The sequence below is a fragment of the Streptomyces sp. NPDC006326 genome, from assembly GCF_040612915.1.
Taxonomy (GTDB): domain Bacteria; phylum Actinomycetota; class Actinomycetes; order Streptomycetales; family Streptomycetaceae; genus Streptomyces.
Genome location: NZ_JBEXRC010000046.1, coordinates 1 through 54,023 on the forward strand (window position 1 = coordinate 1; position 54,023 = coordinate 54,023).

General features: G+C 71.4%; 60 protein-coding genes and 1 pseudogene (1 of these 61 running past the window's edge). 38 read left to right on the plus strand and 23 right to left on the minus strand.

All coding sequences use genetic code 11. From position 1 onward, the window contains the following. Window positions 1-1,292: 1,292 nt before the first annotated feature. Together ABZ128_RS28480 and ABZ128_RS28485 are read left to right on the plus strand one after the other, a co-directional pair. The gene (locus ABZ128_RS28480; RefSeq protein ID WP_356851882.1) at window positions 1,293-1,565 is read left to right on the plus strand and encodes a DUF1876 domain-containing protein; all 273 of its coding nucleotides are present in this window, start codon (window positions 1,293-1,295) and stop codon (window positions 1,563-1,565) included. Between the two features lie 401 nt (window positions 1,566-1,966). Continuing rightward, window positions 1,967-2,179: a helix-turn-helix transcriptional regulator gene (locus ABZ128_RS28485; protein WP_356851883.1), complete on the plus strand. Its 213-nt coding sequence runs from the start codon at window positions 1,967-1,969 to the stop codon at window positions 2,177-2,179. An 18-nt stretch (window positions 2,180-2,197) separates the two neighbouring features. On the opposite strand, the gene ABZ128_RS28490 is transcribed toward ABZ128_RS28485, so the two are convergent. The 3 genes from ABZ128_RS28490 to ABZ128_RS28500 all read right to left on the minus strand — a co-directional run bounded on the left by ABZ128_RS28490 (window position 2,198) and on the right by ABZ128_RS28500 (window position 4,505). Next, window positions 2,198-3,052, minus strand: coding sequence for a DUF3152 domain-containing protein (locus ABZ128_RS28490; RefSeq protein WP_356851884.1), 855 nt, complete (start codon window positions 3,050-3,052; stop codon window positions 2,198-2,200). Between the two features lie 3 nt (window positions 3,053-3,055). Continuing rightward, window positions 3,056-4,006, minus strand: a complete 951-nt coding sequence (locus tag ABZ128_RS28495; RefSeq protein WP_356851886.1) for a hypothetical protein — start codon at window positions 4,004-4,006, stop codon at window positions 3,056-3,058. A 103-nt stretch (window positions 4,007-4,109) separates the two neighbouring features. Next, window positions 4,110-4,505, minus strand: coding sequence for a hypothetical protein (locus ABZ128_RS28500; protein ID WP_356851887.1), 396 nt, complete (start codon window positions 4,503-4,505; stop codon window positions 4,110-4,112). 401 nt (window positions 4,506-4,906) lie between these two features. Between ABZ128_RS28500 and ABZ128_RS28505 the strand changes: the two genes are divergently transcribed. From ABZ128_RS28505 to ABZ128_RS28520, 4 genes are all read left to right on the plus strand, one after another. Further along, window positions 4,907-5,221, plus strand: a complete 315-nt coding sequence (locus tag ABZ128_RS28505) for a hypothetical protein (protein WP_356851889.1) — start codon at window positions 4,907-4,909, stop codon at window positions 5,219-5,221. Beyond that, window positions 5,218-7,026: a peptidoglycan-binding protein gene (locus ABZ128_RS28510; protein ID WP_356851891.1), complete on the plus strand. Its 1,809-nt coding sequence runs from the start codon at window positions 5,218-5,220 to the stop codon at window positions 7,024-7,026. Before ABZ128_RS28505 ends, ABZ128_RS28510 begins: the two co-directional genes overlap by 4 nt. Further along, on the plus strand, window positions 7,023-7,715 hold the full coding sequence (locus ABZ128_RS28515) for an ABC transporter ATP-binding protein (RefSeq protein WP_356851892.1): 693 nt from the start codon (window positions 7,023-7,025) through the stop codon (window positions 7,713-7,715). The genes ABZ128_RS28510 and ABZ128_RS28515 overlap by 4 nt, the downstream gene beginning before the upstream one ends. A 70-nt stretch (window positions 7,716-7,785) precedes the next feature. Continuing rightward, window positions 7,786-9,063, plus strand: a complete 1,278-nt coding sequence (locus ABZ128_RS28520) for an ABC transporter permease (RefSeq protein ID WP_356851894.1) — start codon at window positions 7,786-7,788, stop codon at window positions 9,061-9,063. Window positions 9,064-9,101: 38 nt separating this feature from the next. Here the strand turns inward: ABZ128_RS28520 and ABZ128_RS28525 are convergent, their stop codons facing one another. The 4 genes from ABZ128_RS28525 to argS form a co-directional block, all read right to left on the minus strand. Then, a complete protein-coding gene (locus ABZ128_RS28525; protein WP_356851896.1) occupies window positions 9,102-9,587 on the minus strand; it encodes an SRPBCC family protein in 486 nt (161 codons plus the stop codon). After that, window positions 9,584-10,093, minus strand: a complete 510-nt coding sequence (locus tag ABZ128_RS28530; RefSeq protein WP_356851897.1) for a sigma-70 family RNA polymerase sigma factor — start codon at window positions 10,091-10,093, stop codon at window positions 9,584-9,586. The genes ABZ128_RS28525 and ABZ128_RS28530 overlap by 4 nt, the downstream gene beginning before the upstream one ends. Beyond that, window positions 10,090-10,542, minus strand: a complete 453-nt coding sequence (locus ABZ128_RS28535) for a DUF3995 domain-containing protein (protein WP_356851899.1) — start codon at window positions 10,540-10,542, stop codon at window positions 10,090-10,092. The genes ABZ128_RS28530 and ABZ128_RS28535 overlap by 4 nt, the downstream gene beginning before the upstream one ends. 93 nt (window positions 10,543-10,635) lie before the next feature. Beyond that, a complete protein-coding gene (argS, locus tag ABZ128_RS28540; protein WP_356851900.1) occupies window positions 10,636-12,411 on the minus strand; it encodes an arginine--tRNA ligase in 1,776 nt (591 codons plus the stop codon). Between the two features lie 181 nt (window positions 12,412-12,592). Between argS and lysS the strand changes: the two genes are divergently transcribed. After that, entirely contained in the window at window positions 12,593-14,326 is a 1,734-nt protein-coding gene (gene lysS, locus ABZ128_RS28545; RefSeq protein WP_356851901.1) for a lysine--tRNA ligase, read from the plus strand. A 131-nt stretch (window positions 14,327-14,457) separates the two neighbouring features. On the opposite strand, the gene ABZ128_RS28550 is transcribed toward lysS, so the two are convergent. The 3 genes from ABZ128_RS28550 to ABZ128_RS28560 form a co-directional block, all read right to left on the minus strand. Continuing rightward, window positions 14,458-15,834, minus strand: coding sequence for a DUF2637 domain-containing protein (locus tag ABZ128_RS28550; protein ID WP_356851903.1), 1,377 nt, complete (start codon window positions 15,832-15,834; stop codon window positions 14,458-14,460). A gap of 103 nt (window positions 15,835-15,937) precedes the next feature. Further along, complete coding sequence (locus ABZ128_RS28555; protein WP_356851904.1) at window positions 15,938-16,720, minus strand: DUF3558 family protein; 783 nt, start codon at window positions 16,718-16,720, stop codon at window positions 15,938-15,940. A gap of 188 nt (window positions 16,721-16,908) precedes the next feature. Continuing rightward, window positions 16,909-17,769, minus strand: a complete 861-nt coding sequence (locus ABZ128_RS28560; RefSeq protein ID WP_356851905.1) for a DUF3558 domain-containing protein — start codon at window positions 17,767-17,769, stop codon at window positions 16,909-16,911. Window positions 17,770-17,962: 193 nt separating this feature from the next. On the opposite strand from ABZ128_RS28560, the gene ABZ128_RS28565 reads away from it, so the two are divergent. Next, on the plus strand, window positions 17,963-19,156 hold the full coding sequence (locus ABZ128_RS28565) for an RtcB family protein (protein ID WP_356851907.1): 1,194 nt from the start codon (window positions 17,963-17,965) through the stop codon (window positions 19,154-19,156). Window positions 19,157-19,228: 72 nt separating this feature from the next. Here the strand turns inward: ABZ128_RS28565 and ABZ128_RS28570 are convergent, their stop codons facing one another. Then, on the minus strand, window positions 19,229-19,816 hold the full coding sequence (locus ABZ128_RS28570; protein WP_356851909.1) for a Uma2 family endonuclease: 588 nt from the start codon (window positions 19,814-19,816) through the stop codon (window positions 19,229-19,231). 280 nt (window positions 19,817-20,096) lie between these two features. Between ABZ128_RS28570 and ABZ128_RS28575 the strand changes: the two genes are divergently transcribed. After that, the gene (locus ABZ128_RS28575; protein ID WP_356851910.1) at window positions 20,097-21,149 is read left to right on the plus strand and encodes a hypothetical protein; all 1,053 of its coding nucleotides are present in this window, start codon (window positions 20,097-20,099) and stop codon (window positions 21,147-21,149) included. A gap of 56 nt (window positions 21,150-21,205) precedes the next feature. On the opposite strand, the gene ABZ128_RS28580 is transcribed toward ABZ128_RS28575, so the two are convergent. Continuing rightward, the gene (locus ABZ128_RS28580) at window positions 21,206-21,967 is read right to left on the minus strand and encodes an SDR family NAD(P)-dependent oxidoreductase (RefSeq protein ID WP_356851912.1); all 762 of its coding nucleotides are present in this window, start codon (window positions 21,965-21,967) and stop codon (window positions 21,206-21,208) included. Window positions 21,968-22,066: 99 nt separating this feature from the next. After that, window positions 22,067-22,402 carry a YnfA family protein gene (locus ABZ128_RS28585; protein ID WP_356851913.1) on the minus strand — a complete coding sequence of 112 codons (336 nt, stop codon included), beginning with the start codon at window positions 22,400-22,402 and terminating at the stop codon, window positions 22,067-22,069. Between the two features lie 118 nt (window positions 22,403-22,520). Here ABZ128_RS28585 and ABZ128_RS28590 point away from each other — a divergent pair, with 118 nt between their 5' ends. Continuing rightward, window positions 22,521-23,003, plus strand: a complete 483-nt coding sequence (locus ABZ128_RS28590; protein WP_356851915.1) for a hypothetical protein — start codon at window positions 22,521-22,523, stop codon at window positions 23,001-23,003. 85 nt (window positions 23,004-23,088) lie between these two features. Here ABZ128_RS28590 and ABZ128_RS28595 read toward each other — a convergent pair whose 3' ends face one another. Further along, on the minus strand, window positions 23,089-23,829 hold the full coding sequence (locus ABZ128_RS28595) for a Mut7-C RNAse domain-containing protein (protein WP_356851917.1): 741 nt from the start codon (window positions 23,827-23,829) through the stop codon (window positions 23,089-23,091). A gap of 270 nt (window positions 23,830-24,099) precedes the next feature. Between ABZ128_RS28595 and ABZ128_RS28600 the strand changes: the two genes are divergently transcribed. Next, complete coding sequence (locus tag ABZ128_RS28600) at window positions 24,100-25,509, plus strand: FAD-binding oxidoreductase (RefSeq protein ID WP_356851918.1); 1,410 nt, start codon at window positions 24,100-24,102, stop codon at window positions 25,507-25,509. On the opposite strand, the gene ABZ128_RS28605 is transcribed toward ABZ128_RS28600, so the two are convergent. Continuing rightward, window positions 25,506-26,348, minus strand: coding sequence for a hypothetical protein (locus tag ABZ128_RS28605; protein ID WP_356851920.1), 843 nt, complete (start codon window positions 26,346-26,348; stop codon window positions 25,506-25,508). The two genes, ABZ128_RS28600 and ABZ128_RS28605, sit on opposite strands and share 4 nt — an antisense overlap. Window positions 26,349-26,370: 22 nt before the next feature. After that, window positions 26,371-26,808 (minus strand): hypothetical protein, encoded by a 438-nt coding sequence (locus ABZ128_RS28610; RefSeq protein ID WP_356851979.1) that lies wholly within the window; start codon window positions 26,806-26,808, stop codon window positions 26,371-26,373. Between the two features lie 304 nt (window positions 26,809-27,112). Here ABZ128_RS28610 and hemL point away from each other — a divergent pair, with 304 nt between their 5' ends. The 8 genes from hemL to ABZ128_RS28650 all read left to right on the plus strand — a co-directional run bounded on the left by hemL (window position 27,113) and on the right by ABZ128_RS28650 (window position 35,253). Continuing rightward, window positions 27,113-28,447, plus strand: coding sequence for a glutamate-1-semialdehyde 2,1-aminomutase (hemL, locus tag ABZ128_RS28615; RefSeq protein ID WP_356851921.1), 1,335 nt, complete (start codon window positions 27,113-27,115; stop codon window positions 28,445-28,447). Continuing rightward, the gene (locus ABZ128_RS28620) at window positions 28,444-29,124 is read left to right on the plus strand and encodes a histidine phosphatase family protein (protein ID WP_356851923.1); all 681 of its coding nucleotides are present in this window, start codon (window positions 28,444-28,446) and stop codon (window positions 29,122-29,124) included. Before hemL ends, ABZ128_RS28620 begins: the two co-directional genes overlap by 4 nt. 84 nt (window positions 29,125-29,208) lie before the next feature. Beyond that, on the plus strand, window positions 29,209-30,465 hold the full coding sequence (locus ABZ128_RS28625) for a hypothetical protein (protein WP_356851924.1): 1,257 nt from the start codon (window positions 29,209-29,211) through the stop codon (window positions 30,463-30,465). A gap of 67 nt (window positions 30,466-30,532) precedes the next feature. Then, window positions 30,533-31,171 carry a TlpA disulfide reductase family protein gene (locus ABZ128_RS28630; RefSeq protein WP_356851926.1) on the plus strand — a complete coding sequence of 213 codons (639 nt, stop codon included), beginning with the start codon at window positions 30,533-30,535 and terminating at the stop codon, window positions 31,169-31,171. Between the two features lie 4 nt (window positions 31,172-31,175). After that, complete coding sequence (locus ABZ128_RS28635) at window positions 31,176-31,949, plus strand: cytochrome c biogenesis protein CcdA (protein ID WP_356851928.1); 774 nt, start codon at window positions 31,176-31,178, stop codon at window positions 31,947-31,949. Between the two features lie 13 nt (window positions 31,950-31,962). Then, window positions 31,963-33,636, plus strand: coding sequence for a cytochrome c biogenesis protein ResB (locus ABZ128_RS28640; protein ID WP_356851930.1), 1,674 nt, complete (start codon window positions 31,963-31,965; stop codon window positions 33,634-33,636). Further along, window positions 33,633-34,724, plus strand: coding sequence for a c-type cytochrome biogenesis protein CcsB (gene ccsB, locus ABZ128_RS28645; RefSeq protein WP_356851932.1), 1,092 nt, complete (start codon window positions 33,633-33,635; stop codon window positions 34,722-34,724). The genes ABZ128_RS28640 and ccsB overlap by 4 nt, the downstream gene beginning before the upstream one ends. 25 nt (window positions 34,725-34,749) lie before the next feature. Further along, complete coding sequence (locus ABZ128_RS28650; RefSeq protein ID WP_356851933.1) at window positions 34,750-35,253, plus strand: SRPBCC domain-containing protein; 504 nt, start codon at window positions 34,750-34,752, stop codon at window positions 35,251-35,253. 28 nt (window positions 35,254-35,281) lie between these two features. Here the strand turns inward: ABZ128_RS28650 and ABZ128_RS28655 are convergent, their stop codons facing one another. Further along, window positions 35,282-35,749 carry a MarR family transcriptional regulator gene (locus ABZ128_RS28655; protein ID WP_356851935.1) on the minus strand — a complete coding sequence of 156 codons (468 nt, stop codon included), beginning with the start codon at window positions 35,747-35,749 and terminating at the stop codon, window positions 35,282-35,284. A 197-nt stretch (window positions 35,750-35,946) separates the two neighbouring features. On the opposite strand from ABZ128_RS28655, the gene ABZ128_RS28660 reads away from it, so the two are divergent. After that, window positions 35,947-36,204 (plus strand): AraC family ligand binding domain-containing protein, encoded by a 258-nt coding sequence (locus ABZ128_RS28660; RefSeq protein WP_356851937.1) that lies wholly within the window; start codon window positions 35,947-35,949, stop codon window positions 36,202-36,204. 31 nt (window positions 36,205-36,235) lie between these two features. Beyond that, window positions 36,236-37,372, plus strand: coding sequence for a hypothetical protein (locus tag ABZ128_RS28665; RefSeq protein ID WP_356851938.1), 1,137 nt, complete (start codon window positions 36,236-36,238; stop codon window positions 37,370-37,372). A gap of 15 nt (window positions 37,373-37,387) precedes the next feature. Here the strand turns inward: ABZ128_RS28665 and ABZ128_RS28670 are convergent, their stop codons facing one another. Further along, on the minus strand, window positions 37,388-37,699 hold the full coding sequence (locus tag ABZ128_RS28670; protein ID WP_356851940.1) for a PLD nuclease N-terminal domain-containing protein: 312 nt from the start codon (window positions 37,697-37,699) through the stop codon (window positions 37,388-37,390). A 90-nt stretch (window positions 37,700-37,789) separates the two neighbouring features. On the opposite strand from ABZ128_RS28670, the gene ABZ128_RS28675 reads away from it, so the two are divergent. From ABZ128_RS28675 to ABZ128_RS28695, 5 genes are all read left to right on the plus strand, one after another. Beyond that, a complete protein-coding gene (locus ABZ128_RS28675; RefSeq protein ID WP_356851941.1) occupies window positions 37,790-39,247 on the plus strand; it encodes a menaquinone biosynthesis decarboxylase in 1,458 nt (485 codons plus the stop codon). After that, window positions 39,244-39,717, plus strand: coding sequence for a hypothetical protein (locus ABZ128_RS28680; RefSeq protein WP_356851943.1), 474 nt, complete (start codon window positions 39,244-39,246; stop codon window positions 39,715-39,717). The genes ABZ128_RS28675 and ABZ128_RS28680 overlap by 4 nt, the downstream gene beginning before the upstream one ends. Next, window positions 39,717-40,637 (plus strand): menaquinone biosynthesis prenyltransferase MqnP, encoded by a 921-nt coding sequence (gene mqnP / locus ABZ128_RS28685; RefSeq protein WP_356851980.1) that lies wholly within the window; start codon window positions 39,717-39,719, stop codon window positions 40,635-40,637. The genes ABZ128_RS28680 and mqnP overlap by 1 nt, the downstream gene beginning before the upstream one ends. 77 nt (window positions 40,638-40,714) lie before the next feature. Then, entirely contained in the window at window positions 40,715-41,299 is a 585-nt protein-coding gene (locus tag ABZ128_RS28690; protein WP_356851945.1) for a Uma2 family endonuclease, read from the plus strand. Between the two features lie 72 nt (window positions 41,300-41,371). Then, a complete protein-coding gene (locus ABZ128_RS28695) occupies window positions 41,372-42,055 on the plus strand; it encodes a UbiX family flavin prenyltransferase (RefSeq protein ID WP_356851946.1) in 684 nt (227 codons plus the stop codon). On the opposite strand, the gene ABZ128_RS28700 is transcribed toward ABZ128_RS28695, so the two are convergent. After that, window positions 42,052-42,183 carry a hypothetical protein gene (locus tag ABZ128_RS28700; RefSeq protein ID WP_356851947.1) on the minus strand — a complete coding sequence of 44 codons (132 nt, stop codon included), beginning with the start codon at window positions 42,181-42,183 and terminating at the stop codon, window positions 42,052-42,054. The two genes, ABZ128_RS28695 and ABZ128_RS28700, sit on opposite strands and share 4 nt — an antisense overlap. 130 nt (window positions 42,184-42,313) lie before the next feature. Between ABZ128_RS28700 and ABZ128_RS28705 the strand changes: the two genes are divergently transcribed. From ABZ128_RS28705 to ABZ128_RS28725, 5 genes are all read left to right on the plus strand, one after another. Next, complete coding sequence (locus ABZ128_RS28705; RefSeq protein WP_356851949.1) at window positions 42,314-42,769, plus strand: Lrp/AsnC family transcriptional regulator; 456 nt, start codon at window positions 42,314-42,316, stop codon at window positions 42,767-42,769. 53 nt (window positions 42,770-42,822) lie between these two features. Next, on the plus strand, window positions 42,823-43,986 hold the full coding sequence (gene mqnE / locus ABZ128_RS28710; protein ID WP_356851950.1) for an aminofutalosine synthase MqnE: 1,164 nt from the start codon (window positions 42,823-42,825) through the stop codon (window positions 43,984-43,986). 107 nt (window positions 43,987-44,093) lie between these two features. Beyond that, window positions 44,094-44,618: a GNAT family N-acetyltransferase gene (locus ABZ128_RS28715; RefSeq protein WP_356851951.1), complete on the plus strand. Its 525-nt coding sequence runs from the start codon at window positions 44,094-44,096 to the stop codon at window positions 44,616-44,618. A 158-nt stretch (window positions 44,619-44,776) separates the two neighbouring features. Then, the gene (locus ABZ128_RS28720; RefSeq protein WP_356851982.1) at window positions 44,777-45,043 is read left to right on the plus strand and encodes a DUF4229 domain-containing protein; all 267 of its coding nucleotides are present in this window, start codon (window positions 44,777-44,779) and stop codon (window positions 45,041-45,043) included. Between the two features lie 342 nt (window positions 45,044-45,385). Continuing rightward, window positions 45,386-46,717: a dicarboxylate/amino acid:cation symporter gene (locus ABZ128_RS28725; RefSeq protein ID WP_356851953.1), complete on the plus strand. Its 1,332-nt coding sequence runs from the start codon at window positions 45,386-45,388 to the stop codon at window positions 46,715-46,717. A gap of 71 nt (window positions 46,718-46,788) precedes the next feature. Here the strand turns inward: ABZ128_RS28725 and ABZ128_RS28730 are convergent, their stop codons facing one another. From ABZ128_RS28730 to ABZ128_RS28745, 4 genes are all read right to left on the minus strand, one after another. After that, window positions 46,789-47,310 carry a hypothetical protein gene (locus tag ABZ128_RS28730; protein ID WP_356851955.1) on the minus strand — a complete coding sequence of 174 codons (522 nt, stop codon included), beginning with the start codon at window positions 47,308-47,310 and terminating at the stop codon, window positions 46,789-46,791. Continuing rightward, window positions 47,307-48,752: a hypothetical protein gene (locus tag ABZ128_RS28735; RefSeq protein ID WP_356851957.1), complete on the minus strand. Its 1,446-nt coding sequence runs from the start codon at window positions 48,750-48,752 to the stop codon at window positions 47,307-47,309. The genes ABZ128_RS28730 and ABZ128_RS28735 overlap by 4 nt, the downstream gene beginning before the upstream one ends. A gap of 12 nt (window positions 48,753-48,764) precedes the next feature. Continuing rightward, window positions 48,765-49,238 (minus strand): hypothetical protein, encoded by a 474-nt coding sequence (locus tag ABZ128_RS28740; RefSeq protein WP_356851958.1) that lies wholly within the window; start codon window positions 49,236-49,238, stop codon window positions 48,765-48,767. Window positions 49,239-49,310: 72 nt separating this feature from the next. Beyond that, the gene (locus ABZ128_RS28745) at window positions 49,311-49,631 is read right to left on the minus strand and encodes a hypothetical protein (protein WP_356851959.1); all 321 of its coding nucleotides are present in this window, start codon (window positions 49,629-49,631) and stop codon (window positions 49,311-49,313) included. A gap of 113 nt (window positions 49,632-49,744) precedes the next feature. On the opposite strand from ABZ128_RS28745, the gene ABZ128_RS28750 reads away from it, so the two are divergent. The 7 genes and pseudogenes from ABZ128_RS28750 to ABZ128_RS28780 form a co-directional block, all read left to right on the plus strand. Then, entirely contained in the window at window positions 49,745-50,449 is a 705-nt protein-coding gene (locus tag ABZ128_RS28750) for a hypothetical protein (protein ID WP_356851961.1), read from the plus strand. A gap of 28 nt (window positions 50,450-50,477) precedes the next feature. After that, window positions 50,478-50,834, plus strand: a complete 357-nt coding sequence (locus ABZ128_RS28755) for a hypothetical protein (protein ID WP_356851962.1) — start codon at window positions 50,478-50,480, stop codon at window positions 50,832-50,834. Between the two features lie 33 nt (window positions 50,835-50,867). Then, window positions 50,868-51,578: an ABC transporter ATP-binding protein gene (locus ABZ128_RS28760; protein WP_356851963.1), complete on the plus strand. Its 711-nt coding sequence runs from the start codon at window positions 50,868-50,870 to the stop codon at window positions 51,576-51,578. After that, entirely contained in the window at window positions 51,575-52,528 is a 954-nt protein-coding gene (locus ABZ128_RS28765; protein WP_356851965.1) for a hypothetical protein, read from the plus strand. The genes ABZ128_RS28760 and ABZ128_RS28765 overlap by 4 nt, the downstream gene beginning before the upstream one ends. A 182-nt stretch (window positions 52,529-52,710) precedes the next feature. Continuing rightward, the gene (locus tag ABZ128_RS28770; protein WP_356851967.1) at window positions 52,711-53,424 is read left to right on the plus strand and encodes a hypothetical protein; all 714 of its coding nucleotides are present in this window, start codon (window positions 52,711-52,713) and stop codon (window positions 53,422-53,424) included. Window positions 53,425-53,467: 43 nt separating this feature from the next. Continuing rightward, window positions 53,468-53,557, plus strand: a pseudogene (locus ABZ128_RS28775) (IS5/IS1182 family transposase); the annotation flags it as partial. 264 nt (window positions 53,558-53,821) lie between these two features. Continuing rightward, a protein-coding gene (locus ABZ128_RS28780) for an ATP-binding protein (RefSeq protein ID WP_356851984.1) crosses the window boundary here: on the plus strand, window positions 53,822-54,023 show its 5' portion. The gene runs 119 nt beyond the window's last position; only the first 202 of its 321 coding nucleotides appear in the window; it begins with the start codon at window positions 53,822-53,824; the stop codon falls past the right edge of the window.

Sequence of the window (54,023 nt, forward strand, 5' to 3'; positions counted from 1 at the left end):
GCGTCGCTTCGCGATGGCCTTCGGCCACCCTTGACTGCCCGGCCCGCCCCGGAAAGACAAAGACTGCCGGGAAGCCCCCGAAGGATGGCCGGGGGTTCATGTTCCGGGACGGGCCCATCAGCGATGCAGGCGCCGTCTCCCGTTGCCCGTTCCCCATTCGGGGCCGATAGGCCCCTTTTCCGGGCCTCGGCAGGGTCAAGCCGCAGCTGACGCCAATGAGATGACCATCCGGGACCGACCGCGGCCACCATCGCCTCAGATCGCTACGCGCTCCTCCCGGCATAGCGTCCGACCGCCGTCCGGGGCCGCTCATAGGCGCGACAGATCGCTACACAGCCGGTCTCGGCTTGGCGTCCGCGGCCCGTCTGGGGCTGGGATGGACGCCATGGATGGCGGTCATGACGCCAGTCATGCGCCAGCGGATGGTTTGTCCCGGTTTGGCAGCGGGTTGGGCGGCGAGTGGGCCTTTGACTGCGCGTGGTGACGAAAAGTCTGGCATCCGGTTCCTTCCGGGCCTCTGCCCGCTCCCAGATGCGCATTAAGAGATCGTTGAGGACCCCGATGGGGCCCGAAGGGCCCGAATGTTGCTTGGATCGGTCCAGAGTGCGGTCAGTGGGCTGCTCGCGGGCGGTCCGCAAGGGGATTCGTCGCGATCGTCGCCCTTGCCGCCTTGATACCCCGCTTCCTCGCCTGCTCTGCTGAAGAGCTTGTCGTCTCGTCCCATCAACCCCGGACGGGCCGGGGACGCTATGCCGGGACCGGCTGTGTAGCGATCTGTCGCGTATATGAGCGGCCACAGACGGGCTGCGGACGCTAGGCCGGGAGGAGCGCGTAGCGATCTGGGGCGATGGTGGCCCCGTCCGCCCCGGATGGTCATCTCATTGGTCTCGGCTGCGGCTTGACCCGGCTGGGGCTCGGAAGGGGGGCTTATCGGTCCCGGATGGGGAACTGGCGGCGGGAGACGGCTCGGGCATCGCTGATGGGCCCGTCCCGGAACGTGAACCCCCGGCCATCCTTCGGGGGCTTCCCGGCAGTCTGTTGTCTTTCCGGGGCGGGGCGGGCGGTCAAGGGTGGCCGCAGGCCATCGCGAAGCGACGCGAACGCAGTGAGCGCCCTTGACGGCCCGGGCCGAACCGGAAGGACAGTGGACTGACGGGACGCCCCCGGAACTTCTCCGATGCCGGGTGCGGGTATCCCGCCCCCCGAAGCCCCCGCCCCGCCCCCCCGCTCGCGTTCCCCGGTTCCTCGGCGCACTCTGGAGGCAGGGTGACCCCCCCTGGAGGTGATGCACCATGTCCACACTGGTCGGGTGGCACGTGGAGCTGGAGTTCAGCGAGGAAGGCCACCGCACCAGTGCGGCGGCCCTGGTCCGGCTCGGTGACGGCTCCGAGATCAAGGGGCGCGGTTACGCCATGCGTCATCCCTCCGACCCGGAGCAGTTGAGGGTCGGCGAGGAGATCGCGGGGGCTCGCGCGCTCATGGATCTGTCCACCCAGCTGTTGCAGAAGGCCCACTCCGAGATCGACGAGGTGACGGGTCGGCACTCCTATCCGCTGAACCAGTGAACCAGTGAACCGGTGAGCGAGTCGGCGCGGTGAGGGTCTGAGGGGCTCCGAGGGACTTTCGAGTTCCTCGGAGCCCCTCACCGGCGTCCGATTTTCGGGCAGGCGGGTCCGGTTTCAGAAAAGGCGCCCCTTTTCAGAGGAATCGATGGTGACAACCCGTCAGTAGTGTGCGAACGGCTAATGCCCGAGTCTGTCCGGGGTGGCTAGGGTTCTGGTCGGGGAGTCTCGTTCTCACCGCATTGCTCGGTACGCGCAGAAGAATGGTGAATGCTGTAGTGAGTTCCGATGTAAACGAGGGCCCATCCGGGGAAATCCGCTACGACTGCCCGTGTTGCAGAATCGGCGCACGCGCGCGGCGTGACGAGAAAACCGAATGGCTCCAGGAGGGATTCCGTCGGATATTGGACCTCACGGACCGCGAGCTCCAGATGTTCACCGAGATGTCCTGTGGCCCCACGAACAAGCAGCTGTCGGCGGGCCTCGGAATCACCATTCGCACCGTGAAATTCCACCTGGAAAACATCCGCATCAAACTCGGCGGACTTTCCCGTCTGCAGATGTGCCTGCTCGCCGTCCACCACCGGATCGCCACCTGCCCCGCCGGGCACGTCTGACGATTACCGGCCTGTTCCTCACGGCACGGGTGGCCCTTGCACGTAACGGCCGGCCGTGTCGTAGGGCCAGGCGTTGGAGCGGCATCCGTCCAGCCCCTTTATCTGCTGCATCATCGCGGGTGCGAGTTCCCCCGGCCCCGCGCACGACTCGTGCCCCCGGCCCATCTCATGGCCCACTTCGTGGTTGATGATGAGGGCCCGGTACTCCTGGATCGACCCGTCGAACTGCGGGGACCCCTGCACCCAGCGCTTGAGGTTGACCACGACCGTGTGCCCCGTACGGCAGTTGACGTTGCCCCGGCTCTCCGGTGTGGTCACCTCGCAGATGCGGTCGGTGGTCTCGGGCGTGGCCACTTTGACCGTGAAGTCCACGGGCCCCGAGGAGACGAGCTGGAAGCCGTAGGCCGAGTTCCTCGTCCAGCCGCGGGGGTGGCCGAGGATCGCGGAGACCTCCTGCGCGGTCTGCGGGCCCGGCAGGCGGATGCCGTCCTCGATCTCCACCCGGTAGCGCCGGACCTGCCCCCGCCCGTACGCCCTGCCCTCCGCCGGGACGACCGTGAAGGTGCCCGGGCCCGTGTCCGGTACGGCGGTGCCGGGGGTCGCCGAAGGAGAGGGAGAGGGAGAGGGAGAAGGGGAGGCGGTCGGTGAGGAGGGGGAAGGGGAGGCCGGCGGGGTCGTCGGCGCCGGATTTCCGCTCGGCTCCGACGGCTGTGCCGGCGCCAGCCGGGCCGGTGGCTCGGGCGGGGCCGGCAGCAGCAGGACGGCCGTCCCCGCCCCCGCGCAGGCCGCCGCCACGAGGGCGGCGGCCAGGGTTCGTTGCGTCCTGCGGCGCCGTGCTGCGGTGCCGGTCGGCCGGGCTCTGCGCTTGCCCACGGGTCAGGAGCCGGCGATCAGCGAGGCGGCGAGCTTCAGCCGCTCGTCGAGCTGCTTCTTCGCCCGGTCCAGCGTCTCGGCGTTCTGCTCGATCAGCCGCTTCTGGTAGGCGACCTCCACCGTGTACCAGATGCCGACGAGGTTGGTCTCCTTCTTGCACTCCACGTCCTGCTTGGCGATGGCGATCGCCTGGGGGCCGCCGTAGTTGGAGTCGTTGATGCCGGGCGGCGGGTCCATCGGGTTGTCGACGGTGTACCCGTGCCTGCCCATGCACTCGCTCCAGGACTTGATCGCCTTGACGACCCGGCTGTCCTTGCGGGAACGGGCGTAGCCGTCCGCGCGGAAGTTCTGCGGGACCATGTAGTCGACCGTGTCCTTGGTGGGCGCCCACAGCTTGAGGGCGCCCTCGCGCCCGCAGCCGCCCGCCGGCACCTTCTGCCCGCCGACGGCCGTGGTGGCCACGTCGGACTTCTCCGCCTCCTCCTGGCTCATCGGGACCGGCAGGGACGGATCCACCTCCAGCCCGTTCAGCACCAGTTGCTCGTTGGGGCCGAGGGGCTGCTGCGGAGGCTTCTCGGTGCGGACCAGTTGGGGGTTCTCGTAGCCGTACCGGGCCGCTTCGGCGGGGTCGGAGAGCCCGTACCGCCGGTTGTTGTCGCGCTTGACCGTCGAGTCGGCCTTCCGGCGCTGCTGGTAGCGGAAGCCGTAGCGCCGCATGCACTGGTCGACGAGTACGTCCTGTGCCTCGTTGAGCAGCCCGAGCTGGCGGTCGTCCGGGATGTACGGGCTCATCGGGAGGGCGAGGTCCCGGCTTTCGAGCAGCGCCGGTACGTCGCCGATCGCGGGTTCCCCGTCCGAGTCGGCGCCGCCCGACTGTGAGCATCCGGTCAGCAGGAGCGCCAGTACGGCTGCGGAAGCCGTCAGGGCGGGACGGGGGGAACGCGGCGAGAACATATGACTCCGATGCGGGTACGGCTAGGATGCGCGAAAGCGGCAGCTCCGCCCGGCGCTTACGGGCGGAGCTGCCGTTTCGCATGTGCGGTCTCGACGGAGGTGCCTAGCGGATGTAGGCCGAAGAGATCGAGTTGGTGAAGGTGGCGCTGAGGTTGCCCTTGGTGTTGGCGGAGAGGTAGCCGCCGTTGCCGCCGCCGAAGGCGTTGGTGTAGACGTCCCACGTGTAGGAGTCCCGGTTGGAGAAGGACTCCGTGTAGTCGTTCGTGGTGTGTCCGGCGCAGCTCTGCGAGCCCTTGAAGTAGTCGTCCTGGAAGTCGCCCTCGCTGGTGTAGAGGTCGAAGACCGAGTTCCCCTGGTTCTGGTAGCAGAACAGGCCCAGCTCGCCGGAGGTCAGCCAGCCGTCCTTGGCGGCGGCCGAGGCCGAGCCCGCGCTGACGGCGACGGCGCCGAGGACCAGGCCGGCAGCGGCGACGGCGCGCAGGGAATTGCGAAGCTTCATCATTCATCCGTTTCGTTGGAACGTTTTCGATATCGCGGTCGGGATATCGGCCATTGCAGGCCGGGCCCCGACCGTCAAGGAGTGGATCACGCCACGGCGGGCTTTCACAACTGTCCTCGGGTACAGGTGCGCGATCTTGCTTTTCGCCTAGGGTGTCAGGCGATACGAGATGGCTCAGGAGGCCTGCTGTGAAATTTCGACGGGCCCGGTTCGCGGCCGCTCCCGCCCTGTTGTCGGCCGTTTTCCTCTTGTCCGGCTGCTCGGGTGGGGATTCCGCTTCGTCTTCCGCTTCCGGGCGGCCCTCGGCTTCGTCTTCCACTGCGCCTTCGGGTCAGTCCAAGGGTGCGGTCGATCCGAAGCAGGCCGATTTTTTCCGGTGCCTCCAGGAAAAGGGCCTGCCCATGAAGCAAACGGATTCCGGAATTCCGGTCGTTGATTCGGGCAAGGCGGATCCGGCGAAGGTCAAGGAGGCCGAAGCCGCCTGCGACAGCCGTCGCTCGGTTCCGCCCGTGACCCCGGAACAGCTCGCCGAGGCCGGGAAGTACACCGCCTGCATGCGGGCGAACGGCGTGCCGGACTTCCCCGACCCCGATCCGAAGACCGCCCGGCACGACATGGAGCGGCTCGGCCTGAAGGAGTCCGCGGACGGCAAGGCGGCCCTGACGAAGTGCGGTGGCAAGCCCTCGTCGTCCACCACCGGGCAGAGCGCCGGATGACGGGGCGCAGGGGGGACGGCGAGCCCACCGTGGCCGTCGCGCGTACGGAACCCGCCGGCCCCGGGCCGGAGGAGACGGAGCAGGCGGAGCAGCCGGATCAGCCGGGGCAGCCGGAGCAGATCGATCGGCCGGCCCGGACGGAGCAGGACGAGGAGGCGGCCGACGGCGCCGGGGTCTCCGCCGGTCTGTCCCGGCGCCGTGCGTGGGTGGCCGCCGTGGCGGTCGGCGCGGTCCTGCTCTCCGGAGCGGGTGTCGCCGCGTCCCTGGTGATCAAGTCCCCGGCGCAGACCGCGGCGGAGGCCGGCCCGCCGCCCCTGGACGTACTCATCGCCCGCGTCGAGAAGCGGGTGCTGCGCGACACCGTCATCGTGCGCGGCACGGTCACCTCCGCCCAGGCCGTCCAGGTCACCCCGGCGGTCTCCGGCCCCGAGGGCGCGGGGCCGCCCGTGGTCACCAAGGTCGCCGTCCGGCAGGGCGAACAGGTGGAGGCCGGCAAGGTCCTCCTGGAGGTGTCCGGCCGTCCCGTCTTCGCGCTGCCCGGCGCGCTGCCGGTGTACCGGGACCTGAAGCCGGGCGCCACCGGCGACGACGTGAAGCAGCTCCAGAAGGCCCTCGCCGGGCTCGGCCACGGCACGGGCTCCGACCAGGCGGGCACCTTCGGTGCCGGTACCAAGGCGGCGCTGGGTTCCTTCTACCGCTCGATCGGCTACGACCCGCTGCCCGCGGTGGCCGACCGCGGCGAGGCGGTGAACGGCGCAGAGGACGCGGTGACCTCCGCCGAGCGCTCCCTGGAGGACGCCCGCGCGGCCGCGAACAGCACGACGGGCGGCTCCCCGAACACCGGAACCTCCGGCAAGGGCGCCACGGGCACCACGGGCACCACCGGCGCCACGGGCAGTACGGCGACGGGCGGCTCGGGCGCCGGCAGCGCCGGCACCGCCGGCGGCAAGGGCTCCGGCCAGGACGGCGCCCGTACGGTGGCCCGCGCCCAGGAGGACCTGCGCAAGGCCCGCGAGCGCCTCGCCGAGGCCCGCGCGGCGGCCGGCCCCATGCTCCCGGCCGGCGAGGTCGTCTTCCTGGAGTCCTTCCCCGCCCGCGCCGACTCCGTCGCCGTCCGCCCCGGCTCCCCGGTCAGCGGCGCCGCGATGTCCCTCTCCGCGGGCGCGCTGGTCGTGCGCGGGCAGCTCCAGGAACACCAGAAGGGCCTGGTCCGGGCCGGCCAGAAGGTGGAGATCCTGTCCGAGCTCAGCGGGGTCACGGCAGCCGCCGAGGTGCAGTCGGTCGCGGACGCCCCGCAGACGGCGCAGCCCGCGCCGGGCACCGGGTCCACCGGCGGCCAGGGCCAGGGCCAGCAGGCTCCCGCTCCGGGCGGTCCGAGCGGGTACGAGATGCTCGTACGGCCGCTGGCCGCGCTGGACCCCAAGCTCGTCGGCCAGGACGTCCGGCTGACGGTGGAGGCCGCCGCCACCGACGGCAACGCGCTGGTCGTCCCGGTGTCCGCGGTCTCGGCCGGAGCCGACGGCCGCACCACCGTCACCGTGGTGGACGGTACGGGAGCCCAGCGGCGGGTCGAGGTCCGGCCGGGCACCACCGGTGACGGCTACGTGGAGGTCCGGCCCACCGGGGACGGCACCCTCGCGGACGGCGACTCGGTGGTCATCGGCGTCAACCCGGGCGTCGCGGGCAAGCCGGGAGGCGGGAAGACCGGCGGCAAGAGCGGTGGCAGCGGTGACGGCAAGACCGGCGGCGCAAGCGGCGGCGGCACGAGCGGCAGCGGCGGCAAGAGCAGTGGCGGCGGGTCATGACCGAGGCCGCACCCCCCGTCATCGAGTTCCGGCAGGCGGGCCTGACCTACCCGGGCCCGCCCCCCGTCCCCGCGTTCAAACCGTGTGATCTCACCATCCGCCGCGGCGAGTTCGTCACCGTCGTCGGCCCCTCGGGCTCCGGCAAGTCGACCTTCCTCAACATCGCCGGCCTGCTCGACGCCCCCACCGAGGGCCGGTACCTCCTCGACGGCATCGACACCGCAACCCTCGGCGACAACGACCGGACCGCCCTGCGCGGCCGCCGCATCGGCTTCGTCTTCCAGTCCTTCCACCTGCTGCCCCACCGCTCGGCCCTGGAGAACGTGGCCCTCGCCATGCTCTACAACGGCGTACCCCGCAAGGAGCGCCCGGCCCGCGCCCGTGAAGCCCTCGGCCGGGTCGGGCTCGGCCACCGCCTCACCGCGGTCCCCTCCCGCCTCTCCGGAGGCGAACGCCAGCGCGTCGCCATCGCGCGGGCCCTGGTCGCCCGGCCGTCCCTGCTGCTGTGCGACGAGCCCACCGGAAACCTCGACTCCGCCAACGCCGACACCGTGCTGGCCCTCCTGGACGAGCTCCACGGCGACGGGATGACCGTGCTCGTCATCACCCACGACCAGGAGGTCGCCGCGCACGGCGGCCGGACCGTCGCGATCCGCGACGGCGTCCTGCGCGAACAGGCACCCGTATGAACCGGGCACCACAGGCGCACCAGGCACCAGGCACCCGGCAACCCGGCACCCGTACGAAACAGGCACCCGCATGAAGCAGCCCCAGCCCCGCCGGTTCCGGCCCCGCCTCCCGCGGCGCCGGTCCCGCACCGCCGTACGGGTCGAGCCCTCCCGCTTCACCGCCCGCGACACCTTCGGCGAGGCCTTCGCAGGCGTCCTGCAGCGGCCCGGCCGCTCGGCGCTGACCGCGCTCGGGACGGTGCTCGGCGTCGGCACGTTCGTCGCCGTCCTCGGCCTGACGGCCACCACCTCGTCCCAGATCGACAGCCGCTTCAACCTGCTCACCGCCACCGAGGTGACCGTCGAGGACGTCGCGCGGGAGCAGAACAACTTCGCCGGCCCCGCGTTCCCGGCGGACGCCGACGCCCGCGTCGAGCGCCTCCACGGGGTCCAGCACGCCGGCGTGTCCTACCCGGTCCGCCTCGATCCCGGCGTCGGCGTCCGCGCCGCCCCGGTCGGCGGCGCCACGAGCGAGCGCACCGACGTGGTCGCCGCCTCCCCCGGGGCGCTGCGGGCCGCCGTCCCCCGGCTGTCCCAGGGCCGCCTCTACGACGAGTACCACTCCGCGGCCAAGCAGCGCGTGGCCGTCCTCGGCGCGAGCACGGCCGCCCGCCTGGGCATCACCACCCTGGACACCCGTCCGGCCGTGTTCATCGGCACCGAGCCGTTCACCGTGATCGGGATCATCGACGACGTGAAGCGCAGGGCCGACCTGCTCCTGTCGGTGGTGGTCCCGCGCACCACCGCCGAGGACGTCTGGGGTCCGCCCGAGGGGACGGGCACCACCATGCTCATCGCGACCGACGTGGGCGCCGCCCAGCAGGTCGCCCGCCTCGCCCCCACCGCGCTGCGCCCCGACCACCCCGAGTACCTCAAGGCCGTACCGCCGCCCGACCCGCGCACCCTGCGCAGCGGCGTCACCTCCGACCTTGAGCAGCTCTTCCTCGTCCTGGCCGGGATCTGCCTGGTCATCGGGGCCGTCGGCATCGCCAACACCACCTTGGTCGCGGTCCTGGAGCGCACGGGTGAGATCGGCCTGCGCCGGGCCCTCGGCGCCCGCGGCCGGCACATCACCACCCAGTTCCTCGCCGAGTCCGGGGCGCTGGGGATGCTCGGCGGGCTCGTCGGCACGTCGCTGGGCACCCTCACCGTGGTGGCCGTCGCCGTCATCCGGGACTGGACGGCCGTCATCCACCCGGCCACCGTCGCGGCCGCGCCGCTCCTCGGCCTGGTCACCGGCGTCCTGGCGGGCCTCTACCCGGCCTGGCGCGCCGCCCGCATCCAGCCCGCCGAGGCCCTGCGGCGCTGACCGCGCACCCGGCGGGCGGCGCCCCCGGCCCGGGCGCCCTACGCGGTCTGTCCGCGGTCGTCGAGGCGGGCCGCCAACCGGTCCATGGCGAGCCCGAGTTCGGCGGCCGTCCCGAACGGGACGATCACCGCGCGGCCCGGGACCCGGACCCCGCCCGTGAGGGCCACCCGGGTGCCGCCGCCGGGTTCGGCGGCGGCCGCCATGCCGATGATCAGGAACCGGCTCTGCAGCCAGCACCAGCCCGGCCGCAGCACCCCCCGGAAGTGCGCGCGGAAACCGTACTTGCTGCGGGCCAGCGCCTCCACCCGGTCGCCGGTGACCCGCAGCACCCGGACGCCGCGCATGTCCGGCTGGAAGCGGCCGAACCCGCCCTCCAGATCGGCCATCACCGCCCACACGGCCTCCACGGGGGCGGGGACGACGCGTTCGGCGATCCGGGACCCGCGGACGCCCGCCGCCATGATCCGCAGGCGGCTCACCGCGTCGATCGGGGCGGGGGAGGGGTACGGGAGTGGGGCCGTCATGAGGACCACGCCTTCCGGAAGCTGGTACGGGCCCGGTGCAGCCGGGACTTGGCGGTGCCCGGCGGTACGCCGAGGAGGGCCGCCGCGGACTCCTCGTCCAGGCCCTCCACGTCCCGCAGGACCAGGACGGCCCGGTGGTCGGGCGAGAGGCGGGCCAGGACGTCGTCGATGTCGGCGGCCAGCTGCGGATCCCCGCGGCCGGGCAGGTCGGGCAGCTGCGCCGGCCGGACGCGGTCCGCGCGGCGGGCGAGACGGACCGCCTCACGCACCGCGATGGCCCGGACCCAGCCGTACAGGGTCTGCGGATCGCGCAGTGAGCGCAGCGACCGGAACACCGCCACCAGCGTCTCCTGGGTGGCGTCCGGCCCGTCCGCGAGGGCGATGGGCGTGCAGATGCGGGCGATGTACGGGGTGAGGTGGTCGAGCAGGTCGTGCAGCGCCAGGGTGTTGCCGGCGCGGGCCGCACGGGCGAGGGCGACTCCGCGTTCCCGTTCGGCCGGGGTCATCTGGCGCGCGCCAGTCGGGCCGCGGCCCAGCCGAAGCCGAGGCAGGCGGGGGTGTACAGGAGCAGGTTCAGGGTGGGGAAGGGGCTGCCGGGCGGGCTGTCGAGGACCCCGGCGGCCCAGCCCAGGCCGGCAAGGCCCCGTACGGCCAGGCCGGCCGCGACGGCCCCGGTGACGGCCCGGGTGGCGCGCCCGCCGCGCCCGTACGCGTGGCCGAGTACGGCGCCGGCCCCCGCCAGGGTGAGCGCGGCCAGCGGCAGGACGACGGGCGGTGCGAAGGAGACCTCCGTGCCGAGCACGGCCAGCGACAGGGCCCGCTCGTCGGGGGCGGGCCAGGTCGCCCCGGTCGCCCAGTACAGGTGGGCCAGCCCGTCCAGGCCCAGCAGCGCGGCCACGGCGATGCCGGTGCGGCGGCGCGCCCTGTCGGTGGTGATGGCTGCGCCGGTCGTCATGAGTGCCCCCTCGGTGGTGATGGCCAACACCTCGAAGAGGAGCGGGACACAGGGAACGTTCCCTGTGTCCCGCGTCACATGGCGGCCGTCGCGTCAGAGGCGCTCGGGCGTCCGGATGCCGAGCAGCGACATGCCCTTGGTCAGGGTGCGGGCGGTCAGGTCGCACAGGAAGAGGCGGTTCTCGCCCACGACCAGCTCCGGTTCCGGCCTCACGACCGGGCACTGGTCGTAGAACGTCGTGTAGAGGGAGGCCAGCTGGTAGAGGTACGCGGCCAGCTTGTGCGGCGCGTGGTCGGCGGCCGCCTCGGCGATCAGCTCGCCGAAACCGTCCAGGTGCAGGCCCAGCGCGCGCTCGGCCGGCGCCAGCTCCAGCTCCGGGTGTGCGACCGGCTTGCGGTCTCCGGCGTTGCGCAGGATCGACTTGATCCGGGCGTACGCGTACTGGAGGTACACGGACGTGTCGCCGTTGAGCGAGACCATCTGGTCCAGGTCGAACTTGTAGTCCCGCGCGGCGGAGGTGGACAGGTCCGCGTACTTGACGGCGCCGATGCCCACGTAGCGGCCGTTGTCGACGATCTCCTCCTCGGTGAGGCCGACCTTCTCCGCCTTGCTCCGGACGACGGCCGTGGCCCGCTCCACGGCCTCGTCCAGCAGGTCGACCAGCCGCACCGTCTCGCCCTCACGGGTCTTGAACGGCTTGCCGTCCTTGCCGAGGACCGTGCCGAAGGCCAGCTGGACGGCCTTGACGTCCTCGCCCAGCCAGCCGGCGCGGCGGGCCGTCTCGAAGACCATCTTGAAGTGGAGGGACTGGCGGGCGTCGACCACGTAGATGAGGGTGTCCGCGCCGAGCTTGCCGACGCGGTCGCGGATCGCGGACAGGTCGGTCGCCGCGTAGCCGAAGCCGCCGTCGGACTTCTGGACGATCAGCGGGGTCGGGTTGCCGTCCGGGCCCTTGTACTCGTCGAAGAACACGCACAGCGCGCCGTTGGAGCGGACGGCGACGCCCGACTCCTCCAGCAGCTTGCAGGTCTCGGCCAGCATGTCGTTGTAGCCGGACTCGCCGACGACGTCCGGGTCCTGGATGTCCATGTCCAGCTTGTTGAAGACGGAGTAGAAGTAGATCTTCGACTCGTCGACGAACCGCTGCCACAGCGCCAGCGTCTCGGCGTCGCCCGCCTGCAGGTCGACGACCCGCGCCCGCGCCCGCGTCTTGAACTCCTCGTTCGAGTCGAAGAGCGCGCGCGAGGCCTTGTAGAGGCGGTTCAGGTTCGACATGGCCTCCTCGCCGGAGGCCTCCGCGTCGCCGTCGGCCTTGTGGTCCAGCTCGTGCGGGTGCTCGATGAGGTACTGGATGAGCATGCCGAACTGGGTGCCCCAGTCGCCGATGTGGTGACGGCGGACCACCTTCTCGCCGGTGAACTCCAGGATCTCCACCATCGCCGCGCCGATGACCGCCGAGCGCAGGTGGCCGACGTGCATCTCCTTCGCGACGTTCGGCTGCGCGTAGTCGATCACCGTCGTGCCCGCGTTCGCCGCGTACGGGACGCCGAGGCGGTCGTCGCCGGCCCGGGCGGCGAGGGTCTCGATGATCGCCCGGTCGGAGACGGTGATGTTGAGGAAGCCGGGGCCGGAGACCTCGATCTCCTCGATCACGCCGCCCTTGTCCAGGCCGTCGAGGACGGTCGTCGCCAGCTCGCGCGGATTGGCCTTCGCCTTCTTCGCGAGCGCCAGGATGCCGTTGGCCTGGAAGTCGGCCCGGTCGCTTCGTCGCAGCAGCGGGTCGGCGCCACCGGCCTCCGGCAGGGCCGAGGCGAGGGCGTCGGCGACGCGCTGATGGACGGAGGAAGCGAGGGAAGGGACCGAGGCCATGAGCTGCCGTTCCTGTGAGGTCGTGCCCGGAGGCGCGCTTGGGTTTTCCGACAAGCCCCGAGTATCCCACGCGCGGGCCGTCCACCGTTCGGGATAGAGGGGCCTTGCGGGCAACCCCGGAGCGGCCCGTTCCGTCTGGGAGAATGGCTGAAGCCAGCATTACGAGATAGAAGGACGTGTCGTGGCTCAGAGCAGCACCGAGACCGACTGGGTCTCCCGTTTCGCGGACGAGGTCATCGCCGAGGCGGAGCGCCGAGCACCCGGCAAACCTGTCGTCGTCGCGTCCGGACTCTCCCCCTCCGGCCCCATCCACCTGGGCAACCTCCGCGAGGTCATGACCCCGCACCTGGTCGCCGACGAGATCCGCCGCCGCGGCTTCGAGGTCCGGCACGTCCTGTCCTGGGACGACTACGACCGCTACCGGAAGGTGCCCCGCGGCATCCCCGGCGTGGACGAGGAGACCTTCGGGCAGCACATCGGCAAGCCGCTGACCTCCGTCCCGGCGCCGGCCGGATCGCCGTACGCGACCTGGGCCGAGCACTTCAAGGCCGCCTTCGTCGAGGCGCTCGCCGAGATGGGCGTCGAGTACGACCCGATCAGCCAGACCGAGCAGTACACCTCCGGCGCCTACCGCGAGCAGGTGCTGTTCGCGATGAAGCACCGCCGCGAGATCGACGCCGTCCTCGACCAGTACCGCACCAAGCAGAAGCCTGGTGCCGGCAAGAAGCCCCAGCAGAAGCCGGTCGACGCCGCCGAGCTGGAGGCCGCCGAGGGCTCGGGCGCGGCCGCCGAGGACGACGGCAGCGCGGAGGGCTCCGAGTACTTCCCGTACAAGCCGTACTGCGGCGCCTGCGGCAAGGACTTCACCAAGGTCACCTCGTACAACGACGAGACGACCGAGATGACCTACGTCTGCACCGAGGACGAGTACACCGAGACCGTCAAGCTCAGCGAGTTCAACCGCGGCAAGCTGGTCTGGAAGGTCGACTGGCCGATGCGCTGGGCCTTCGAGGGCGTCGTCTTCGAGCCCTCCGGCGTCGACCACTCCTCGCCCGGCTCGTCCTTCCAGGTCGGCGGGCAGATCGTGCACATCTTCGGCGGCGAGCAGCCGATCGGACCGATGTACGCCTTCGTCGGCATCAGCGGCATGGCCAAGATGTCCTCGTCGAAGGGCGGCGTGCCCACGCCGGCCGACGCCCTGAAGATCATGGAGCCGCAGCTGCTGCGGTGGCTGTACGCCCGCCGCCGGCCGAACCAGTCCTTCAAGATCGCCTTCGACCAGGAGATCCAGCGGCTGTACGACGAGTGGGACAAGCTGGAGGCCAAGGTCGCCGACGGCTCCGTCCTCCCGGCCGATGCCGCCGCCCACACCCGCGCCGTACGGGTCGCCTCGCACGAGCTGCCCCGCACCCCGCGGCCGATGCCGTACCGCACGCTCGCCTCGGTCGTCGACATCACCGCCGGCCACGACGAGCAGACCCTGCGCATCCTCAGCGACCTGGAGCCGGACAAGCCGCTCACCTCCCTCGACGAGGTACGGCCGCGCCTGGACCGCGCCGAGAACTGGATCACCACCCAGGTCCCGGCCGACCAGCGCACCCTCGTCCGCGAGGAGCCCGACACCGAGCTGCTGGCCTCCCTGGACGACCAGGGCCGCGAGTCGCTGCGCCTGCTGGTCGACGGCCTGGACTCGCACTGGTCGCTGGACGGGCTGACCACGCTGGTCTACGGGGTGCCGAAGGTGATGGCGGGGCTGGAGCCCGACGCCAAGCCGACGCCGGAGCTCAAGGTCGCGCAGCGGTCGTTCTTCGCCCTGCTGTACCGCCTGCTGGTGACCCGGGAGACCGGGCCGCGCCTGCCCACGCTGCTGCTGGCGGTGGGGGCGGACCGGGTGCGCAAGCTGCTGGCCGCCTGAGCCGGTCCGGACAGACGCGGGGAGCCGGAAGGGCCCGCACCCCTCGGGGTGCGGGCCCTTCCGCATGCGTGGCGACGGCGTTGCCGCGCGAGGTGCCCGTCAAGCGAGGTGCCCGTCACGCGACGCGCTCGTCACGCGATGTGCTCGTTCTCCAGGTCGCGCTGGTAGCGCTGCTTGAGCTCCGGCATCAGCCGCTTGAGCGTGGTGGCGCTGCGCGGGTGGACGATGCCGAGCCGGTCCGCGAGGTGTATGTCCAGCTGCTCCGGGTTCGGGAACTGGCCGTACTCGTCGATGTAGGCGCGGAAGACCTCGTACGAGGCCTCCGCGAACTTCACCTCGTCGACGCCGTCCGTCTGCGGCTCCGGGAGCTGGGCGGAGGCCCGGCCCTGGACCGACTGCGGCCCCGGCACGGACTGCGCGGCCTGGGGACCCTGCGGACCCTGCGCACCCTCGGGGTCCTCCGGTCCCGCCGGGGGCATCACCGGGATCGGCTCCAGGCCCTCGACGTACTGCGGGTTGTAGCCGCCCTCGTACGCGGCCTGCGGGGCGAGCGGCGCCGCGAACCAGGCGCTGTTGTGCGCGGCCGGCATGGCGGTCGGGTCCACCGCGAACGGCGGCGGGGCGTGGTGCCCGGGGGCTCCGGCCGGGCCCTGCCCGGCCTCCGCCCGGGCGCCGGGCTCCGCGGCGGCCGGGCCGGCGACCGCCGCCGGGCCCGTGGCCCCGCCGGGCAGGACGGTGCCCGCCGGCGCCGGACCCGCGGCCCTGCCCGCCTCCAGGGCCGGGGCCGGACCCGCCGCATCCGCCGGGGGCAGCAGCACCGGGTCGATCCCCGCCGCCGCCAGGCCCTCCGGGGCGGTCTGGGCCAGCGGGACGCCGATCCGGGCCAGGCGCAGCGGCATCAGCGCCTCCACCGGCGCCTTGCGGCGCCAGGCCCGTCCGTAGCGGGCCTGGAGCCGCGCCTGGTAGATCAGCCGGTCCTGCTCCATGCCGACGGCCTGCTCGTACGACCGCAGCTCCCACAGCTTCATCCGGCGCCACAGCTTGAAGGTCGGCACCGGCGACAGCAGCCACCGGGTGATCCGCACGCCCTCCATGTGCCGGTCCGCGGTGATGTCCGCGATCCGGCCCACCGCGTGCCGGGCCGCCTCCACCGTGACCACGAACAGGACGGGGATCACGGCGTGCATGCCGACACCGAGCGGATCCGGCCAGGCCGCCGCACCGTTGAACGCGATGGTCGCCGCGGTCAGCAGCCACGCCGTCTGCCGCAGCAGCGGGAACGGGATCCGGATCCACGTCAGCAGCAGGTCGAGGGCCAGCAGCACGCAGATGCCCGCGTCGATGCCGATCGGGAACACCAGCGAGAAGCTGCCGAACCCTTTCTTCAATGCGAGCGCCCGCACCGCGGCGTACGAGCCCGCGAAGCCGATGCCCGCGATGACCACGGCTCCTGCGACCACGACGCCGATGAGTATCCGGTGCGTACGAGTCAGCTGCATCGCGGCCACCCGCGATCCCCTCCCCTTGTCGAGCTACGGCAGGCACAGCGTACGGGTGACGGTGGAGGTGACTGAATGTCAGCCTCCCTTTAACACGGTGGGTTACCGCTCATCACTGCTGGGGCGAGGGCGAAGCCTGCTGCCCGGGCTGCTCCGGCTGCTTCTGCTGCTGGTTCGCGCCGCCCACCGAGGCCACCGCCTCCTTCGCCGCCGCGATGGCGTCCTGGAGGAGTTTCGCCTGGTCCGGGGCGCTCGCGCCCTCGTACGCCGCACCGTTGTAGTCGAGGGTGACCACCACGTTCTGGGTGCGCGCCACGATGGTGGTGTTGAAGAAGTCGACGTCCTTCTTCACCCCGTAGATCACGGAGGTGGCCTGGTCGCCGATGCCGCCGGCGGCCTCCTCCTTCACGTCGTGGGCGCCCTCGGTGGCCTTCGCCGCCGCGAGCTGCTTGGCGTACTGCTCCTCGGCGCGCTTGTTGGCACTGCCCAGCGAGGCGTGGGAGTCGTAGCGCACCAGCGAGATCGACAGCCACCGGTACTGCGAGCCCTTCAGACCGTCCTCGTCGAGGCCGTTCCAGGAGCAGCTCGCGCGGCTGGAGAGGTCGTTCGACTTGGTCGCCGTGCCGTTCTTGTCCTTCGCCTCCGGGACGAGGGTCTCGACGGTCTTCGTCTGGATCGCCTTGCAGGGGTCGGGCAGCGTTGCGAACGCCGCCTTCTCCTGGGCCGCCGACGGCTTCCCGTTCGGCTTGGCGGACGAGGAGGCGCTGGACTTCTTGCCGCCGTCCGAGCCCGAGCCCTTGTCCGAGTCGGAGGAGCATCCGGCGACGGTGAGGATCACCGGGACGGCTGCGCAGGCGAGGACGCGGGTGAGGCGGCGCGAGGCTGATCGGTGCATGGTTCCTTCAGTACGTGGTGGGCCGGTACGTGGTGGGCGACGTGGGGCGTCGCATGGGGGCGACGCCGTGGCGTGTTCCGTGAGCTGTTCTGTTGACGTCGTTCGGGGCGCGGGACCCGGGCAACGGTAGCCCGACCCGGCGCGCGCCTGCTGTGCGCGCCGTCACGCCGGGCTGCCGGCGGTCCCGTTCAGTCGTTGAACCGCTCGACGAGCGCCTGCGCCAACTGCCGTGCCTTGTCCTGGGTTTCGGAGCTCGACGGGACGGTCCCGGGCAGTGACGGCTGCACGCTGTACTCGACGGTGACGATGACGTTCGAGGTGCGGAACACAATCCGCACGGTCCGCGCCTGGGCCGCGCTGGCGCCGGCCGCGCTCAGCTTGTCGTCGACGAAGGCCTCCGTGCCGAGCCCTTCGAGCACGCGGGAACCGAGCTCGGGCGGCGGGACGCTCGCGCCGGGGCCGGGGGCCGTCGAGGAGCCGGCGGACGGCCCGGTGGCCGGGTTCGCGGCGGGGCTGGTGGCGGGGGCAGCGGCAGGGGCGGTGCCGGGGGCCGCGCCGGGGCTGCCCGTGGCGGCCGGACCGGGGAAGGGCAGGTGCGCGTCCGTCAGGCGGCGGACGTAGACCTGCCGCGCCTTGTCGTCGTCGCTCGCCGTGGACCGGTCGTAGGAGACCACGCGCTCGAAGCCGACCGACAGCAGCCGGGTCTCCTCGGGGGTCTGCGCCGTCCAGCGGCAGCCGACGTGCCGGTCACCGTCGTACGAGGTGTCCGCGGTGCCGGCGTACAGCTGGACCCGCTGCTCCTCGGTGAGCGTGGCCGCGGCCGGGAGCATGGCCTTGAGGCGCTTGCCGTCGGCGGCCTTGCACGGCGAGGGCAGGCTGCGGTACTTGCCGGGGGGCGCGGGCACGGTGGTGCTGTCCCCGGCCTTGGAGTCGCTGTCGGACCCGCCGCCGCTCCCGCTGGTGCACCCGGTCAGGCCACTCGCCCCGGCCACGAGTGCGGTGAGCATCGCGATGCCTGGCAGGATCCGCCGTACCGCCTTGCGCTGCACGTCCACTGGCTCCCTTCGACCGCCCGGCCGCCCGGCGGTCAGGAAAAATGCGTTGCCGCGCCGTGGGCGCGGATGAACACAATGTCTATCGCACACGCTGGTGCCGGCGCCGGTCTCCTGTCTGTTTTGGGACCTAGAGCGAGGCTTTTTGCGTATGGAGACTTATTTACTGTTTTCGGGGGATTAAGACCTTATGTCGTACGTAGAGGTACCGGGAGCGAAGGTCCCGATCCGGATGTGGACCGACCCCGCGTCGGTCGAGGCGAGTGCGATGCAGCAGCTGCACAACGTCTCCGGCCTTCCGTGGATCAAGGGCCTGGCCGTCATGCCGGACGTCCACTACGGCAAGGGCGCGACGGTCGGCTCGGTGATCGCCATGAAGGACGCGGTGTGCCCGGCGGCGGTCGGCGTGGACATCGGCTGCGGCATGTCGGCGGTGAAGACGTCCCTCACGGCGAACGACCTGCCGGGCGACCTGTCGAAGCTCCGCTCCCGCATCGAGGCGGCCATCCCGGTGGGCGCCGGCATGCACCGGGAGCCGGTGGACCCGGAGCGGTTGTACGGGTTCGGGCCGAAGGGGTTCGGGGACCTGTGGGAGCGGTTCGACTACCTCGCAGATGCGGTCAAATTCCGTCATGAGCGGGCCACGAAGCAGGTTGGAACGCTCGGATCCGGTAATCACTTCATCGAGTTCTGTCTCGACGAGGCAGGTTCGGTCTGGTTGATGCTGCACTCCGGATCCCGGGGCATCGGCAACGAACTGGCTTCGCACCACATCGACGTGGCCCGCGGGCTCTCGCACAACCAGGGGCTGGTCGACCGGGACCTCGCGGTCTTCCTCGCGGCGACGCCCGAGATGGAGGCGTACCGCAACGACCTCTTCTGGGCGCAGGAGTACGCCAAGTACAACCGCGCGGTGATGATGAGCCTGTTCAAGGAGGTCATCCGGCGGGAGTTCCGCAAGGCGAAGGTCTCCTTCGACCAGGAGATCAGCTGCCACCACAACTACGTGGCGGAGGAGCGGTACGAGGGCATGGACCTGCTGGTCACCCGCAAGGGCGCGATCCGCGCCGGCAGCGGTGACTACGGGATCATCCCGGGCTCCATGGGCACGGGTTCGTACATCGTGAAGGGCCTCGGCAACGAGAAGTCCTTCAACTCGGCCTCGCACGGCGCGGGCCGGAAGATGAGCCGGACGGCTGCGAAGAAGCGGTTCTCGGCGCGCGACCTGGCGGAGCAGACCCGGGGCGTGGAGTGCCGCAAGGACTCGGGCGTCGTGGACGAGATCCCGGGCGCGTACAAGTCCATCGAGCAGGTCATCGACCAGCAGACCGACCTGGTCCAGGTCGTGGCCAAGCTCAAGCAGGTCATCTGCATCAAGGGCTGAGCCCGGGGTGCAGTTGTCGGGGGAATGGAGGAGCCCGGACCGTCACCGGTCCGGGCTCCTCCGTGTCCGCACTCAGGCGTTCTCGTCGCCGTCGAGGAGGCGGTCGACGGAGAGCTCAAGGGTGACGCCGATGTCCTCGGGGAGGGGGACGGCGGTACCGCGCTTGAAGGCCTTGCGGGAGCGGTAGCCGCTGTTTCGCGGGTCCGTGTGGAGGATGACCTCGTCATGGTGGCGGTCGGCGACGACGTAGACGGGGACTCCGGCCTTGGCGTAGCTCTCGACCTTGACGCCGATGTCGTCCGACCAGTTGGAGGAGGTGACCTCCAGGATCATGCGGAAGACGTCGGGGGCGTAGCAGTTCCGAGCGGCCCGGGACGCGCGGTAATCCGCCTCGACCAGCGCGAAGTCGGGGACCGCGTAATCGTCCGGGCCGGTCGGCAGGTCGATGCCGATGGTCTGTAGGTACTTCAGCCCTGCCTTCCTTGCTCCGGCTGCCGCGAATTCCTCGATCAGCCACGTCAGCGTCTCTGAGTGCGGCCCGTCGGCGGGTGGTGTCACGGTGAGCCTCCCCTGGAGAATCTCCACTCGGTGCCCGGGAAGCTCCTTGGAGAGACGATCGGCGGCCTCTGCGATCGTGGTCTCGTGCTGTATCACGGCCATGGCTTCCTCCTTTTCGTGATCCACCCTGTCCGGAGCGTAACCGCGCCCGCTGACATTCCGCACTCGTTCACTCGTACGGTGCCGCGCGCGAGGGCCGCCGACCGGCCTGCGGCAGGGTCCGATGGGGTCCGCTCGAACGCATGGTGGAATAACCCGTCGGGCCCGGTGCAGGGCCTGGTGCCGGTGAGTGCTGTGGGGGATGAACGTGCTGGTTGACGGTGGCCGAGGGCGACGGGTGCGAAGAGGGGTCCTCGCGGCCTCCGCAGGGTTCGCCGTGGCCGTGACCGGGTGTGCACCGGCGGACGGGGACGCGCGGGCGGCCGCTTCGCCGAGTGCTCCGGCGGCCGCTCCCGTGGTGCCGACGGTGATCGGCAAGGAGCAGGCGGAGAAGGTCTTCAACCAGTACGTGTGGGAGCACAACGCCTCCATGGACCGGCGGGACGGCGCTGCCATCGCCAAGGTGGAGACCGGGGCGCTGCTGGCGCGGAGCCTGGCCAATCTGGAGGTGGCGAAGGCGCGCGGCAGTGCCGGGCTGGAGCGTACGTTCGTGAAGCCGGAGTTCTTCATCCCGGCGGAGCGGGACCAGCCGGGGTACCCGCGTTCGTTCGCCGTGTTCAGCCGCGGTTACTCCAACCTGCACAACGAGCGGGCAGCCGCCGTGCACTACTTCGTGCAGGAGGTGCCCGGCGGGGAGTGGAAGGCCGCCGCACGGTCGTGGACGTACGACAAGCCGCTCACGGCGCAGTTCGACGACACGTCGTACGTGGTGGACGGCTTCGCGGTGCGGGACAAGGAGATCGCCGCCGTGCGGCGGGATGCGGCCGGAGCGCCCGCGCTGTCGCCGACCGCGGCAGAGGACCGCACGGTGTGCGGGCGGTACGCGGAGTACCTCAGCTTCAGGGCGCCGAACGGGGAGCCGGAGAGCGAGCACTTCGTGCCGGGTGAGCTGACGAGCGATGTCGTCAAGGCGTACAACGAGGACTACCCGAACCTCACCCTGGTCCGGCGGAGCTTCGCCTTCGAGGCCGCCGCCGGACCCGAGCTGCCGGTGCTGAAGCTGGCCGACGGCAGGTCCCTGGTCACCTGCTCGTTCGTGCGGACCGACCACTGGGAGGGCAAGGTGGAGCGGGCTGCGATCTTCAAGTACGGGACGGGGAACCCGTCGGCGGACACCGATGCGCTGCTGGGCGGCGGCCACAAGTGGTGGAAGAGCACCGACGTGCGGCGGAGCGTGACGGCGACCCTGGAGGTGCCGGCGCAGGGACCCGCCGACGTGGTGGGGTGCAACTGCTTCACGGCGCCCGTGCTGTCGGCGGAGGGCACGCCCGACTGACGGGAAGGCGGCGGGGGCCGCCGGGCGGAGCCGGCGGCCCGGCTGTGCCGCGGGGGCTACAGCTCGCGGTGCACCTTGGTGTTGGAGGCCTGGGCGCGGGGGCGGACGACCAGGAGGTCGATGTTGACGTGGCTGGGGCGGGTGACGGCCCAGGTGATGGTGTCGGCCACGTCGTCGGCGGACAGGGGCTCCGCCACGCCCGCGTAGACCTTGGCGGCCTTCTCCGTGTCGCCGCGGAAGCGGGTGGTGGCGAACTCCTCGGTCTTCACCATGCCCGGCGCGATCTCGATGACGCGGACGGGCTGTCCGACGATCTCCAGGCGGAGGGTTTCGGCGAGGACGCGGGCGCCGTTCTTGGCGGCGACGTAGCCGGCGCCGCCCTCGTACGTGGCGTGGCCGGCGGTGGAGGACAGGACCACCACCGTGCCGTCGCCGGAGGCGGTGAGGGCGGGGAGCAGGGCCTGGGTGACGTGGAGGGTGCCGATGACGTTGACCTCGTACATCGTGCGCCAGTCGGCCGGGTCGCCGGTCGCGACGGGCTCGGCTCCGAGGGCGCCGCCCGCGTTGTTGACCAGCACGTCGCAGCGCGCGAGGGAGGCGGCGAAGGCGTCGACCGCGGCGCGGTCGGTGACGTCGAGGGCGTGGGCGGTGGCCTCGTGGCCGGCCTCCGCGATCTCGGCGGCGAGGGCCTCGATGCGGTCCTTGCGGCGGGCGGTGAGGACGACGTGGTAGCCGGCGGCGGCGAGCTGCCGGGCGGTGGCCGCGCCGATGCCGCTGCTCGCGCCGGTGACTACGGCGGTGCGGGTGGCCGTGCTCATGTGCGGGGCTCCTGGTGCGCTCGGTCCTGGCGTACGCGCGTCGCGTACGGGCGTCGTACGCGCTGCGTACGGGCGAATACCCGCCAGCATAGGCGGGGGTCAGCGGCCGCGCGGCGCGTACATGATCACCGCCATGCCGGCCAGGCAGACCAGCGCTCCGGCGATGTCCCAGCGGTCCGGGCGGTAGCCGTCGGCGACCACGCCCCAGGCGAGGGATCCGGCCACGAAGACCCCGCCGTACGCGGCGAGCACCCGGGCGAAGTCGCCCTGCGGCTGGAAGGTGGCGACGCAGCCGTAGAGGCCGAGGGCGATGACGCCCGCGCCGATCCACGCCCAGCCCTTGTGCTCGCGCACGCCCTGCCAGACGAGCCAGGCGCCGCCGATCTCCAGGACGGCGGCGAGTGCGAACAGGGCGGCGGAGCGGGCGATCAGCATGGCCCGCAGCCTAGGACCCGGGCGAGCCCGCCGGGCCGGTCGGCCGGGTGGGGGGCGGCGCGCCCTCGTTCGTGTGATGGTCCGACCGGCCGGGGCCGCGGCGGGCTAGCGTCCGCGCGTGGAGGTGGTTGCGGTGCGCCGTGGTGCCGTACGGAGTGTGGTGGTGGCGGGCTTGCTGGTGCTCGGGGCGACCGGGAACGCCCAGGCGCGGAGCGGGCCCGAGGCGGACGTGGCCTACCACGGGCGGGTCTCCCTGTCCCAGGGGCAGCTGCGGGTGTGGCTGGTCCCGCAGAACGAGGGGCCGTCGGCGGTGCCCAACGCCACGCTGCGGATCCGCCTGTCGGCCGACCTCGCGGACCGGCAGCAACTGGCCGAGGGCTGTGCCCGGGCCGGGCTGCGCCAGGTGGTGTGCGAGACGGGCGCCATGCCGCTGCGCGGGCGCGGCCGGCACATCGGGCTGCTGCTGCGGCTGCGCGAGCGGGTGCCGGAGGTGGTGGTCCGGATCGACACCTGGTGGGACGGCGGCGCGGCGGACCGGAACCTGTCGAACAACGAGCCCGCGGTGCTGGCGCTGGACACGGGCGACACGTACGCCTTCTGACCCCGGGCCCTCGGACGCCGGCCGTCAGACCCCGGCCGTCAGACCCCGGCTGTCAGCCCCGCAGGGTCCTCGCGTCGCCACGCCGTCACGGGGTGGCGACGCCGCCGAACTCCTCGACCGCCTCGCTGACGATCCGCTCCAGGCGGGCGTGGTGGGCGCCGCGCCAGTAGACGCGCTCGCAGGCGGTGCACTGCGCGAAGACGTCGTACGAGCGGTGCGTGCCGTGTTGGAGGCGGTCGCCGACGCTCTCCTTGTCGGCCTGGCGCAGCGGGCCGTTGCACGCGGTGCAGCGGGTCCACGGGGTGAGCGCGGGGGCGAACCGGCCCAGCACGTCGCGCAGTTGCTCGTCGGGGTTGTCGCTGTAGACGTACGCCCCGGCGAAGATCTCGCGGCGGCGCAGCAGTCCGCGGTCGCGGGAGAGCAGGACGCGCTGCTCGGCGGCGGAGCGGGTGGCGAGGGCCGGGTCGCCGATGTCCTCGTTCTCGTACGCGGCGTCCACGCCGAGCAGGCGCAGGCGGCGGGCGAGGGTGCCGAGGTGGACGTCGAGGAGGAAGCGCAGGGGCGTGGCGCCGGGGATCTGCTGGGGGCGGTCGACGCCGAAGACCTCGACGGACTGGCCGGCGCGGGGCACGTACGAGAAGGGCACCTCGGCGCCGTCGACGAGGAGCCGGCCGACCTCGGTGAGCGGGACGCCTGCCGATTCGACGACGTGGCCGAGGCTGGAGGCGCCGTCGGTCGCGGTCGGTACGCGCTCGGCGCGCCGGCTGGGCGCGGCGAACAGGCGCAGTTCGGGGGCGAGGGTGAGCTGAATGCCGGGTCCGTTCACGCTGTCAGCATGCCATCGGGGGCGGGGCGGTGCGGGCGAATTTACGAGGTCGCGGGGTCCTCCGAGCACCCGCGCCTCCGGCACCCGCGCCTCCGGCACCCGCCTCCGGCACCCGCGCCTCCGGCACCCGCCTCCGGCCCGTCCCGCGGCACCCCTCCGGCACCGCCCACCGGCGGGCTTGCCGTGCCGGGCGGGGCAGGGGGTGGAAGACTCGGAAGGGACGGACGGGGGACGGGGCGGGGGCAGGGGCGAGGGGCGAGGAGTGGGCCCATGGGTGTCTCGACCGGGCCGGTCCGGCTGGACGACTCCGCGTACCACGAGCTGGCGCGGTCCTTCCGCGGGAGCCTGGTGCGGGCCGGCGATGCGACGTACGAGGAGCGCCGGCGGATCTGGAACGGCTCGATCGACCGGCATCCCGCCCTGATCGCGCCCTGCACCGGCTCGGGCGACGTCGTCGCGGCGCTGAAGTGGGCGACGGACACGGGTGCGCTCGTCGCCGTGCGCAGTGGCGGCCACAGTTTCCCGGGGCATTCGGTGTGCGACGGCGGTGTCGTCGTCGACCTCTCGCCGATGAAGGAGATCCGGGTGGACCCGGAGACCCGTACGGCCAGGGTCCAGGCGGGGGCGCTGCTGGGGGAGCTGGACCGGGCGACCCAGCCGTTCGGGCTGGCGGTGCCATCCGGGATCGTGACGCACACCGGGGTCGCGGGGCTGACCCTCGGCGGCGGTATCGGGTGGCTGAGCCGGATGTACGGGCTGAGCGTCGACCAGCTGCTGTCGGTGGAGCTGGTCACGGCGGGCGGGGAGCAGGTCACGGTGAGTGAGACGAGCCATCCGGAGCTGTTCTGGGGGGTGCGCGGGGCGGGCGGCAACTTCGGCATCGTCACGGAGTTCGAGTTCCGGCTGAATCCGGTGGGGCCGACCGTCCTGGCCGGGCCCGTCGTGTGGTCCGTGGAGGATGCGCCGGAGGTGCTGCGCTTCTACCGGGACTGGATCACGGCGGTGCCCGACGAGCTGACGACGATCGTCGTGCACCGCAAGCTGCCGCCGCTGCCGGCGATCCCGGCCGAGCTGTACGGGCGGCCCGTGGTGATGGTGATCGGCTGCTACGCGGGCGACGTGGAGGCCGGGGCGGAGGTGATGCGTCCGATGCGGGAGTTCGGGCGGCCCCTGCTGGACCTGTGCGCGCCGAAGCCGTTCCTGGCGCACCAGGCGATGTTCGACCCCTCGTTCCCGCACGGCTGGTGGTATTACTTCCGCAGTACGGGCATCGACCGCCTCACCGACGAGGTGATCGACACCATGGCGCGGTTCGCGGCGCGGATGCGCTCGCCGCTCAGCTCCTTCCCCCTCTTCCAGCTGGGCGGGGCGGTGGCCCGGGCGGACGCGGACGGCACGGCGTTCGGTGACCGCGGGGTGGGCCACATGCTCAACATCAACGGGATCTGCGCGAGCGCCGACGGCTTCGAAGAGGAGTGCCGCTGGGTGCGGGAGTTCTGGACGGCGCTGGAGCCGCACCATGCGGGCGTGTACGTCAACTTCCTGATGGACGAGGGTGAGCGGCGGATCCGGCAGGCCTACGGGCCGGGTGTGCTGGGCCGGCTGCGGGCCCTCAAGGCCGAATGGGATCCGGCGAACGTCTTCCGCCTCAACCAGAACGTCCCGCCGCCGCCGGTCTAGCCGCCGCCGGTCTGGCCGCCGTCCGCCGGGCCGCCCGCCGCGCCGGTCGTCGTACGGCGGCGGGGGCGGCCCCGGTTGCGGCCGCGGCGGGTGCGCAGGCGGCTGACCCGGAGCCGGTCCGTGCTCAGCGGGTCCCGGCGGGCCAGTTCGGCGAGGGCCGGGTGCCGGGGCCCGGGCAGGGTCACGTGCGGGATCGCCGTCGGCCCGGAGCGCCGGCGGCTGCGGGCGTACAGCGGGAACCAGACGATCTGGGCCACCAGGGCGAGCCCGGTGGCGGCCACCACCCACCCCTGCACCGGCCCGCGCGGCGCGAGGCCTGCGAGCGCGAACACGGTGAACACCATCTCCGCGAGGAGGAGGTACACCCCCGTGGTGGCCGGCCGGCCGGGGCCGCCGCGCGCGGCGGTGGCCCGTACCCGGGTGCGCCAGGCGCTGCGGAACTCCTCGCGGGTGGTGCGGAAGGCGGTGTCGCGCAGCTCGATGCTGCCGAGGGTGGCCGGTGCCGTACGGCGGCGCAGCGCCGCGAGCAGGGCGTCCGGCAGCGGGTGTCCGGCGGTGCGCGCGGGGTCGGCGCCGGCCGGGGTGAGGCTCAGGTTGCCGCGGTGGTTGACGGTGGCCAGCCCTTCGAGCAGCAGCTGGGAGGCGGCGGCCTGGGTGTCGTCCTCGGGCCACCAGCTCTCGCAGGCGGCGGCGCGGTAGGGGTCGCCCGCGGGCACGGGCAGGCGCCGGACCGTCGCCCGGTAGCGCTGCCGCCGCGGCCGGCGGCGGCGCACCCCGAGCCACCCGTACAGCAGGGCCGTGACGGGCAGCACGACGCCCGCGAGCGTTTGGGGGTGCACCTGCCGCGTCCGGGGCTTCGGTTCAGGGCCAGACCAGGCAGTAGGCCTGGTGGCCGTTCTCGTGGAGGCGGTGGGAGAAGTCCTGCCACTCGTGGAGGAGCTGGTAGACGTTGAACGCGTCGCGCGGCCCGCCGCGGTCCGGGACCGTGGACCAGATGAAGGCCGCCGCGCCGACCGACTCCTCGCCGATGCCGCGCAGCGGGTCGACCACCGTCATGGGGAGCTTGACCACCGCGTAGTCGGGGTGGAGGACGACCAGCTCCAGCGGGGGCACCTTGTGCAGGGGTATGCCCTCGATGCCGGTCAGGACCATCGCGGCCATCGTCTCCGGCTTGATCTTGGTGAACATGCCGCCCATGCCGAGCTCGTCGCCGCCGAGCTCCTCCGGCCGCATCGTGACCGGGACCCTGGCCGCCGTCGCGCCGTCGGGGGCGCCGAAGTACTTGTAGGTCACGCCCATACCGCGGCCCTTGGGCAGGTCGTCGGGGGCCTCCGTGGGGCCCGGTACGGGATCGGCCGCGTCCGCGGCCCGGCGCCGGTGCTTGCCTCGGCGGCGGGCTTCGCGGGCCTCACGGGCGCGCTGGGGGTCGAGGCCGTCCGTACCCTCGCCCGGTCCACCACCGCGTTGCATATCTCCACCCGACTGGTCTTGCCTGCCCCGGCCCCGTGGCCCCACCACGCAGCCTGATCATCATGGCAGTGACCTCCCCCGGGGCGGCGCGGTGAAACGCCCGTCCGCAAGTCAGTCGCGGCCTGATGAGACCATGGCTGGTGTGAGCTACCCGTACCCGTATGAAGCCAAAGTCTCGCAGACTCTCTTTGACCGCGCGTCCCTCGTGACGCCTGGCGGCGTGAACTCTCCGGTGCGGGCCTTCCGCGCCGTGGGCGGAACGCCCAGGTTCATGGTGTCCGGTACCGGTCCGTACCTGACCGATGCCGACGGCCGCGAGTACGTCGACCTGGTCTGCTCGTGGGGACCGATGATCCTCGGCCACGCCCACCCCGCCGTCACCGAGGCGGTCCAGGCCGCCGTCGCCCGTGGCACGTCCTTCGGCACGCCCGGCGAGGGCGAGGTCGCGCTCGCCGAGGAGATCGTCGCGCGCATCGAGCCGGTCGAGCAGGTCCGCCTGGTGTCCTCCGGCACCGAGGCGACCATGTCCGCGATCCGGCTGGCCAGGGGTTTCACGGGCCGCGCCAAGGTGGTGAAGTTCGCCGGCTGCTACCACGGGCACGTGGACGCGCTGCTGGCCGCCGCCGGTTCGGGCCTGGCCACCTTCGCGCTGCCGGACACCCCGGGCGTGACGGGTGCGCAGGCCGGCGACACGATCGTGCTGCCCTACAACGACCTGGAGGCGGTACGGGCGGCCTTCGCCGCGCACCCCGGTGAGATCGCGTGCGTGATCACCGAGGCGGCGCCGGGCAACATGGGCGTGGTCACCCCGCTGCCCGGCTTCAACCAGGGCCTTGCCGGCCTCTGCCGCGAGAACGGTGCGCTGTACATCTCCGACGAGGTGATGACCGGTTTCCGTACCTCGCGCGCCGGCTGGTACGGCGTGGACGGGGTCAAGCCCGACCTGATGACCTTCGGCAAGGTCATGGGCGGTGGTTTCCCGGCCGCGGCGTTCGGCGGCCGCGCCGACGTGATGGGCTTCCTCGCTCCGGCGGGCCCCGTCTACCAGGCGGGCACGCTGTCCGGCAACCCGGTCGCCACCGCCGCCGGCCTGGCGCAGCTGCGGCTGCTCGACGAGGCCGCGTACGAGAAGGTCGACGCGGTCTCGAAGGAGATCCAGGCGCTGGTGAGCGGGGCGCTGACCAAGGAGGGCGTCGCGCACCGGCTGCAGACGGCCTCCAACATGTTCTCCGTGTTCTTCACGGAGGACGAGGTCCGCAATTACGACGACGCGAAGAAGCAGGAGTCCTTCCGCTTCAACGGCTTCTTCCACTCGATGCTGTCGCAGGGCGTCTACCTGCCGCCGTCGGCGTTCGAGTCGTGGTTCGTCTCCACCGCCCACGATGCGCAGGCGATCGAGCGGATCGCGGCGGCGCTGCCCGCCGCCGCCCGCGCCGCCGCCGAGGCCGCCCCGGAGGGGACCGTATGAGCAGCAGGGAGATCACCGTCGTCCACCTGATGCGGCACGGTGAGGTGCACAATCCGGACGGTGTCCTCTACGGGCGCCGTTCCGGCTACCACCTCTCCGAGCTGGGCCACCGGATGGCCGAGCGGGTCGCGGACCACCTGCAGGGGCGGGACGTCACGTACGTCGTCTCCTCGCCGCTGGAGCGGGCGCAGGAGACGGCGGCGCCGGTCGCCAAGCGGCACGGTCTGGACGTGGCGACGGATGCGCGGCTGCTGGAGGCGGAGAACGTCTTCGAGGGCAAGACCTTCGGGGTGGGGGACGGCGCGCTGCGCAAGCCCGCCAACTGGAAGCACCTGACGAACCCGTTCCGGCCGTCCTGGGGCGAGCCGTACGTGGAGCAGGTCGTGCGGATGATGAGCGCGATCGAGGCGGCGCGCGACGCGGCCCGGGGCCACGAGGCGGTGGCGGTCAGCCACCAGCTGCCGATCTGGATCGTGCGCAGCTTCGCGGAGAAGCGCCGGCTGTGGCACGACCCGCGGCGGCGGCAGTGCACGCTGGCCTCGTTGACCTCGTTCACGTACCAGGGCGACCGGCTGGTGTCGGTGGGGTACAGCGAGCCGGCCCGGGACCTGGTCCCGGCGCACCTCCTGGCGGGGGCGAAGCCGGTGAAGGGCAAGTCCAAGGCGTTCGGCGCCTAGAGAGCCTAAAGATTCATACAAGTCGTACCGGAAACCCTGCGCGCTCCCTCGACTTCGCTGAAAAGTCCATTTATGTGACTTTTCATGAGCGACGATGCGCGCGACCTCACCCGCAGGGGACTGCTCGGGCTCGGTGCCGCGGCGGTGGCGGTGGCGGCCGGGATCGGGGGCTGCGGCGGCGGGAGCGGCCGCCCGGCCGGCCCGGGTGGCCGCCCCGGCCCCGGCGGCGGCCCCGGCCCGTCCGCGACCGAGTTCCGTCCCCTGGGTGACGGTTCCACCGCCGACACCGGGCCCCAGCCGCACCAGCCGCCCCGGCCCGTGCCGCTCCAGCCGGGCGAGACGCCACCGCAGTTCGTGGTGTTCAGCTGGGACGGCGCGGGGGAGACCGGCAACGGCCTCTTCCCGCGCTTCCTCAAGCTCGCCAGGGACCACGGCGCGTCCATGACCTTCTTCCTCTCGGGCCTCTACCTGCTGCCCGAGTCCAGGAAGGAGCTGTACCGGCCGCCGAACAACCCGGCCGGGGCCTCCGACATCGGCTACCTCAAGGACGAGAACGTCCGCAACACCCTCGGCTGCGTCCGTCAGGCCTGGCTCGACGGCCACGAGATCGGCACCCACTTCAACGGCCACTTCTGCGGCGGTTCCGGCTCCGTCGAGCACTGGAGCCCGGCCGACTGGCGCAGCGAGATCGACCAGGCCGTGTCGTTCGTCACCAACTGGCGCACCCACACCGGCTTCACCGACGTCGAACCGCTGCCCTTCGACTACCGCAAGGAGCTGACCGGCAGCCGCACCCCCTGTCTGCTCGGCCGGGACGACCTGCTCCCCGTCGCCGCGGAGCTGGGCTGGCGCTACGACGCCTCCTCGCCCGGTGGCCTCCAGGTGTGGCCGCAGAAGAGGGGAGGCCTGTGGGACCTGCCCCTGCAGGCCGTGCCGTTCCCCGGGCACTCCTTCGAGGTGCTGTCGATGGACTACAACATCCTCGCCAACCAGTCGAAGAACACCACCCGGGGCGTCCCCTCCAACTACCCCGCCTGGCGCACCCAGGCCACCGCGTCCTACCAGGCGGGCTTCCGCCGTGCGTACGAGACGAACCGCGCGCCGCTGTTCATCGGCAACCACTTCGAGGAGTGGAACGGCGGGATCTACATGGACGCCGTCGAGGAAGCCCTCAAGAGCATGTCGGACAAAAAGGACGTACGCCTCGTATCCTTCCGGCAGTTCACCGACTGGCTGGACGTCCAGGACCCCGCACTGCTCTCCAGGCTCCGCACCCTCGCCCCCGGCGAGTCCCCGCCCGGTGGCTGGAAGACGTACCTCACCCCGCTCCCCGCGGCCTGACCAGCGGATTGCACACGGCCCCGGGGGGTGCGGAAGATCCGCAAAACGCCCATGCGAAACTTTTCACATGAGAATTGGCCGCGCCGTACGACGTCGTCAAAGCAGCAGCCGCTCGACCAGCGGCCGCGCCCTCCTGCTGACCGCGGTGACCCTCGCGAGCGCCCTGACCCTGACGGCGTGCAGCGACGACGGCAAGCCGTCCGGCAGCGCCGGCGGCAACTACGTGACCGGCAAGAGCGGCATCTCCACCGTCGCCAAGGGCTCCCGCGACGAGGCGCCCAAGCTCGACGGCGAGACCGTCGACGGCAAGACCCTCGACACCACCGCCCTCAAGGGCAAGGTCGTCGTCCTCAACGTGTGGGGCTCCTGGTGCCCGCCGTGCCGCGCCGAGGCCCCCTACTTCGCGAAGGTCTCCAAGGAGCTGGAGGCCGCCGGGAAGCCCGTCGCCTTCGTCGGTATCAACACCCGCGACACCAGCAAGCAGAACGCCGCCTCCTTCGAGGAGAACTTCGGGATCACCTACCCGAGCCTCTACGACCCGGACGGCAAGCTGATGCTCCGCTTCCCCGCGGGCACGCTGAACGCCCAGTCCATCCCCTCCACGATCGTCCTCGACAAGGAGGGCCGGATCGCCGCCCGCACCCTGGTCGCGGTCAGCGAGCAGCAGCTGCGCTCCATGATCGACCCGCTGCTCGCGGAGCAGTGACCTCGTGCTCGCGTACGTCCTCGCCGCCGAACCGACCGGCGTGAACACGACGGTGCTCAGCGGCGCACTGCTGCTGGCCCTGCCGCTGGCCCTGCTCGCCGGGCTGGTCTCCTTCTTCTCGCCCTGCGTGCTGCCGCTCGTCCCCGGCTACCTCTCGTACGTCACCGGGGTCAGCGGAGCCGACCTCGCCGAGGCCCGGCGCGGCCGGATGGTGGCGGGCGCGAGCCTGTTCATCCTCGGCTTCACCGCCGTCTTCGTCTCCAGCGGCGCCCTCTTCGGCCAGTTCGGCAACGTCCTGCTGGGCCACAAGGAGGTCATCTCCCGGGTGATGGGCGGCCTGGTGATCGTGCTCGGCCTGTTCTTCATGGGTGCGATCCCGGGCCTGACCATGCGCGAGTTCCGCTTCCACCGGAAGCCGTCCGGGGGCCTGCTGGGCGCGCCCGCGCTCGGGGTGCTCTTCGGCCTCGGCTGGACCCCCTGCATGGGTCCCACCCTCGCCGCCGTCAACACGCTCTCCCTCGACCAGGCCAGCGCCGGCCGGGGCGCCCTGCTGACCGTCGCCTACTGCGCCGGGCTCGGCGTGCCCTTCATTCTCGCCGCCGTGGCCTTCCGCAAGGCGCTCGGCGCGTTCGGCTGGGTCAAGCGCCACTATGCATGGGTGATGCGCATCGGCGGCGGCATGCTGATCCTGACCGGCCTGCTGCTCGTCACAGGTTTGTGGGACAGCATCGTCAACGACATGCAGAGCTGGACCCAAGGCTTCACGGTGGGGATCTGAGGACTACACGGACATGAGTACGACCGAAAGCGAAACCGAACCCGACGCAGCGGCGGCCGGGGCGCAGCTGTCCACCGCCCCCGTCGAGGACGCCGGCGGTCCCGTCGGCATCGGCGTGGTCGGCTGGATCCGCTGGATCTGGCGCCAGCTCACCTCCATGCGGGTGGCGCTGATCCTGCTCTTCCTGCTGTCCCTGGGCTCCATCCCCGGCTCCCTCGTCCCGCAGACCCAGGTCGACGCGATGAAGGTGGCCCAGTGGAAGAAGGACCACTCCTTCTGGGTCCCGGCCGCCGCGAAGCTCCAGCTGTTCGACGTCTACAGCTCGGTCTGGTTCTCCGCGATCTACCTGCTGCTGTTCGTCTCGCTGATCGGCTGCATCGTCCCGCGCAGCTGGCAGTTCGTCGGCCAGCTCACCGGCCGCCCGCCCGGCGCGCCGCGGCGCCTGGACCGGCTGCCCGCGTATGCGACGTGGCGGACGCAGACGTCCCCCGACGAGGTGCTCGCCCACGCGAAGACGGTCCTCGGCGGGCGCCGCTTCCGCACCGAGGCCGGGCAGGGCTCGGTCGCCGCCGAGAAGGGCTACCTGCGCGAGGCCGGGAACCTCGTCTTCCACCTCGCCCTGATCGTGCTGCTGGTCGCCTTCGCCTGGGGCCAGCTGTTCAAGTCCGAGGGCGGCAAGCTCGTCCTGCGCGGCAAGGGCTTCGCCAACACGCTGACCCAGTACGACGACTTCAAGTACGGCAGCTTCTTCAGCCCCGACGACCTGCCGCCGTTCTCCTTCACCCTCGACCGGTTCGACGCCACCTACGAGCGGACCGGCCCGCAGAAGGGCACCCCGCGCGACTTCAAGGCGTACGTCACCTTCCGCGACGGCGCCGACGGCGCGCCGCAGAAGCGCGAGATCCAGGTGAACAAGCCCCTGGAGGTCGACGGGGCCAAGGTCTACCTGCTCGGCCACGGCTACGCGCCCGTCGTCTCGGTCACCGACCCCGCCGGCAAGGTGGTCTACAAGGACGCCGTGCCGATGCTGCCCTTCGACTCCAACCTGAGCTCCTCGGGCGCCGTCAAGGTCCCGGACGGCTACACGAACAAGGACGGGCACAAGGAGCAGCTCGGCTTCAACGCCATGTTCGTCCCGACCTTCGCCGGTGAGGGCAAGGGCACGATGCTCTCCCAGTTCCCCGCGGCGGACTTCCCCGTCCTCGCCCTGAGCGCCTACCACGGCAGCCTGGGCATGGACTCGGGCCTGCCGCAGAACGTGTACCAGCTGAACACCTCGAAGATGCAGGAGTTCAAAGGCGAGGACGGGCAGCTGTTCAAGAAGCGGCTGCTGCCCGGCGAGGCCATGGAGCTCCCGAACGGCGCGGGCACCGTGCGGTTCGAGGGCATCGAGCGGTGGGCGACCTTCTCCATCACCCGCCAGCCCGGCAGCGGCCTCGCCCTCGCCGGCGCCGTCGCCGCCATCGGCGGCCTGGCCGCGTCCCTGTTCATCCAGCGCCGCCGCGTCTGGGTGCGCGCGGTCCGCGGCGAGGACGGCACCACCGTCGTCGAGATGGCCGGCCTGGGCCGCAGCGAGTCGGCCAAGCTCCCCGAGGAGCTGGGGCAGCTGGCCGCCGCCCTGCACGAGCAGGCGCCCACGGCGCCCGAACGACCTGTCAAGGACACTGTTGAAGGGGAGCGCGGATGACGCCGCTCGCAGCCGAAGTCAACGAGAATCTGGCCCAGATCAGCAACTACCTGGTCTATTCGTCGATGGCGGTCTACACGCTCGCCTTCCTCGCCCACATCGCCGAGTGGATCTTCGGTAGCCGCAGCAAGGTGGGCCGCACCGCCGCGGCGCTGACCAGCGCCAAGGACACGGCGGGCGCCGCCGGCGCCCCGGCCGTCCAGGTGCGCGGCAAGGGCGGCACGGCCGTCCTCGACAAGCCGAAGGTGGTCACCCGATCCACCGCCGGCGCCCGCGACGTCCCGGACGGCCCCGGCGCGGCCGGCGGCACCGAGGACGGCGACCTGTACGGCCGGATCGCGGTCTCGCTGACGACCCTGGCCTTCGTCATCGAGGCGGCCGGTGTCGTGGCCCGCGCGATGTCCGTGCAGCGGGCCCCCTGGGGCAACATGTACGAGTTCTCGCTCACCTTCTCCACGGTGGCCGTCGGCGCGTACCTGATCCTGCTGGCGCTGAAGAAGAACGTCCGCTGGATGGGCCTGATCCTGGTCACCACCGTCCTGCTGGACCTGGGCATCGCCACCACCTGGCTCTACACCGCGAGCGACCAGCTGGTCCCGGCCCTCCACTCGTACTGGCTGTGGATCCACGTCTCCACCGCGATCATCTGCGGTGCGGTCTTCTACATCGGCGCGACCGGCACGGTGCTGTACCTCTTCCGCGACTCCTACGAGGCCAAGCTGGCCGGCGGCGGCACGCCGGGCCGGTTCGCGAGCTCGGTGATGGAGCGGCTGCCGTCGGCGGCCACGCTGGACAAGTTCTCGTACCGGATCAACGCGGCCTTCTTCCCGCTGTGGACCTTCACGATCATCGCGGGCGCGATCTGGGCGGGCGACGCCTGGGGCCGCTACTGGGGCTGGGACCCCAAGGAGGTCTGGTCCTTCGTGACCTGGGTGGCCTACGCCTGCTACCTGCACGCCCGCGCCACGGCCGGCTGGAAGGGCCGCAAGGCCGCGTACCTCGCGCTCTTCGCCTTCGCCTGCTGGATCTGGAACTACTACGGCGTGAACATCCTGCTCAACGGCAAGCACTCCTACGCGGGCGTCTGACCGGGCGGAGTGGGACGCTGGTGGTATGCCTCCTGTGAGTCATGCCACCAGCGAGGGCCGCGGCGAAGACCGCTGGCTGCTCCGTTTCGAGGTGCACCTGCCCTGTGCGTACGAGGCCCTGTGGCCCGCGCTGACCACGGCGGAGGGACTGCGCGGCTGGCTGGCCGCGGCGGACGTCCTGGAACGGCGGCTCGACGGGGCCGTCACCCTGTGCTGGCTGAACAGCGGCGCGAGCGATTCCGGCCACATCACGGCCTGGGACGTGGAGCGGGTCGTGGAGTACACCCTCGCCGAGCACGGGCGGATCCGCTTCCACCTGGAGCCCGTGGGCACGGACTCGACGGTGATCCGCTTCCTGAACGAGCGCGAGGGTTCGCACGACGACCGCCTGGACAGCCTGGCCGGCTGGCACCACCACTTCGAGCTGCTGGAGACCGCGATGGGCGGCCATCCGGCGGAGTGGTCCCGGTGGACGGACGCCCGCTGGGCGCAGCTGCGGTCCTCCTACGCGTCCTTCGCCCGGACGTAGGCGCCGCGGACGCAGGCGCCGCAGGCGCTCACCAGACGGGCCGCAGGGCGGGCAGGGGCCCGTCCCCGTTCAGCGCGCGCACCAGCCGGCCCAGTTCGGTGCGCAGCGCGCCCAGGTCGGCCTCCGCTCCGAGCTCCGCCTCCAAGGCGTGCAGGACGCGCCCTGCGACGGCGAGGTGCCCGTACGCGGCGGGGGTCAGCACCACCAGTTTGCGGCGGCCGCCCCCGGGGTGCGGCTGGCGCCGGACGTAGCCCCGCTTCTCCAGGTCGTCCACGATCTGCCCGGCGGCCTGCTTGGTCACCCCGAGCCGTTCGGCGAGCTCGGTGGCGGTGGCCCCGGGGCCTTTGAGCGCCTGGAAGGCCATGCCGTGCACGGGGCGCAGGTCTCCGTACCCGGCTTCCCCGAGGCGCCGGGTGAACTCGCCGAGCAGGAGCTGGAAGCCGAGACCGAGCAGGAAGGCCAGCTCGATGGCGGGGGTGTCGTCGTCTCTGGTCACGCAAACCATGGTGACACGGGTGAGTCAACCTGCTTTACTCGACATGTGAGTAAAGCAGGTTGACTCAGTCTTTCCGAAGGAGTTCCCCGTGCACGTCGTCACCACCTCGCCCGACCACGTCACCGTCACGCCCAACGCGACCATGACCGGCCTCGCCGCGCCCAGCCGCGGCAGCTCCGAGCTCAGCACCTGGCACCATGACCGCCGGCTCCACCGGCCCCGAGCACTCCGCCGACCGCGAGCAGGTCTGGACGGTGGTCGCGGGCGCGCTGGAGGCCACCGCGGCCGACCGCACCGAGCGCGTCACCGCGGGCCAGACCCTGGTCCTGCCGCCGGACTGCCTGCGGCAGATCCACGCCCCGCAGGACTTCGAGGCGTACGTCGCCATGCGGGCGGACGGGGTGGTGTCGGTCCCGGGGACCGAGGGCACCCGCGCCCTGCCCTGGGCGCAGTGAGCCGTCAGCCGCTACGGCATGCTTGGGCTTCGTGAACACCGAAGAGAACCCCAAGAGACCCGCGGACCGGGCGAGTTGGAGATCGGCCGGACTCGCGATCGGCCTCGGCGCCGTGATGATGCTGATCGGCGCCTGCCTGCTGCTGGTGCCGGTGCGGACCGCCACCGCGGCCGCCCGCGACTTCGCCGCCGCGGACACCTGCGCCCCCGGCCTGCGGCCGCGGCAGGAGGCGCAGTGCCTGAGCTCGGTGCCGGCGACGGTGGAGCGGTCCTGGAAGCCCGGGGTCAGGTACACGGTCGAGGACATCGAGGTCGTGCGCGGGGACGGGACGAAGCAGCGGCTCCGGATGCAGTGGCACAGCGCCGAGCGGATCGTCGCGAACGGCGCCGAGGTCCGGCTGGTCCGCTGGCGCGGCCAGGTCCGCAGCATCGCCTACGGCCCCGGCTTCGCCCGCACCGCCTACACCGTGGAGAACCCGTACACCGCCTACGCGGTGCCGTTCGGCTGGGGGCTGGGCCTGCTGATCATCGGGCCGGCCCTGGTGTGGATCGGCTGCCGGCAGCGGTGGCTGTCCGGCCGCTCGCGGCGGGCCGCTCCCTGGCAGCTCGTCGTGCCCTCCGTCGCGCTCACCGTCCTGGGCGTCGGCGTTGCGGTCATCGCCATGACCCTGGACCTGCGGATCGAGGAGACCCTGCGCTGGAGCGTGGCCGCCGCCGCTCTCACTGTCCTCTGCGCCGGAGCCGTCTGCCTGTACAAGGGCCTGCGCGGCGAACGGGACACGATCGAGGTGGCGCCGCGCCGCGACGACCGCGAGCACGTCTTCGGGGCCGTCCTGCTCGGTGACCGCAGCGGCCCCGCCGGCACCCGGCGCAACGCCTACCTCGTGGTGGCACCGGGGGTGGTCGCCTTCACCAACGACCCGACCGGCGCCTTCCGCCGCGAGCCGCTCCCGGCGGGGCTGGTGCTGGAGCGGGTCCGCCCGCTTTTGGCTTCGGACCCCGACGCCATGGACGTGGCCGCGGACCAGACCTCGTACGTGGTCGCCCAGTGCCGGGACGGGGAGCACGAGGTGCTCATCGCGGTCCGCCGGAACGACATGCCGTGGCTGGTGGGCGCCCTCCCGCAGGCGGAGCCGGGCGGCGTGCCCGCCGACGCGCCCGGCCGGTAGGGCCCGCCCCTCGTCCTAGTCCTTGTCGGAGTCCTTGTCCGTGTCCTTCTTGCGCTCCTCGCCCAGGGACCGCAGGAACTCCGGGTTGTCGTCGGGCGCCACCCACTGCGCCCGGCGGCCCGCGCCCCGGCTCCCGCCGCCGATCGCCGCCCGCTGCCTGCCCGCGAACAGCCACACCACCGGCCCGACGATCGAGAAGAGCAGGATGATGAGCACCCACACCACCTTGGGAAGGTGCTTGACCTCTTCCTCGGGCGTGTTCAGGCAGTCGATGAAGGCGTAGATGGTCAGCGCGATGATCAGCAGGAACGGCAGATAGCGCAGCACGGTGTGGGACCGACTCCCCGGCAGTGGCGGGGGGCCCGCAGCGGGCCCCGGTGACGCTCCCAGGGTAGTAGGTGACGGATACTGAACCCCATGGCTTACGACGATCTCCGCTCGCTGCTCCGGGCTCTGGAGCGGGAGGGCGACCTCAAGCGCATCAAGGCCGAAGTCGACCCGTACCTGGAGGTCGGGGAGATCGTCGACAGAGTGAACAAGGCCGGCGGCCCGGCCCTCCTCTTCGAGAACGTCAAGGGCTCCTCGATGCCCCTGGCGATGAACGTCTTCGGCACCGACCGCCGCCTGCTCAAGGCCCTCGGCCTGAAGTCCTACGGCGAGATCAGCGACAAGATCGGCGGCCTGCTCAAGCCCGAGCTCCCGCAGGGCTTCATCGGGGTCCGCGAGGCCTTCGGCAAGCTCGGTTCGATGGTCCACGTCCCGCCGAAGAAGGTGAAGGGCGACGCCGCCCCCGTCCAGGAGGTCGTCCTCACCGGCGACGACGTGGACCTCGACGCCCTGCCGGCCCTCTTCACCTGGCCCAAGGACGGCGGTTCCTTCTTCAACCTCGGACTCACGCACACCAAGCACCCCGAGACGGGCGTGCGCAACCTCGGGCTGTACCGCCTCCAGCGCCACGACAAGCGCACCATCGGCATGCACTGGCAGATCCACAAGGACAGCCGCAACCACTACGCGGTCGCCGCCAAGCGCGGCGAGCGGCTGCCGGTGGCCATCGCCTTCGGCTGCCCGCCGGCGGTGACGTACGCGTCGACCGCGCCGCTGCCGGGCGACATCGACGAGTACCTCTTCGCCGGGTTCGTCGCGGGCAAGCGGATCGAGATGGTCGACTGCAAGACCGTCCCGCTCCAGGTCCCGGCGAACGCCGAGGTCGTCATCGAGGGCTGGCTGGAACCCGGCGAGATGCTGCCGGAAGGTCCCTTCGGCGACCACACCGGCTTCTACACGCCGCAGGAGCCGTTCCCCGCGCTGAAGATCGACTGCGTGACGATGCGCAAGCGGCCGCTGCTCCAGTCGATCGTCGTCGGCCGCCCGCCGACCGAGGACGGCCCGCTGGGCCGGGCGACGGAGCGTTTCTTCCTGCCGCTGCTGAAGATCATCGTCCCGGACATCGTGGACTACCACCTGCCCGAGTCGGGCGGCTTCCACAACTGCGCGATCGTCTCGATCGACAAGAAGTACCCGAAGCACGCCCAGAAGGTCATGCACGCCATCTGGGGCGCGCACATGATGTCGCTGACCAAGCTGATCATCGTGGTGGACGCGGACTGCGACGTCCACGACCTGCACGAGGTGTCCTGGCGGGCGCTCGGCAACACGGACTACTCCCGCGACCTGACCGTCGTGGAGGGCCCCGTCGACCACCTCGACCACGCCTCGTACCAGCAGTTCTGGGGCGGCAAGGCGGGCATCGACGCGACGAAGAAGCTGCCCGAGGAGGGCTACACCCGCGACGGGGGCTGGCCCGACATGGTCGAGTCGGACCCCGCGACGGCGGCCCTCGTGGACCGCCGCTGGAAGGAGTACGGCCTGTGAGCCCCGCAGCGATGGGCGGACCCGCCCTCTTCATCGGCACCGACACGGACTACGTCGCCCTGCTGCGCCCCCGCCTGGACCCGGCCGACCCCGAGGTCCGGGAGGCCGCCGACCAGGCGGGGGTGAGCCCCGAGGAGTTCGCCGGGCCCGGCAACGTCTGGGCGCTGATGTGGGAACAGGGCAGCGGCGAGGGCGGCGGCTTCGAGCTGCCGGGCCTCAGGGACGCGGAGGCCGAGGACTTCACGGACCGGCTGCTGGCCGAGCTGTCCTTCGAGACCGGTCCGTTCGTCGTCGGCGCGGGCGAGGTGCTCCACCTCCAGGCCTACCCGGCCGGTGACGGCTGCCGCTTCTCCGCCGTCGTCACCCCGCCGGAGGGCGAGGAACTGCCCCCCGTCACCCTCGACATCCCCGCGGTCGACGCCGCCGCACTCCGCGCCGACCTCGAAGACTTCCGCAGGAGCCTTGCATGATGACCACCGCCGAAGGCGTGCTCGGCCCCGGACAGGCGCCGCAGCCCACCGGCAAGGTCAAGGCGTTCCTGCGGCTCGTGATGATCGAGCACTCGGTCTTCGCGCTGCCCTTCGCCTACATCGCCGCGCTCACCGCGATGTTCCGGCTCGACGGGACCGTGCACTGGGGCGAGCTGCTGCTCGTGACGGTGTGCATGGTGGGCTTGCGGACCTTCGCGATGGCGGCCAACCGGATCATCGACAGGGAGATCGACGCCCGCAACCCCCGCACCGCGGGCCGCGAGCTGGTGACCGGCGCGGTCTCCGTGCGGACCGCGTGGACCGGCGCCGGGGTCGCGGTGGCGGTGTTCCTCGGCTCCGCGGCCCTGCTGAACCCGCTCTGCCTGGCGCTGGCCCCGGTCGCCGTCGTCCCGATGGTGGTCTACCCGTACGGGAAGCGGTTCACGAACTTCCCGCACGCCATCCTGGGCCTCGCCCAGGCCATGGGCCCCGTCGGGGCCTGGCTGGCCGTCACCGGGACCTGGTCCTGGGACGCGGTGATCCTCGGGCTGGCGGTGGGCGTGTGGATCGGCGGCTTCGACCTGATCTTCGCCTGCCAGGACGTGGCCGCGGACCGCGCGGACGGGGTCAAGTCGGTCCCGGCCCGCTTCGGCGTCCCGGCGGCCCTGTGGGGCGCCCGCGGCGCGCACGTGGTCACCACGGCCCTCCTGACCTGGTACGCCGTGGCGACGGACGCGGGCGCGCCGTTCTGGACCGGCCTGGTGGTCGTGGCGGCCGCGTTCCTGTACGAGCACACCATCGTCACCCCGCACGACCTGTCCCGCCTGAACCGCGCCTTCTTCACGGTGAACGGTTTCATCGGAATCGCGCTCTTCGTCTGCGCTCTCCTGGACCTGGTGGTGCGGGGCCTGACCCCCTAGCTCGATCGTGTGAGCCCCTGCGGATCCGCAGTTCGGGCCCTGACCCTGCGGCTACCGTGCGGCCTACCATCGAGTGCATGGACAGGGAGGCCGACGTGACCGTCTCGGAGAGCGACCGCCTGCACTCACAGCTCAGCCGGTTCGAGGACATGTTCCCGGGCTACCGGATGGAGATCGTCGAGGGCGCCATGGTGATGAGTCCGCTCAAGCCGCACCACAACGCCACCATCTGGCGGTTGTGGAGCACGCTGAAGCCCCAGATGTCCGACGAATGGAACTTCCTCAGCGACGTTGCCGTCCCGTTTGACGCCGACAACGAGTTCTGCCCCGACCTCGCCGTGATCCCGGCCGCCGAAGTGGCCAAGAACCTCAGCGCCTACTCGCCCGACCTGATCGAGCTGGCGATCGAGGTGGTCTCGCCGAGCAGCGTCCGCAACGACTACGAGGTCAAGGACGCGGCGTACGCGCGGCGCGGCATCCCGCACTACCTGATCTTCGACCCGTACAAGGCGCACTGCGTGACCCTGTGGAACCCGGGCCCGGACGGGTACCGGGGGCGGGACACCATCCCGTACGGCGGGACCGTCACGGTCGAGACCGGCATCGGCAAGCTGCGCATCGACACCTCGGGTCTGCCGGTGGACCCCTCGGCCGCCGGCTGATCCTCCCGGTCCGTCAGGCCTACGGAGGCCTGGGCGGGTGCCCGTGCGGCGTGGCCGGATAGTCTCGTAGCCATGACTGAGCGCAAGCGCACCCCCTGGGTGGTGGGGGTTTCCGGGGCGTCCGGGACGCCGTACGCGGCTTCGGTGATCCGAGGGCTGCTGGCGGCGGGCGAGAGTGTGGACCTGGTGGTCAGCCGGGCCTCGCGGCTGACCCTGATGGACGAGACCGGGATCGCCTACCGGGACGCGCACTGGCGGGACGACCTCGCCGAGTGGCTGCAGCGCGGGGCGGACGGCAAGCCCGCCACCTTCGCGCGGCCGGAACTGGACGGCGTACGGCACTGGGCGGCGGGGGACCTCGCCGCCGGGCCGAGCTCGGGCTCGTACCCCGTCAAGGGGATGCTGATCGTGCCGGCGTCCACGGCCTGTGTGGCGGGGGTGGCGCTCGGCCTGTCGAAGGACCTGCTGCAGCGGGCCGCGAGCGTCACGCTGAAGGAGCGGCGCCCTCTGGTGGTCGCGGTGCGGGAGACCCCGCTGGGCGGGCAGACGCTGCGCCACCTGGTGGCGCTGGACGAGGCGGGCGCGGTCGTGCTGCCCGCCTCTCCGGCGTTCTACGCGGGTGCGACGCACATCCAGGATCTGGTGGATTTCGTCGCGGGGCGGGTGCTGGATGCGGCTGGGGTGCCGCACACGCTGTACCGCCGGTGGGAGGGGCAGCTGGGAACCGGCCGCCCCCGGGAGGGAAGCGGTGACTAGCGCTTCCTGGCGCCCGGCTTGCGGGTCTTGTCGTTGCGGTGGGCGGCGGCGGGCTGGTCGGTGCGGGATCGGTTGGCCAGCTCCTGGAGCTGTCGCATGTGCGCGTAGGCCATCTCGATCGTGTACACGGTGAACCACTCCTGAAGCTCGTCAGATCGTCGTTGATCTGTTGACAGATTCACAGGGTGTCGCCCCTGTGTGCCTTAGATTCTATACGTAAACTTGCGGGATCGCCGAATAATGGAAGGCTCCAGGTATATGGACGCGGTGGATAGGCAGCTCATCCAGGCTCTCCGGGAAAACGGACGTGCCTCCTACGCGGAGCTGGGCCGGCTCGTCGGCCTCTCCGGCCCCAGCGTCACCGACCGGATCAACCGGCTGGAGACGGCCGGCGTCATCACGGGCTACCGCGCGACCGTGGACGCGGCCTCGCTCGGCCTCGGCGTCACGGCGCTCATCGGCATCTCCCTCTCCGACGCCGCCGACCACGAGGACGTGGCCCGGCGGCTGCGCGACCTCGCGGAGATCGAGGACTGCTGGTTCATCGCCGGCGACGACTCGTACATGCTGAAGGTGCGGGCCGGGGACGTGGACGGGCTGGAGAAGATCATCCGGAAGCTCTCCAGCACCAAGGGCGTCTCCCGCACCCGCACCACCATCGTGCTCTCCACGAAGTGGGAGAACCGGGTCGGGGACCTGCCCGAGGAGCGCTGAGAGTACGGTTGCGGGGACACAGGGCGTCAGGACACAGAGGAGGCGACCAGCCGATGGACGCTGGGCTCAAGCGTGAGCTGGAGGAGAAGGTCCGCTCCGGCGAGCGGCTGACCCGTGAGGACGGTATCGCCCTCTACGAGTCGGACGACCTGGCCTGGCTCGGCGGCCTCGCCCACGAGGTGCGGACCCGCAAGAACGGTGACGTCGTCCACTTCAACGTCAACCGCCACCTCAACATGACGAACGTGTGCACCGCGTCGTGCGCGTACTGCTCGTTCCAGCGCAAGCCGGGCGAGAAGGACGCGTACACCATGCGCATCGAGGAGGCCGTGCGCCTGGCCAAGGCCATGGAGAACGAGAACCTCACCGAGCTGCACATCGTCAACGGCCTGCACCCGAGCCTGCCGTGGCGCTACTACCCGCGCTCGCTCTCCGCACTGAAGGAGGCGCTGCCGAACGTCTCGCTCAAGGCGTTCACGGCGACCGAGATCCACCACTTCGAGACGATCTCCGGGATGTCGGCCTCCGACATCCTGGACGAGCTGATCGAGGCCGGCCTGGAGTCGCTGACCGGCGGCGGGGCGGAGATCTTCGACTGGGAGGTCCGCCGGCACATCGTCGACCACCGCACCCACTGGGAGGACTGGTCGCGCATCCACCGGCTCGCGCACGAGAAGGGTCTGAAGACCCCGTCGACCATGCTCTACGGGCACATCGAGGAGCCGCGCCACCGCGTGGACCACGTGCTGCGTCTGCGCGAGCTCCAGGACGAGACCGGCGGTTTCCAGGTCTTCATCCCGCTGCGGTACCAGCACGACTTCGTGGACATGCAGGACGGGAAGGTCCGCAACAGGCTCCAGGCGCGGACGACGATGGCCACCGGCGCCGAGGCGCTGAAGACCTTCGCGGTCTCGCGGCTGCTGTTCGACAACGTCCCGCACGTGAAGGTCTTCTGGGTGATGCACGGTGTGCAGACCGCCCAGCTCGCGCTCCAGCACGGCGCGGACGACATGGACGGCTCGGTCGTCGAGTACAAGATCACGCACGACGCGGACAACTACGGCACCCCGAACAAGCTGGGCCGCGAGGACCTGCTGGAGCTGATCCGCGAGGCCGGCTTCCGGCCGGTCGAGCGCAACACGCGCTACGAGGTCATCCGCGAGTACCCCGGCCCCGACGCGGCGCTGCGCGAAACCCCGCAGGCGATGCGCGTCTGAGCCGGCCCCGCCCGGTCGTACACGCGGCAGGCCCCGGTCCCGAGGGACCGGGGCCTGCCGCGCATGGTCCGTTGCCGACACCGGTCTGTAATGGCTAGTCTGCGGGAATGACCATTACCTTCACCTTCGACCCGGTCGTGGACCCCGCCCTGCGCGACGGCATCGCGCAGCTGTGGACCGACGTCTCCAACGCCGGCGGCGCGGTCGGGTTCGTGCCGCCCGTCACCGTGGACGACATCCGCCCCGAGCTGGTCAGGCACCTCGTCGCGATGGCCGAGGGACGCCACCGCCTCCTCGCCGGCCGCGACGGCGACGGCCGGGTCGTCGCCTGCGCCGTCCTCGCCTTCAACACGCACCGGCTCCAGAAGCACTGGGTCTGGGCGTACACGGTGATGGTCAGCCCCGAGCTCCAGGGCCGGGGCGTCGGGCGGGCGCTGATGGACGCCCTCGCCGAGGCCGCGCGTTCGCTCGACGGCATCGACGCGATCCGGCTCGGCTGCCGCGGCGGGCACGGGCTGGAGCACTTCTACGCCTCCTGCGGCTACAAGGAGGTCGGCCGGGTCCCGGACGCCATCCGGGTGGCCCCGGGCGACGACCGTGACGACATCACGATGCTGCTGCCCCTGCACTGAGCTGCACACCAGCCCCCGCCCGGCCCCCCGCCCACCCCCGCCGGGCCGCGGAGGCCGGCCGGCGTGCTTCACTGGACGGGCACGTGACGACGCAGGACGACGAGAAAGAAGGGGTCACCGTGTCCCTCAAGCCGAGCGCGACGATCCGCTACACCGCGATGCGCCTGGGCATCTTCGTCGGATGCCTCGTCCTGGTCGCCCTGCTGGTCCGCCTGGGCTGGGTGCCCGCCGGTCTGGGCGACGCCAACTTCGCGTGGGTCGTGCTGCTCGCCCTGGTGATCTCCGCGCCGCTGTCCTTCGTCCTGTTGCGCAAGCAGCGCGACGAGATGTCCGAGCAGATCGCCGGACGGGTCGAGGGCGCGAAGAACAAGCTCGCCGCGAACCGATCCCAGGAGGACGCGGCCGACGACGCCGCCCGCGCCTGACCGCCCGGAGCCCGTTAGCTTCATCACACACCGAACTGCCCCGGCGCCGGGTCCACCGCCCGTAACGCCGGGGCTTTCGCGTGCTCGGAGGGTGCCGGGGCAGCCCGGGGAGGCCCCGGCCTGCGGCTGGCTCAAAGTACGCCTTTGAGGTTCTCAAAGCGAAAGTGTTAGCGTGTTCAACATGTTGACCACAGTTGCGCACCCCACGGCCACGGGCGTCCCGCTCGTGGAGCGCCTGCACGTCGACCTCTGCCGCCGCGTGTCCGCGGCCTGTTGTGGCTGTCGCTGAACCCCACGCCCACACCCTTTTCTCTTTTCCTCTGTTCCTCCCGGAGAGTGTCCGTGTCCGCGACCCCTCAGGCCCCGGCCCCCACGCCGGCCTCCGCCCCCGAGCCCGCCAAGACCTCGTTCAAGTTCCCCTTCTGGGCCCAGATCGTCACCGGTCTCGCGCTCGGCGTCCTGTTCGGCTGGATCGCGCGCAGCCAGGACGTCAGCTGGCTCGCCACCACCCTTGAGCAGATCGGCGACATCTTCGTCCAGCTGCTGAAGCTGGCCGTCGCCCCGCTCGTCTTCTTCGCGATCCTGGTGTCCATCACCAACCTGCGGAAGGTCAACAACGCCGCCCGGCTCGCCTCCCGCACCCTCCTCTGGTTCATGATCACCTCGCTGATCGCCGTCGGCATCGGCCTCGCGATCGGCCTGCTGACCGACCCGGGCGCCGGCACCGGCCTCACCCCGCAGGACGGCAAGCTGCCCAAGCGCACCGGCTCCTGGCTCGACTTCCTGACCGGCATCGTGCCGAAGGACATCGTCACGCCGTTCACCGAGCTGAACGTGCTCCAGATCGTCTTCCTCGCCGCCGTCGCCGGTATCGCCGCCCTCCAGCTCGGCAGCAAGGCACAGCCCGTGCTGAACGTCGCCGAGTCGGTCCTGGAGCTGCTGCAGAAGGCCCTGTGGTGGGTCATCCGCCTCGCCCCGATCGGCACCGTCGGCCTGATCGGCACCGCCATCGCCTCGTACGGCTGGGAACTCATCGGCAAGTACGCCACCTTCACCGCGGACGTCTACGTCGGCTCGGCGCTCGTGATGTTCGGCGTCTACCCGCTGCTGCTCGCGACGGTCGCCAAGGTCAACCCGATCCAGTTCTTCAAGGGCGCCTGGCCGGCGATCCAGCTGGCCTTCGTCTCCCGCTCCTCGGTCGGCACCATGCCGGTCACCCAGAAGGTCACCGAACGCCTCGGCGTCCCGAAGGAGTACGCCTCCTTCGCCGTCCCGTTCGGCGCGACGACCAAGATGGACGGCTGCGCCGCGATCTACCCGGCGCTCGCCGCGATCTTCATCGCCCAGATCTTCGACGTGCAGCTGACGATCACCGACTACCTGCTGATCGCCTTCGTCTCGGTGGTCGGCTCGGCCGCCACGGCCGGCCTGACGGGCGCCACCGTCATGCTGACGCTGACCCTGTCCACCCTGGGCCTGCCCCTGGAGGGCGTCGGCCTGCTGATGGCGATCGACCCGATCCTGGACATGATGCGCACCGCCACCAACGTCGCCGGCCAGGCCCTGGTCCCGGTCGTGGTCGCGGCCCGCGAGGGAATCCTGGACAAGAAGGCCTACGAGGCCGCCTCGTCCTCCCCCCTGGAGGACCGCACCCCGGTACCCGTGGCCGCCTGACGCCCTGACCGCCCGACGGCCCGAACCCGCCGCAGCCCCCGCCCCCGTCCGGGCGGGGGCTGCGGTGTGTGTCAGTCCACGCCGCTCAGATAGATGCGGCTGTTCTGCCCGTCGACGCTCGCCACCGAGATCTTGAGCCAGTTCAGATCGCCCTTGCAGGGGGCGCAGATCTGGCCCTCGCGGACCTGGCCCAACAGATCCGGCGCGGGCAGCCCCAGGTGCGTGAAGGGGGCCGTCGCGTCCGAGTCGAAGGTCAAGGGCTGCTCCCGCAGGCGCAGAGGCGCCTCGGGCTTCAGCCCCGCGACGAAGCCGTCCACCTCGGCGGTGGGCAGCACGAACGCCAGGATCAGGTTGTCGTCCTGGAGCCCGTTCAGATGGGCGGCCTTGGCCTCGGTGGCCGTCGCCGGCACCTGCACCTGCAGGGTCTTCGCGACGGATTCAACGGTGGCCCCGTCCACCCAGTAGGACACGCCACGGGTCTCGCGGGTTCCGCCGCCGGCGGACGACCCCGAGCATCCGGCCGTCATGACGAGGAGCGCAGCCGCGCCCGCGACGACCGCCGCACACCGCTTCCGTCGTTGCAGACCCCTCATCGCGCATCCCCATTCCGGCCGATGTCCGTCCGCGTTCCGTCCCGGCCCGGATCCTTCGGTTCGGGCCAGGAGCCCCCGGAGCTGAGGTCGTGGTGCTGCACGGAGCTGCTGCCTCTCATGTCGAACTCCTGGGCCAGCCCCGTCCGGTGCAGACGGGCCATGTCGGCGTCGGTCACCGTGGTCGGGCCGATGGGCGTGGCCTTGCCGGGATCCCAGTTGTAGCGGTCCCACACGTTGACCTGGTAATCGATACTGACCTGCGGCTTGCCGTCCGGGCCCGGAACCGCCGTCACCACACCGGTCTGGTTGGTCATGGCGCTGCCCACGGCCAGGTACCAGTTGTTCGTCCCGTCCGGCCCCTTGTCGTGGGTGTAGCCCATCCCGGCTGTCTCCACCGGGATGGCGACGGGCTTTCCACCCGACTTCTCGAAGGCCTCCAGCGCTTGGCGGCGCCATTCCTCCTGCTGTTCGGTGCGGACTTTCGACGTCCGCTGATTGAGGACCTGGTCGTCCTCGTCGTTCAGCATCCGGTCGACATCCAGGTCGAGGGGAAGGCCCGAGCCGTTCAGGTAGTGGTCCATGTGCCGGGCGGCGTCCGTCTTGCCCATGAAGTCACCCGTGTTGGAGATGCCGTTCGCCTGGAGCTCCTTCCAGTAGTCCTTGGCGCCGGCCGACTCGGAGTCGTACGGCCCCGCGCCCTTGTCCGCGGACACCTGCTTGACCGTCGGCGCCAGCAGGCCCGCGGCCAGCAGGTCGTCCTTGTGCTGCGTCCACAGCTGCGCCCGCGACTCGGGGCTGAGCGACTGCCACAGCCGACGCAGCTCCTTGCGCTGCTTGTCGTTGGCGTCCTCGCCGAGACCGGCCAGTTTCACGGCCCGGGGCAGCATCTCCCGGTCGAGCGAGGTGTACGTCGCGTGGCCCGGGTTGGTGGGGTCGCCGCCGTGGCTCGCGCGCAGCGCCCGTACGGCGGCGGCGTCGACCTCGGAGGCGTGGGCCACCACGTCGGCGAGCGTGTCCGCGTACCAGCGCATCAGGTCCTTGGCCCTCTGGTCGGGCCCCTCCACCGTGCACATCAGGGGCTCGACGATCACCGATCCCCCGTCCTTGCCCGCCCGCACGAAGAACCCGTTCTCCCTGGCGTCGTCCGCCAGGCTCTTCGCCCGCTGCTGGAGGCTCTTCAGCTCGGAGTGCGCATCGTCGAGGACGCTGAAGATGCTCTTCGCCTCCGCGTGGAGGTCCTCGAACTCCTTCACCGTCTTTCCCGTGAACTCCCGGGTCACTCCGGCGTTGACCCCTTCCCAGCGGGCCTTCTCCGCCTTCGCCTTCAGGCCGTCGCGGGCCTCGCCGCCGAGGCGCTCCAGATCCCCGGCCGTGCGCTTCCAGTCCCCGACCGCCGTTGCCAGCTTGCCGAGATCGACTTCGATGAGCTCGGTGTAGTTCATCGCGCGCGGCCCCTACTTGAAGTACTCGGTGAGACGCGACACCGCCACGGCAGAGCCGTCACGGTTGCGGAGGGACGCCGCGATCGCGGCATCGTCCTCGGCGTGCGCCTTCTTCGAGTAGTCCAGATGGTTCGATATGTGCGCGCAGGCCTGCAACACCGTCTGGACCTGCGAGGTCCACACCGAGACCGTCGTCTCCAGCTCGCCTCCGAGGGCGAACTTGCTCGCCTTCAGCGCTGCGGCGGCCTGCATCGTGGAGCCGGCCCCCTCCTTGTTCGACCCGGCGCCGGCGATGTCGGCCTGCTTCTGCAGCTTGCCGTGCAGCAGGAAGGCCTCGTGGCCCACGTCACCGAGGTCGTCCTGGTGCGCGACGAGATCGGCCTGACCGCCGCCGCCCGGGCCGCCGGGCAGCTGGTTGAGCCGCATCGACACCTGCCGCTGGGCGGCCACCTCGGCCTTCGCGCTCTCCCACTCATTCCATACCATCAGGTCATTCCACCACGGCCCTGCGACAGTGCAACTCTGATGTGCAGCCGGGCGGTTGATGATTGCGGCACGTCAGCCCAGCGTGGCCATGCGGATGTACGCGATCACGCCCAAGGCGAGCGGCAGGGCCGTCCACCACGGCCCCAGGGTGCGGCGGACGCTCGGGACGAGGGTGATCAGGAGGCCGAGCACGCTCAGGCACAGGGAGAGGAAGCACATGGCGTCGATGCGCTCGTAGCCCCGGTGGTCCCAGTCGCCCTGGGGGCTCGCGAGGACGGCGGAGAAGACGGCGGCGGCGTTCAGCAGGTGGAGGATCCCGAGCGGAACGCCCAGGACCCACTGGAGGCAACCCCGGTCCTCGGGCAGGTCGATGCTTTCGCGCCCGTACGTCATCGCTGTGCGTCCTTCACAGTGCCGATGACGCAGCGGACGATCAAGCAGTTCCCGTGCGCGGGAGCGACCGTATAGTCGACCGCTGTTGATCAAGCGGCGTACGGGGGAGTGAAGTGGCTGTGACGGTACGGGAGATACGCGCCGCGGCGCAGATCATCGGGCGGCGCAATGCGCTGCGCTACCTGGCGATCGGCATGGGCGCCTCGCTGCTCGCGGCGTGCGGACCGGGCAAGGGCGGGGCCGCCACGCCACCGTCCGGCTCCCAGGGGACCTCCGGCCCCTCCGGATCCCCCACCACCGGCGGAGCCTCCGGCGCCACCGCGGCCCCGACCGGTTCGACCGGGTCGACGTCCCCCGCCGGATCGGGGCCCGCCACCTCCGGCGTGGCCGCCCGGGCCTTCGACGCCTTCGTCAAAGGCGACTGGAACCTGGAGTCCACCACCCCGAACGGCAAGACCGTGAAGGGGAAGGCCACCGTCATGGCCGACGGCGGCGGGAACGGCGGCTTCACCCTCACCTGGAGCGCCGACGGGTCCCCGGTCACCTGGAACGGCGGCTGGCTGCTGCGCGGCGGCCACCTCAGGATCGACGTGTACGACGCCCCCGGGGGCGTGCAGCGGCTGACCGGCGGCGAGGCCCTCACCGTCCCGAAGGAGGCCGGGGAAGGGCTGTCGCTGACCTTCCCCTGGAAGGCGCCGGGCCACAGGGACGCGAACGACGGCCAGGTGCTGAAGGTGACCTACCGGAACAACGTCCTGCGCATCGTGCACAGCGAGAACGGCCACAGCGAATCGGTCCACGTCTGCACCCGCGCCTGACGGGCGATCGGGCCGCCTGCGCGCTGACGTGGGCGAGCCCGTTCAGCTACCGGACGCGTGCGCCAAGAACCCGGCCAAGGCCTGCGGCGCGAAGGCCGCCTGCGGGCCCTCGATGTCGTCGGCCGCTTCGGGCTCTCAGGCGGCCACGCAGGATCACTGCGCCACGAGTGCCGGTAATGCGTCGAATGGTGTCCGTGTCGGATACGACTTCAACCGCGACATTTCATTCCTGCCTGACGCCTGGGTGGCCAACCTGAACTGGTCGTGCGACAACTCCATCTTCTGGAAGTCGTTCAGCAGCTCCAATTCTGGAAGCTTCTACATGGCCATCGCGTCCACGCCCGGCTGGGTGTGGTCCGACGGACGCGTTAACTACAACAAGTAAGCGCATACAATGACTGTCCTTTCCTGTCGCGAAGTGACCAAGAGATTCCGGCGGCACTCCGTGCTGGACGGGATCAGTCTGAGCCTGGAGGCCGGCGAGATCGTCGGCCTCCTCGGCCTCAACGGGGCCGGCAAGACCACGCTCATGCGTTTGATAACGGGGCTCGCACTGCCGAGCTCCGGTGACATACGCCTGTTCGGGGAGCCGTTGCCGATGCGCCCCGCGCAGCTCGCCCGCATCGGCGCCGCACTCGACGCGCCGTCCTTTCCGCGCTGGCTCACGGGCCGGGCGGTCCTGCGCATGCTGCTGGAGAGTGCGGGGCGCCCCGACGGCGGCCGTACGGGAGCGGTGCTCGACCGCGTGGGTCTCGCGCATGCCGCCGACAAGCGGGTCGGCACGTACTCCCAGGGCATGAGGCAGCGACTGGCGCTCGCTGCGGCCTTGTTGAAGAAGCCCGATCTGCTCATCCTCGACGAACCCACGAACGGCCTCGACCCCGAGGGTCTGCGGATGGTCCGTCGCGTCATCGCCGAGGAGTCGGCCCGTGGAGCCACCGTGCTGGTCTCCAGCCATCAACTCGACGAGATCCAGCGCATCTGCCACCGGGTGATCATGGTGGCGGACGGCAAAGTGGCGGCCGCCGGTACGTTGGAGCAACTCGGCTACGACCCCGACGGCGGACCCGACGCCTTCGAGAACTGGTTCTTCGGACTGGTCGGCCGGCGTGGCGGAGGCTCTCGATGAGGTCGCTGGTCTTTGGCGAGTACCGCCGGCTGTGCCGTCACCCCCTGGGCATGACGCTCGCCGTTCTCTTCGCGCTCCTGTCCCTCTACTGCGCGCTCGGCAGTCAGAGCTCCGCGTCGGAGAGTCTCCGGAACGTCCGAAACAACATCGCGACGGTTGATCAGGGATGCGACACGGCACTGAACACCCCTGAACAAAAGGAACTCTGCCTGAAGAGTGTCCCTTACCAGCTGAAGACCCTGCGCCAGTACGAGGTGACCTTCACCGAGTACGGCCGCCGGGCGGCCAACGGCCAGCACCCCGTCGCCTCTTTGGTCTGGACGATGAAACTCGCGACGTCCATCCCCGGACTGGTGGTGGTCGTCCTGGTGACGGCGTTCTTCGTCGCGGGTGAGTGGAGCCGGGGAAGCATCGTGCCCCGCCTGCTCTACGAGGCCCGGCTCAGCCGCCTGCTGTCCGCCAAAACGGCCGCGGTGTGGATGTGGATGCTGACCCTGGTGGTCGTTTCGGCGGCCGCTACGGCGGCCGTCGGCATGCTCTATGCCCGCTCGGCGTTCCCGCTGCCGAGTCCCGGTGCGTTCGGTGAGGTCCTGGCCGAGACGGCCGTGGTCCTTGTCGCGGGCGCCGCGGTTCTGGCGGCTGCCGTCGCCACCGCCGTGGCCCTGGCGGCACTCGTTCGGCAGCCTCTGCGCAGTTGTCTCGCAGGCTTCCTGCTCCTGGTGCTCGTGGTGCAGACCGCCGGCACGCCGGTCGTGGGTGCCTGGTTGCCCGGAAGTGCACTGCCCGAGATTGTCGGATTCAATGGACTCGACCGAGTTTGGGATCATTTCTGGGTTTCCACCGCCCCTTCGGCGGTGCCCGCCGCCCTGCGGGCCGTACCGACGCTCCTGGGCATCGCCCTGCTCTGGACCTTCCTTCAGCACCGTTCTCGTACGAGGGACCTCGTGTGAGCCGGGGCGCGGCGGGAAGGCGTGCGGCGCGGTATCGGCGCAGCGTCGCCTGGAGGGGCGAGCTACGCGCCCTCTGGGTCCCCCCGGTGTACGCGACCGGCGCCCTGCTGGTCGTGGCCACGGCGGCTGCCGGTGCCCAGAAGTGGCGGGGCGGCGCGACGTTCGGCTTGCAGAATCCGACGGTGGCAGCCCTTGTCGAACCCGCGTCAGCGCTGCGGGCCGCGGCGTGGCAGTCCTCCACCTTCGGCGGGCTCCTCCTCGCCACGGTGATCGTGACGATCGGAGTGGCCCAGTTCATCGAGAGCGGTACGTGGAGTGCGCTCCGCCTGTACGAACACCGCACGCATGTCCTGTACGGACGCAGGCTCTGCGCCGCACTCGGGTTCCTCGCCGTTGTACAGGTGGTGAACGGTCTGACCCTCTGGATCGTCATGCGGGGGATGGCCGTACTCCGGCCGACTCCGTCAGCGCCGCCGCACTCCTTCGATTCGGGGGCCACGAGCGGCGTGCTCGACGCCGGATCGGCCGACTGGGGCGAGGCGCTCACCGCCATGGGCGGTGCCCTGCTGGTGCAGGCGCTGTACCTGTCGGTCGGGTGGTGTGCCGCAGCGCTCCTCCGCAATTCCATCGGCACCTTGGCGCTGGGAGCCGGGCCATGGCTCGTGACCTCCCCCTTGCTGCTCCTCCCGATCGGCCCCTTCCTCCCCCATGCGTGGATCGCCAACATGATGACCCTCCCGGGCGAGGGCCAGTACCGCCTCTACTTCTGGGTCCAGGCCACACCGCAACCCTCGCAGGCGGTCAGCGCGGCCCTCGTCGCCGGTTGCACCGTGGCCTTCGCCCTGCTGGCGCAACTTCTGCTCCGTTCGGAGCGTGTGCTGCGTCCCATCGACTAGGCCGTTCCTTCCGATCTCGGATCGTCGGCTGATGTGTGTCGACGTCGTCGCGGTCGACTCCACCATGGTCCGCGCCCACCAGCACGCTGCCGGGGCCCGTCAAGAGGGGCCCCGGCCGGCGAGCCGCACGACCCGAGCGCCAGGTTCCGGTTCCGCCCATCCGGCCTGTACGCCGGCCGCCGCATCCCGAACAGGGCTGACGCATACGCTGCTGTCTCAACAGCCCATGGACGTCCTGGTTGTTGTAAGTGCCGATCCCGACAGCCTTCCCTTCCATCGTTGCCGGCGCGACGGGCGGGCCTCCCGCCAGGCACGCAGCCGACGGTAGTACTTTCACGTCCAGCTCTCCGCCACCCCGCGCGGTGCCCGGCTCGCCCGGCTGCTCGCGGTCGAACAACTGCGTGGCTGGGGACTCCCGCTGGAGGCGCCCGCGCACATCGTGGCCGAGCTCGCCGCCAACGCCGTGACCCACGGCCGCGTCCCCGGGCGGGACTTCCGGCTGGCGCTGACCGTGACCCCCGGCACGCTGCGTATCGAAGTGACGGACACCCGGGGAGACCGGATCCCGCGGATCCGCGATGCGGGGCGGGGGCTCGTAC

Excerpts from the sequence above, each read along its gene's own strand:
- hemL (WP_356851921.1), top strand. The coding sequence starts at position 27,113 with ATGGCTGGTGTGAGCTACCCGTACCCGTATGAAGCCAAAGTCTCGCAG.
- ABZ128_RS28650 (WP_356851933.1), top strand. The coding sequence starts at position 34,750 with ATGCCTCCTGTGAGTCATGCCACCAGCGAGGGCCGCGGCGAAGACCGC.
- ABZ128_RS28730 (WP_356851955.1), bottom strand. The coding sequence starts at position 47,310 with ATGAGGGGTCTGCAACGACGGAAGCGGTGTGCGGCGGTCGTCGCGGGC.
- ABZ128_RS28600 (WP_356851918.1), top strand. The coding sequence starts at position 24,100 with ATGGGTGTCTCGACCGGGCCGGTCCGGCTGGACGACTCCGCGTACCAC.
- ABZ128_RS28610 (WP_356851979.1), bottom strand. The coding sequence starts at position 26,808 with ATGGGCGTGACCTACAAGTACTTCGGCGCCCCCGACGGCGCGACGGCG.
- ABZ128_RS28705 (WP_356851949.1), top strand. The coding sequence starts at position 42,314 with ATGGACGCGGTGGATAGGCAGCTCATCCAGGCTCTCCGGGAAAACGGA.
- argS (WP_356851900.1), bottom strand. The coding sequence starts at position 12,411 with ATGGCCTCGGTCCCTTCCCTCGCTTCCTCCGTCCATCAGCGCGTCGCC.
- ABZ128_RS28660 (WP_356851937.1), top strand. The coding sequence starts at position 35,947 with ATGACCGCCGGCTCCACCGGCCCCGAGCACTCCGCCGACCGCGAGCAG.
- ABZ128_RS28715 (WP_356851951.1), top strand. The coding sequence starts at position 44,094 with ATGACCATTACCTTCACCTTCGACCCGGTCGTGGACCCCGCCCTGCGC.
- ABZ128_RS28510 (WP_356851891.1), top strand. The coding sequence starts at position 5,218 with ATGACGGGGCGCAGGGGGGACGGCGAGCCCACCGTGGCCGTCGCGCGT.
- ABZ128_RS28555 (WP_356851904.1), bottom strand. The coding sequence starts at position 16,720 with ATGCACCGATCAGCCTCGCGCCGCCTCACCCGCGTCCTCGCCTGCGCA.
- ABZ128_RS28505 (WP_356851889.1), top strand. The coding sequence starts at position 4,907 with ATGAAGCAAACGGATTCCGGAATTCCGGTCGTTGATTCGGGCAAGGCG.
- mqnP (WP_356851980.1), top strand. The coding sequence starts at position 39,717 with ATGACCACCGCCGAAGGCGTGCTCGGCCCCGGACAGGCGCCGCAGCCC.
- ABZ128_RS28515 (WP_356851892.1), top strand. The coding sequence starts at position 7,023 with ATGACCGAGGCCGCACCCCCCGTCATCGAGTTCCGGCAGGCGGGCCTG.
- ABZ128_RS28570 (WP_356851909.1), bottom strand. The coding sequence starts at position 19,816 with ATGGCCGTGATACAGCACGAGACCACGATCGCAGAGGCCGCCGATCGT.
- ABZ128_RS28695 (WP_356851946.1), top strand. The coding sequence starts at position 41,372 with ATGACTGAGCGCAAGCGCACCCCCTGGGTGGTGGGGGTTTCCGGGGCG.
- ABZ128_RS28525 (WP_356851896.1), bottom strand. The coding sequence starts at position 9,587 with ATGACGGCCCCACTCCCGTACCCCTCCCCCGCCCCGATCGACGCGGTG.
- ABZ128_RS28580 (WP_356851912.1), bottom strand. The coding sequence starts at position 21,967 with ATGAGCACGGCCACCCGCACCGCCGTAGTCACCGGCGCGAGCAGCGGC.
- ccsB (WP_356851932.1), top strand. The coding sequence starts at position 33,633 with ATGACGCCGCTCGCAGCCGAAGTCAACGAGAATCTGGCCCAGATCAGC.
- ABZ128_RS28640 (WP_356851930.1), top strand. The coding sequence starts at position 31,963 with ATGAGTACGACCGAAAGCGAAACCGAACCCGACGCAGCGGCGGCCGGG.
- ABZ128_RS28735 (WP_356851957.1), bottom strand. The coding sequence starts at position 48,752 with ATGAACTACACCGAGCTCATCGAAGTCGATCTCGGCAAGCTGGCAACG.
- ABZ128_RS28565 (WP_356851907.1), top strand. The coding sequence starts at position 17,963 with ATGTCGTACGTAGAGGTACCGGGAGCGAAGGTCCCGATCCGGATGTGG.
- ABZ128_RS28520 (WP_356851894.1), top strand. The coding sequence starts at position 7,786 with ATGAAGCAGCCCCAGCCCCGCCGGTTCCGGCCCCGCCTCCCGCGGCGC.
- ABZ128_RS28765 (WP_356851965.1), top strand. The coding sequence starts at position 51,575 with ATGAGGTCGCTGGTCTTTGGCGAGTACCGCCGGCTGTGCCGTCACCCC.
- ABZ128_RS28620 (WP_356851923.1), top strand. The coding sequence starts at position 28,444 with ATGAGCAGCAGGGAGATCACCGTCGTCCACCTGATGCGGCACGGTGAG.
- ABZ128_RS28675 (WP_356851941.1), top strand. The coding sequence starts at position 37,790 with ATGGCTTACGACGATCTCCGCTCGCTGCTCCGGGCTCTGGAGCGGGAG.
- ABZ128_RS28495 (WP_356851886.1), bottom strand. The coding sequence starts at position 4,006 with ATGTTCTCGCCGCGTTCCCCCCGTCCCGCCCTGACGGCTTCCGCAGCC.
- ABZ128_RS28625 (WP_356851924.1), top strand. The coding sequence starts at position 29,209 with ATGAGCGACGATGCGCGCGACCTCACCCGCAGGGGACTGCTCGGGCTC.
- ABZ128_RS28585 (WP_356851913.1), bottom strand. The coding sequence starts at position 22,402 with ATGCTGATCGCCCGCTCCGCCGCCCTGTTCGCACTCGCCGCCGTCCTG.
- ABZ128_RS28480 (WP_356851882.1), top strand. The coding sequence starts at position 1,293 with ATGTCCACACTGGTCGGGTGGCACGTGGAGCTGGAGTTCAGCGAGGAA.
- ABZ128_RS28535 (WP_356851899.1), bottom strand. The coding sequence starts at position 10,542 with ATGACGACCGGCGCAGCCATCACCACCGACAGGGCGCGCCGCCGCACC.
- ABZ128_RS28630 (WP_356851926.1), top strand. The coding sequence starts at position 30,533 with ATGAGAATTGGCCGCGCCGTACGACGTCGTCAAAGCAGCAGCCGCTCG.
- ABZ128_RS28500 (WP_356851887.1), bottom strand. The coding sequence starts at position 4,505 with ATGAAGCTTCGCAATTCCCTGCGCGCCGTCGCCGCTGCCGGCCTGGTC.
- ABZ128_RS28720 (WP_356851982.1), top strand. The coding sequence starts at position 44,777 with ATGCGCCTGGGCATCTTCGTCGGATGCCTCGTCCTGGTCGCCCTGCTG.
- ABZ128_RS28530 (WP_356851897.1), bottom strand. The coding sequence starts at position 10,093 with ATGACCCCGGCCGAACGGGAACGCGGAGTCGCCCTCGCCCGTGCGGCC.
- mqnE (WP_356851950.1), top strand. The coding sequence starts at position 42,823 with ATGGACGCTGGGCTCAAGCGTGAGCTGGAGGAGAAGGTCCGCTCCGGC.
- ABZ128_RS28690 (WP_356851945.1), top strand. The coding sequence starts at position 40,715 with ATGGACAGGGAGGCCGACGTGACCGTCTCGGAGAGCGACCGCCTGCAC.
- ABZ128_RS28745 (WP_356851959.1), bottom strand. The coding sequence starts at position 49,631 with ATGACGTACGGGCGCGAAAGCATCGACCTGCCCGAGGACCGGGGTTGC.
- ABZ128_RS28740 (WP_356851958.1), bottom strand. The coding sequence starts at position 49,238 with ATGGTATGGAATGAGTGGGAGAGCGCGAAGGCCGAGGTGGCCGCCCAG.